General features: G+C 57.7%; 55 protein-coding genes and 1 tRNA gene (2 of these 56 cut by a window edge). 29 read left to right on the top strand and 27 right to left on the bottom strand.

Annotated elements, in window-relative coordinates; all coding sequences use genetic code 11:
- Positions 1-1,366, top strand: the 3' portion of a protein-coding gene (gene ushA, locus DBR02_RS16065; RefSeq protein ID WP_107534824.1) for a bifunctional UDP-sugar hydrolase/5'-nucleotidase UshA. Its footprint begins 287 nt before the window's first position; only the last 1,366 of its 1,653 coding nucleotides appear in the window; its start codon lies beyond the left edge, outside the window; its stop codon occupies positions 1,364-1,366.
- Between the two features lie 88 nt (positions 1,367-1,454).
- Here ushA and ybaK read toward each other — a convergent pair whose 3' ends face one another.
- The 3 genes from ybaK to copA form a co-directional block, all read right to left on the bottom strand.
- Positions 1,455-1,934 (bottom strand): Cys-tRNA(Pro)/Cys-tRNA(Cys) deacylase YbaK, encoded by a 480-nt coding sequence (gene ybaK / locus DBR02_RS16070; protein ID WP_107534825.1) that lies wholly within the window; start codon positions 1,932-1,934, stop codon positions 1,455-1,457.
- Between the two features lie 198 nt (positions 1,935-2,132).
- Entirely contained in the window at positions 2,133-2,927 is a 795-nt protein-coding gene (locus tag DBR02_RS16075; protein ID WP_102749828.1) for a TraB/GumN family protein, read from the bottom strand.
- Between the two features lie 50 nt (positions 2,928-2,977).
- Positions 2,978-5,476 (bottom strand): copper-exporting P-type ATPase CopA, encoded by a 2,499-nt coding sequence (gene copA / locus DBR02_RS16080; RefSeq protein WP_107534826.1) that lies wholly within the window; start codon positions 5,474-5,476, stop codon positions 2,978-2,980.
- A gap of 108 nt (positions 5,477-5,584) precedes the next feature.
- On the opposite strand from copA, the gene cueR reads away from it, so the two are divergent.
- Positions 5,585-5,995, top strand: a complete 411-nt coding sequence (cueR, locus tag DBR02_RS16085; RefSeq protein WP_063869000.1) for a Cu(I)-responsive transcriptional regulator — start codon at positions 5,585-5,587, stop codon at positions 5,993-5,995.
- Here cueR and DBR02_RS16090 read toward each other — a convergent pair.
- The 3 genes from DBR02_RS16090 to DBR02_RS16100 form a co-directional block, all read right to left on the bottom strand.
- Positions 5,992-6,444 (bottom strand): NfeD family protein, encoded by a 453-nt coding sequence (locus tag DBR02_RS16090; protein WP_063868998.1) that lies wholly within the window; start codon positions 6,442-6,444, stop codon positions 5,992-5,994. The two genes, cueR and DBR02_RS16090, sit on opposite strands and share 4 nt — an antisense overlap.
- Positions 6,441-7,355 (bottom strand): SPFH domain-containing protein, encoded by a 915-nt coding sequence (locus DBR02_RS16095; protein ID WP_063451647.1) that lies wholly within the window; start codon positions 7,353-7,355, stop codon positions 6,441-6,443. The genes DBR02_RS16090 and DBR02_RS16095 overlap by 4 nt, the downstream gene beginning before the upstream one ends.
- Positions 7,356-7,509: 154 nt before the next feature.
- Positions 7,510-8,364, bottom strand: a complete 855-nt coding sequence (locus DBR02_RS16100) for a hypothetical protein (RefSeq protein WP_063451646.1) — start codon at positions 8,362-8,364, stop codon at positions 7,510-7,512.
- Between the two features lie 142 nt (positions 8,365-8,506).
- On the opposite strand from DBR02_RS16100, the gene fetA reads away from it, so the two are divergent.
- Positions 8,507-9,178 (top strand): iron efflux ABC transporter ATP-binding subunit FetA, encoded by a 672-nt coding sequence (gene fetA, locus DBR02_RS16105; protein ID WP_107534827.1) that lies wholly within the window; start codon positions 8,507-8,509, stop codon positions 9,176-9,178.
- Complete coding sequence (gene fetB / locus DBR02_RS16110; RefSeq protein WP_107534828.1) at positions 9,171-9,953, top strand: iron efflux ABC transporter permease subunit FetB; 783 nt, start codon at positions 9,171-9,173, stop codon at positions 9,951-9,953. The genes fetA and fetB overlap by 8 nt, the downstream gene beginning before the upstream one ends.
- 87 nt (positions 9,954-10,040) lie before the next feature.
- Here the strand turns inward: fetB and DBR02_RS16115 are convergent, their stop codons facing one another.
- The 3 genes from DBR02_RS16115 to tesA are packed head-to-tail and all read right to left on the bottom strand — an operon-like array spanning position 10,041 to position 12,376.
- Positions 10,041-10,895, bottom strand: a complete 855-nt coding sequence (locus DBR02_RS16115) for a co-chaperone YbbN (RefSeq protein ID WP_063451644.1) — start codon at positions 10,893-10,895, stop codon at positions 10,041-10,043.
- 58 nt (positions 10,896-10,953) lie between these two features.
- Complete coding sequence (locus tag DBR02_RS16120; protein WP_107534829.1) at positions 10,954-11,763, bottom strand: SDR family oxidoreductase; 810 nt, start codon at positions 11,761-11,763, stop codon at positions 10,954-10,956.
- A complete protein-coding gene (gene tesA, locus DBR02_RS16125; RefSeq protein WP_063451796.1) occupies positions 11,744-12,376 on the bottom strand; it encodes a multifunctional acyl-CoA thioesterase I/protease I/lysophospholipase L1 in 633 nt (210 codons plus the stop codon). The genes DBR02_RS16120 and tesA overlap by 20 nt, the downstream gene beginning before the upstream one ends.
- On the opposite strand from tesA, the gene ybbA reads away from it, so the two are divergent.
- The 3 genes from ybbA to DBR02_RS16140 all read left to right on the top strand — a co-directional run bounded on the left by ybbA (position 12,347) and on the right by DBR02_RS16140 (position 16,772).
- Entirely contained in the window at positions 12,347-13,033 is a 687-nt protein-coding gene (gene ybbA / locus DBR02_RS16130; protein ID WP_063451642.1) for a putative ABC transporter ATP-binding protein YbbA, read from the top strand. The genes tesA and ybbA overlap by 30 nt on opposite strands.
- Positions 13,030-15,444 (top strand): putative ABC transporter permease subunit YbbP, encoded by a 2,415-nt coding sequence (gene ybbP / locus DBR02_RS16135; protein WP_107534830.1) that lies wholly within the window; start codon positions 13,030-13,032, stop codon positions 15,442-15,444. The genes ybbA and ybbP overlap by 4 nt, the downstream gene beginning before the upstream one ends.
- A 182-nt stretch (positions 15,445-15,626) precedes the next feature.
- The gene (locus DBR02_RS16140) at positions 15,627-16,772 is read left to right on the top strand and encodes a porin (protein ID WP_063451640.1); all 1,146 of its coding nucleotides are present in this window, start codon (positions 15,627-15,629) and stop codon (positions 16,770-16,772) included.
- A gap of 90 nt (positions 16,773-16,862) precedes the next feature.
- Here the strand turns inward: DBR02_RS16140 and mnmH are convergent, their stop codons facing one another.
- The 5 genes from mnmH to ppiB form a co-directional block, all read right to left on the bottom strand.
- Positions 16,863-17,933 carry a tRNA 2-selenouridine(34) synthase MnmH gene (gene mnmH, locus DBR02_RS16145; RefSeq protein ID WP_107534831.1) on the bottom strand — a complete coding sequence of 357 codons (1,071 nt, stop codon included), beginning with the start codon at positions 17,931-17,933 and terminating at the stop codon, positions 16,863-16,865.
- Between the two features lie 84 nt (positions 17,934-18,017).
- A complete protein-coding gene (gene purK / locus DBR02_RS16150) occupies positions 18,018-19,085 on the bottom strand; it encodes a 5-(carboxyamino)imidazole ribonucleotide synthase (protein ID WP_107534832.1) in 1,068 nt (355 codons plus the stop codon).
- Positions 19,082-19,591, bottom strand: a complete 510-nt coding sequence (gene purE / locus DBR02_RS16155) for a 5-(carboxyamino)imidazole ribonucleotide mutase (RefSeq protein WP_063868980.1) — start codon at positions 19,589-19,591, stop codon at positions 19,082-19,084. Before purE ends, purK begins: the two co-directional genes overlap by 4 nt.
- Positions 19,592-19,710: 119 nt before the next feature.
- A complete protein-coding gene (gene lpxH / locus DBR02_RS16160; RefSeq protein ID WP_107534833.1) occupies positions 19,711-20,433 on the bottom strand; it encodes a UDP-2,3-diacylglucosamine diphosphatase in 723 nt (240 codons plus the stop codon).
- Between the two features lie 3 nt (positions 20,434-20,436).
- Positions 20,437-20,931 (bottom strand): peptidylprolyl isomerase B, encoded by a 495-nt coding sequence (ppiB, locus tag DBR02_RS16165; RefSeq protein WP_000256009.1) that lies wholly within the window; start codon positions 20,929-20,931, stop codon positions 20,437-20,439.
- Positions 20,932-21,106: 175 nt separating this feature from the next.
- On the opposite strand from ppiB, the gene cysS reads away from it, so the two are divergent.
- Positions 21,107-22,492, top strand: a complete 1,386-nt coding sequence (gene cysS, locus DBR02_RS16170) for a cysteine--tRNA ligase (protein ID WP_107534834.1) — start codon at positions 21,107-21,109, stop codon at positions 22,490-22,492.
- 85 nt (positions 22,493-22,577) lie between these two features.
- On the opposite strand, the gene DBR02_RS16175 is transcribed toward cysS, so the two are convergent.
- The 5 genes from DBR02_RS16175 to folD form a co-directional block, all read right to left on the bottom strand.
- Positions 22,578-23,099, bottom strand: a complete 522-nt coding sequence (locus DBR02_RS16175; protein WP_107534835.1) for a metal-dependent hydrolase — start codon at positions 23,097-23,099, stop codon at positions 22,578-22,580.
- A 73-nt stretch (positions 23,100-23,172) separates the two neighbouring features.
- Positions 23,173-24,189: a Mal regulon transcriptional regulator MalI gene (gene malI / locus DBR02_RS16180; protein WP_107534836.1), complete on the bottom strand. Its 1,017-nt coding sequence runs from the start codon at positions 24,187-24,189 to the stop codon at positions 23,173-23,175.
- Between the two features lie 83 nt (positions 24,190-24,272).
- Positions 24,273-25,772 carry a PTS transporter subunit EIIC gene (locus DBR02_RS16185; protein WP_107534837.1) on the bottom strand — a complete coding sequence of 500 codons (1,500 nt, stop codon included), beginning with the start codon at positions 25,770-25,772 and terminating at the stop codon, positions 24,273-24,275.
- 282 nt (positions 25,773-26,054) lie between these two features.
- Entirely contained in the window at positions 26,055-26,267 is a 213-nt protein-coding gene (ybcJ, locus tag DBR02_RS16190) for a ribosome-associated protein YbcJ (RefSeq protein ID WP_063451631.1), read from the bottom strand.
- Between the two features lie 2 nt (positions 26,268-26,269).
- Positions 26,270-27,136, bottom strand: a complete 867-nt coding sequence (gene folD / locus DBR02_RS16195; protein ID WP_063451630.1) for a bifunctional methylenetetrahydrofolate dehydrogenase/methenyltetrahydrofolate cyclohydrolase FolD — start codon at positions 27,134-27,136, stop codon at positions 26,270-26,272.
- A gap of 309 nt (positions 27,137-27,445) precedes the next feature.
- Here folD and fimA point away from each other — a divergent pair, with 309 nt between their 5' ends.
- From fimA to sfmF, 6 genes are all read left to right on the top strand, one after another.
- Positions 27,446-28,009, top strand: coding sequence for a type 1 fimbrial major subunit FimA (gene fimA, locus DBR02_RS16200; protein ID WP_074161078.1), 564 nt, complete (start codon positions 27,446-27,448; stop codon positions 28,007-28,009).
- A gap of 69 nt (positions 28,010-28,078) precedes the next feature.
- Positions 28,079-28,621, top strand: coding sequence for a type 1 fimbrial protein subunit FimI (fimI, locus tag DBR02_RS16205; protein ID WP_063451628.1), 543 nt, complete (start codon positions 28,079-28,081; stop codon positions 28,619-28,621).
- A gap of 34 nt (positions 28,622-28,655) precedes the next feature.
- A complete protein-coding gene (fimC, locus tag DBR02_RS16210; protein WP_102749839.1) occupies positions 28,656-29,348 on the top strand; it encodes a type 1 fimbria chaperone FimC in 693 nt (230 codons plus the stop codon).
- A gap of 14 nt (positions 29,349-29,362) precedes the next feature.
- Positions 29,363-31,921, top strand: a complete 2,559-nt coding sequence (locus DBR02_RS16215) for a fimbrial biogenesis usher protein (RefSeq protein ID WP_107534838.1) — start codon at positions 29,363-29,365, stop codon at positions 31,919-31,921.
- A complete protein-coding gene (fimH, locus tag DBR02_RS16220; RefSeq protein ID WP_107534839.1) occupies positions 31,914-32,921 on the top strand; it encodes a type 1 fimbria D-mannose specific adhesin FimH in 1,008 nt (335 codons plus the stop codon). Before DBR02_RS16215 ends, fimH begins: the two co-directional genes overlap by 8 nt.
- Before the next feature lie 9 nt (positions 32,922-32,930).
- The gene (gene sfmF / locus DBR02_RS16225; RefSeq protein ID WP_063868955.1) at positions 32,931-33,452 is read left to right on the top strand and encodes a fimbria assembly protein; all 522 of its coding nucleotides are present in this window, start codon (positions 32,931-32,933) and stop codon (positions 33,450-33,452) included.
- 50 nt (positions 33,453-33,502) lie between these two features.
- Here the strand turns inward: sfmF and fimZ are convergent, their stop codons facing one another.
- The 3 genes from fimZ to DBR02_RS16240 form a co-directional block, all read right to left on the bottom strand.
- On the bottom strand, positions 33,503-34,135 hold the full coding sequence (gene fimZ, locus DBR02_RS16230) for a fimbria biosynthesis transcriptional regulator FimZ (protein WP_063451623.1): 633 nt from the start codon (positions 34,133-34,135) through the stop codon (positions 33,503-33,505).
- A gap of 808 nt (positions 34,136-34,943) precedes the next feature.
- Positions 34,944-35,660 (bottom strand): helix-turn-helix transcriptional regulator, encoded by a 717-nt coding sequence (locus tag DBR02_RS16235; protein ID WP_107534840.1) that lies wholly within the window; start codon positions 35,658-35,660, stop codon positions 34,944-34,946.
- 24 nt (positions 35,661-35,684) lie between these two features.
- Positions 35,685-36,347 carry an EAL domain-containing protein gene (locus tag DBR02_RS16240; RefSeq protein ID WP_107534841.1) on the bottom strand — a complete coding sequence of 221 codons (663 nt, stop codon included), beginning with the start codon at positions 36,345-36,347 and terminating at the stop codon, positions 35,685-35,687.
- 303 nt (positions 36,348-36,650) lie between these two features.
- On the opposite strand from DBR02_RS16240, the gene DBR02_RS16245 reads away from it, so the two are divergent.
- The 9 genes from DBR02_RS16245 to DBR02_RS16285 all read left to right on the top strand — a co-directional run bounded on the left by DBR02_RS16245 (position 36,651) and on the right by DBR02_RS16285 (position 47,971).
- Positions 36,651-36,727, top strand: a tRNA-Arg gene (locus DBR02_RS16245).
- Positions 36,728-36,965: 238 nt separating this feature from the next.
- Positions 36,966-37,241: a DUF1471 family periplasmic protein YahO gene (gene yahO, locus DBR02_RS16250; protein ID WP_022647318.1), complete on the top strand. Its 276-nt coding sequence runs from the start codon at positions 36,966-36,968 to the stop codon at positions 37,239-37,241.
- 218 nt (positions 37,242-37,459) lie between these two features.
- Positions 37,460-39,643, top strand: a complete 2,184-nt coding sequence (locus tag DBR02_RS16255) for a TonB-dependent receptor (RefSeq protein ID WP_107534842.1) — start codon at positions 37,460-37,462, stop codon at positions 39,641-39,643.
- Between the two features lie 128 nt (positions 39,644-39,771).
- Entirely contained in the window at positions 39,772-41,745 is a 1,974-nt protein-coding gene (locus DBR02_RS16260) for a PhoX family protein (protein ID WP_107534843.1), read from the top strand.
- A 102-nt stretch (positions 41,746-41,847) separates the two neighbouring features.
- Positions 41,848-43,236, top strand: coding sequence for a phenylalanine transporter (gene pheP, locus DBR02_RS16265; protein WP_107534844.1), 1,389 nt, complete (start codon positions 41,848-41,850; stop codon positions 43,234-43,236).
- A gap of 276 nt (positions 43,237-43,512) precedes the next feature.
- Entirely contained in the window at positions 43,513-44,748 is a 1,236-nt protein-coding gene (locus DBR02_RS16270) for an MFS transporter (protein WP_107535655.1), read from the top strand.
- Between the two features lie 15 nt (positions 44,749-44,763).
- Positions 44,764-45,789: a sugar phosphate isomerase/epimerase family protein gene (locus DBR02_RS16275; protein ID WP_107534845.1), complete on the top strand. Its 1,026-nt coding sequence runs from the start codon at positions 44,764-44,766 to the stop codon at positions 45,787-45,789.
- On the top strand, positions 45,782-46,924 hold the full coding sequence (locus DBR02_RS16280) for a Gfo/Idh/MocA family protein (protein WP_107534846.1): 1,143 nt from the start codon (positions 45,782-45,784) through the stop codon (positions 46,922-46,924). The genes DBR02_RS16275 and DBR02_RS16280 overlap by 8 nt, the downstream gene beginning before the upstream one ends.
- A gap of 75 nt (positions 46,925-46,999) precedes the next feature.
- Positions 47,000-47,971: a LacI family DNA-binding transcriptional regulator gene (locus DBR02_RS16285; RefSeq protein ID WP_107534847.1), complete on the top strand. Its 972-nt coding sequence runs from the start codon at positions 47,000-47,002 to the stop codon at positions 47,969-47,971.
- On the opposite strand, the gene DBR02_RS16290 is transcribed toward DBR02_RS16285, so the two are convergent.
- Together DBR02_RS16290 and DBR02_RS16295 are read right to left on the bottom strand one after the other, a co-directional pair.
- A complete protein-coding gene (locus DBR02_RS16290) occupies positions 47,972-49,216 on the bottom strand; it encodes a mechanosensitive ion channel family protein (RefSeq protein WP_107534848.1) in 1,245 nt (414 codons plus the stop codon).
- A 67-nt stretch (positions 49,217-49,283) separates the two neighbouring features.
- On the bottom strand, positions 49,284-50,720 hold the full coding sequence (locus DBR02_RS16295; RefSeq protein ID WP_107534849.1) for an MFS transporter: 1,437 nt from the start codon (positions 50,718-50,720) through the stop codon (positions 49,284-49,286).
- Between the two features lie 107 nt (positions 50,721-50,827).
- On the opposite strand from DBR02_RS16295, the gene DBR02_RS16300 reads away from it, so the two are divergent.
- The 3 genes from DBR02_RS16300 to DBR02_RS16310 all read left to right on the top strand — a co-directional run bounded on the left by DBR02_RS16300 (position 50,828) and on the right by DBR02_RS16310 (position 52,221).
- Positions 50,828-51,697, top strand: a complete 870-nt coding sequence (locus DBR02_RS16300) for a helix-turn-helix transcriptional regulator (protein ID WP_107534850.1) — start codon at positions 50,828-50,830, stop codon at positions 51,695-51,697.
- A gap of 64 nt (positions 51,698-51,761) precedes the next feature.
- Complete coding sequence (locus DBR02_RS16305) at positions 51,762-51,953, top strand: hypothetical protein (RefSeq protein ID WP_107534851.1); 192 nt, start codon at positions 51,762-51,764, stop codon at positions 51,951-51,953.
- Positions 51,934-52,221 (top strand): helix-turn-helix domain-containing protein, encoded by a 288-nt coding sequence (locus DBR02_RS16310; RefSeq protein ID WP_107534852.1) that lies wholly within the window; start codon positions 51,934-51,936, stop codon positions 52,219-52,221. The genes DBR02_RS16305 and DBR02_RS16310 overlap by 20 nt, the downstream gene beginning before the upstream one ends.
- Before the next feature lie 36 nt (positions 52,222-52,257).
- On the opposite strand, the gene nfsB is transcribed toward DBR02_RS16310, so the two are convergent.
- The 3 genes from nfsB to DBR02_RS16325 all read right to left on the bottom strand — a co-directional run bounded on the left by nfsB (position 52,258) and on the right by DBR02_RS16325 (position 53,980).
- Positions 52,258-52,911: an oxygen-insensitive NAD(P)H nitroreductase gene (gene nfsB / locus DBR02_RS16315; RefSeq protein ID WP_023324270.1), complete on the bottom strand. Its 654-nt coding sequence runs from the start codon at positions 52,909-52,911 to the stop codon at positions 52,258-52,260.
- Between the two features lie 120 nt (positions 52,912-53,031).
- Positions 53,032-53,400, bottom strand: coding sequence for an MmcQ/YjbR family DNA-binding protein (locus DBR02_RS16320; protein ID WP_107534853.1), 369 nt, complete (start codon positions 53,398-53,400; stop codon positions 53,032-53,034).
- Entirely contained in the window at positions 53,390-53,980 is a 591-nt protein-coding gene (locus DBR02_RS16325) for a TetR/AcrR family transcriptional regulator (RefSeq protein WP_063451553.1), read from the bottom strand. Before DBR02_RS16325 ends, DBR02_RS16320 begins: the two co-directional genes overlap by 11 nt.
- Positions 53,981-54,171: 191 nt before the next feature.
- Between DBR02_RS16325 and DBR02_RS16330 the strand changes: the two genes are divergently transcribed.
- The 3 genes from DBR02_RS16330 to DBR02_RS16340 form a co-directional block, all read left to right on the top strand.
- On the top strand, positions 54,172-55,275 hold the full coding sequence (locus DBR02_RS16330; RefSeq protein WP_107534854.1) for a RomA family MBL fold metallo-hydrolase: 1,104 nt from the start codon (positions 54,172-54,174) through the stop codon (positions 55,273-55,275).
- Positions 55,276-55,307: 32 nt separating this feature from the next.
- Positions 55,308-55,649, top strand: coding sequence for a RamA family antibiotic efflux transcriptional regulator (locus tag DBR02_RS16335; RefSeq protein WP_063451551.1), 342 nt, complete (start codon positions 55,308-55,310; stop codon positions 55,647-55,649).
- 188 nt (positions 55,650-55,837) lie between these two features.
- Positions 55,838-56,810, top strand: partial view of an alpha/beta hydrolase-fold protein gene (locus tag DBR02_RS16340; protein WP_107534855.1) — the 5' portion only. 596 nt of this gene lie beyond the right edge of the window; only the first 973 of its 1,569 coding nucleotides appear in the window; its start codon is at positions 55,838-55,840; its stop codon lies off the right edge, out of view.

Below are 56,810 nucleotides of genomic sequence, written 5' to 3' on the forward strand. Positions count from 1 at the left end.
TGCCGAGCCTGATTTTCGCGGCATGAATCTAATCGGCTACGACGCGATGGCGGTCGGAAACCACGAGTTTGATAATCCGCTGAGCGTGCTGCGCCAGCAGGAGAAGTGGTCCAAATTCCCGTTCCTTTCCGCCAATATTTATCAGAAAAGCACCGGCGAGCGCCTGTTTAAACCGTGGGCGCTGTTTAAGCGTCAGGATCTGAAGATTGCGGTCATTGGCTTAACCACTGACGATACGGCCAAAATTGGCAACCCTGAATATTTTACCGACATTGAATTCCGTAAACCGGCGGACGAAGCGAAGCTGGTGATCCAGGAGTTGCAGCAGAATGAAAAGCCGGATGTGATTATCGCGACCACCCACATGGGGCATTACGATAACGGCGAGCACGGCTCCAACGCGCCGGGCGACGTAGAGATGGCGCGCAGCCTGCCAGCGGGCTCGCTGGCGATGATTGTGGGCGGCCATTCGCAGGATCCGGTCTGCATGGCTTCCGAGAATAAAAAACAGGTGGACTACGTGCCGGGCACGCCGTGCGCGCCGGACCGTCAAAACGGGATCTGGATCGTGCAGGCCCACGAGTGGGGGAAATACGTTGGCCGCGCGGATTTTGAATTCCGTAACGGCGAGATGAAGCTGGTGCACTATCAGCTCATCCCGGTGAACCTGAAGAAGAAAGTCACCTACCCGGACGGCAAAAGTGAGCGCGTACTCTACACGCCAGAGATCGCTGAAAACCAGCAGATGCTCTCCCTGCTGACGCCGTTCCAGAGCAAAGGGAAAGCGCAGCTGGACGTGAAAATTGGCACGCTTAACGGTCGTCTGGAAGGGGACCGCAGCAAAGTCCGCTTCGTGCAGACCAACATGGGGCGTCTGGTGCTGGCCGCACAGATGGCGCGCACGAATGCGGATTTTGGCGTGATGAGCGGCGGCGGTATTCGTGATTCCATCGAAGGCGGAAATATCACCTATAAAGACGTGCTGAAGGTACAGCCGTTTGGCAATGTGGTGGTGTATGCGGACATGAGCGGGAAAGAGGTGATTGACTACCTGACGGCCGTGGCGCAGATGAAGCCGGACTCGGGGGCGTATCCGCAGTTTGCTAACGTCAGCTTCGTGGCGAAGGACGGCAAGCTCAACGATCTCAAGATCAAGGGCGAGCCTGTTGATCCGGCGAAAACCTACCGCCTGGCAACGTTAAGCTTCAATGCCACCGGCGGCGACGGCTATCCGCACATTGATAACAAACCGGGCTATGTGAATACCGGCTTTATTGATGCGGAGGTGCTGAAGCAGTTTATCCAGCAGAATTCACCGATTGACGTGAACGCGTATGAGCCGAAGGGCGAGGTGAGCTGGCAGTAGTGGTTTTGTTGCCGGGTGGCGGCTACGCCTTACCCGGCCTACGATTCGAATGTAGGCCCGGTAAGCGCAGCGCCACCGGGCTTTTTATTCAATCCCGGCGCGCAATATCCGCAAACGTCGCGTCCAGTATTTTCGCCAGATCGCCCGCGGCCAGTTCGATATCCAGCCCGCGCTTGCCGCCAGAAATGTAGATCGTCTCAAATTCCTGCGAAGGCGCATCGATCAGCGTCGGCAGACGCTTTTTCTGGCCGAGCGGGCTGATCCCGCCGACAAGATATCCGGTCGTGCGTTGCGCAACCATCGGGTCGGCCATATCGACCTTTTTCGCCCCCAGCGCTTTGGCCACTTTTTTCAAATCAAGCTGACCGGCGACGGGCGTCACCGCCACGGCGAGGTGCTTCATATCGCCATTCACCGCGACCAGCAGCGTTTTGTAGACCTGGTCCGCGTTCAGCCCCAGCTTGCGCACCACTTCATCACCAAAGTTGGTTTCGTTCGGATCGTGATCGTAGGTGTGGATCCGGAAAGAAATTTTGTTTTTTTCGAGTAATTTAACGGCGGGAGTCATGGCTATCCTTCTTACGACAGACGATTCATACCAGCAGCATACGCCTGACGTTTGTCTAAAAAATAGCACCATCTTGCGCAATAGTATTGGCAGTGATGGTCACTTTGAGCGACAATCGGCTCAACCGAAGGTCACTTCGGTATAATAAAAACGATGAAATTCCTCTTTGACGGGCCAATAGCGATATTGGCCATTTTTTTACTTCAGCAGCGACGGCAAATTCCCTTCGCCGTACAAATGCAACGCGCCAACCGCGACGACATAACGACCAGCAGGCAGGGCATACAGCGTCTCCCGCCACGCCTGGTTACGCGCGTTCATCAGCACATCATACAACGATTCACTGAACGTCGACGGTAACGCCAGCTTGCCGTCTGCCGGCGGCGCGTCCAGCCACCAGCCAATCATGGTTTGCAGAAGCCGCGCATTGGTGTGCCAGTGGGTCAGGGTATCTTCCAGCAGCATACGTCCGTCGTCCGGAAGCTGACGCAGGAGCGCTATCTGGCTGTCCGTCCCTTCCAGTTCGATGACGGGCATAGTGCGCGCCCGTGCCATATTCAGCAGCTGATAATCAATGCCGTAATCGCCGCGCAGGCCCAGGCGCTGCGCCTGCGTGGCCTGTAACACCATCGCGATTTGCCACAGCGGCAGGGTATCAATCATGGATAGCGATACGCCCGTCTCGTTGGCAATGCGCGTCAGTTCCGCGAGCTGGGCATCGTCCAGCCGTTCCGCCAGCGGGAGGTCGCTTTCCAGCCCGGCAAACGGCGACTCGTGGCCGGAGATGTCGGCCTCGACGATCAGCGCGTCGGCGCGCTTCAGCAGTTTAATCAGGCCGGCGGGCAGGGGTGACATATCCTGTGTGCCCATATGGATGCTTCCCACCAGGTGCAGATGCCGTCCGCCCGGAAGCGAAATATCCATGCCGGGCCAGGCATAACGGCGGGGAAAGAGGGCGCGAAACGATGCTTTTATACGGCTAAACAGACTCATACGCGCTCCATGATCGGAAAGGGTCATGCTAGCGCGTACGAGAACAAGGTTCAATCCTTCGGTTTAAACCGCAGCAGGCGGTTGGCGTTGCTCACCACGGTAATGGACGAGAGCGCCATCGCCGCACCCGCGACCACCGGGTTCAGCAGGGTGCCGGTCAGCGGCCACAAAATCCCGGCGGCAACCGGAATGCCGAGTGAGTTGTAGATGAATGCCCCCAGCAGGTTCTGCTTCATGTTGCGCAACGTGGCTTTCGAAATCGCCAGCGCGTCCGCCACGCCCATCAGGCTGTGCCGCATCAGGGTGATCGCCGCAGTCTCAATGGCAACATCGCTCCCGCCGCCCATCGCAATGCCTACGTCAGCCTGCGCCAGCGCCGGGGCGTCGTTGATACCGTCGCCCACCATCGCCACCTGGCGACCCTGACTTTGCAGGTTCTTGATGGCGTCCGCTTTGCCGTCCGGCAGCACGCCGGCAATCACCTCATCAATCCCGGCTTCTCTGGCGATGGCGTTAGCGGTCGTCGGATTATCACCGGTTAACATCACCAGGCGGTAGCCCGCGCGGTGCAGGCGCTGTAGGGCATCCACGCTGTCCTGGCGTAACGGATCGCGCACGGCCAGCAGCGCCGCCGCCTGTCCATCCATCGCCAGCAGAACTGGTGTCGCCCCCTGAGAAGCCTGCGCGTTAAGCTCAGCTTCCAGCGCGGACGTATCAACGCCGTTTTCATTCAGCAGTGCCTGGTTACCCAGCAGCAGCGTATGCCCTTCGGCTTCCCCGCTGACCCCTAAACCGCGCAGGGTACGGAAGTTGCTTACCTGCGGCAGGCGGGCATCGCCGGCTTTCTCAAGGATGGCGCGCGCCAGCGGGTGGCTGGAACCTTGTTCCAGCGCCGCGGCAAGGCGCACGGCATCCGCTTCCGTACAGCCCGCGGTTTTGACGGCCACCACCTGGGGTTTGCCCTCGGTGAGCGTACCGGTTTTATCAAAGACAAGGGTGTCCAGCGTGCTTGCCCGCTGTAGCGCGTCGGCGTCACGGACCAGCACGCCAAACTCGGCGGCGCGACCGACGCCGGAGATAATCGACATCGGCGTGGCCAGGCCAAGCGCACAAGGGCAGGCGATGATCAGCACCGTGGTGGCAATCACCAGGGTATAGATAATCTGCGGTGCCGGGCCGAAGAAATACCAGATCGCCGCGCTGAACAGGGCAATGCCGACCACCACGGGGACAAAAATAGCGGAAATTTTATCGGCAAGCTGGCCGATTTCCGGCTTGCTGCTCTGGGCCTGGCGGACCATGCGGATGATGCGCGACAGGGTGGTATGGCTGCCAACGGCGCTGGCGCGGAACAGCACGCTTCCGTCCTGCACCACCGTACCCGCATGCACCGCATCGCCCTGGGATTTCTGCTGGGGGATCGGCTCACCGGTCAGCATGGCTTCATCAAGCCAGGCGTCGCCCTGGGTAATTTCACCGTCGACGGGCACGCGGTCACCAGTAGTCAGGCGCAGCGTCATACCCGGCTGCACCTCCGAAAGCGGAACGCTTTTCTCCCCGTCGTCCGTCACCACGCGGGCCGTCGGCGGGGTTAAATCGAGTAATCTTTCCAGCGCTTTCGACGAGCGCTGGCGAGCGCGGGCTTCGAGCATGTGGCCTAAGTTAATCAGACCAATAATCATCGCGCTCGCTTCATAGTAGAGGTGGCGAGCTTCCATCGGGAACCACTGCGGCCAGACGTTAACGCTCATTGAATAGAGCCACGCGGCCCCCGTCCCGAGCGCGACCAGCGTGTCCATCGTCGCCGTGCGGTTTTTCAGGCTCTTCCAGGCGCTGGTGTAGAAATGCCCGCCTGCAAACACCATGACCGCAAGGGTAATGACACCAATCACCAGCCACAGGGTGCGGTTATCGGCGGTGACCATCATATTGTCACCCATCATGCCCCACACCATCACCGGAATACCAACCAGCAGGGCGACGATCGCCTGCCAGCGGAAGCGCTTCATGGTGGCGATAGCCGTTTCCTGCTGGCGCTCGCGGCGCTCGGCATCATCTTCGATGGCCTCCGCCCCGTAGCCCGCTTTCTCAACGGCCTGTACTAAATCTGCGGCGGAGGCGCTGCCCATCACCAGCGCAGTACGCTCCGCCAGGTTTACCCGTGCCTGCGCTACGCCCGGGACCGCCTGCAAGGCATTCTGTACCCGTGAAACGCAGCTGGCGCAGCTCATGCCGTTGATCAGCAGCTGTTGGCTGTCATCAATGTCATCCGCTACCGGAAGCTCAGGAGTGGCCGCTGTCAGTGCTTCCGACGGGGATGATGACTCTGCCAGCGGTTTAGCCTTTGGGTGGCTTAACTCCGCCCCGTAACCGGCCTGTTTGATAGTATCAATCAGCGCGTCGGCGCTGGCGCTGCCGGTCACGGCGGCATGATCGATAGTCACCTCAGCGCTTTCCACGTCAGGGCGCTGCTCCAGACTTTCTTTAACGCGTTTGACGCAGTGGCCGCAGGAGAGGCCGTCAAGCGTCAGGTCAATAGTGTGAGACATAACAAAACTCCCGTATAATGTTCTGGTCAATTGTTGACCTTCACTTTGCTTTTCGCTAACTGTTATGAAGGTTAAACCTTCCATCAAGGGGAAGGTCAAGGGGGAAATGTGAATATCAGCGATGTTGCGAAAAAAACCGGCTTAACCAGCAAAGCGATTCGCTTTTATGAAGAGAAAGGGCTGGTGACGCCACCGTTGCGCAGTGAGAACGGCTACCGCAGCTATACGCAACTGCATCTTGATGAACTGACGTTACTGCGCCAGGCCAGACAGGTTGGATTCAACCTGGAAGAGTGCGGGGAGCTGGTAAACCTGTTTAACGATCCGAAGCGCCACAGTGCCGACGTGAAAAAACGTACGCTGGAAAAAGTGGCGGAGATCGAACGCCATATTATCGAATTACAGGCAATGCGTGAGCAGCTGTTACAGCTGGCGGAATCCTGCCCGGGAGATGACAGCGCCGACTGCCCGATTATCGACAATCTTTCCGGCTGCTGCCACCGCAAAACCCACGCCTAACAGGCTTTAACCCGCAGGGTAATACCTTCCACCGCAATGACCTCAACCCGCGTTCCGGCGCTGAGGTCATCATCGGCCACGACCGGCCACGAACTGTCCCCCACGCGCATATGGCCGCGTCCGTTGATCAGCGCGTTATCAAGCGTGAAACGTTTACCCACGATCTGCTGCCCACGCTGGTTGAGATGCGCGTCGACTGGCTTCTGCTCCTGAACGCGTTTGTTCAGCCAGCGCCACCACAGCCAGGCGGCCACCAGCGTCAGTACGGCAAACAGCGCGCCCTGCCACTCCCAGCCGACAGGCAGCAGCCAGACGACCAGCCCGGTAATCACCGCGGCAATGCCGCTCCACAGCAGATAACCGTTGCCGCCCAGCATCTCGGCGGCCAGCAGCAGGCCGCCGAGGCTTAGCCAGAACGCATGTGGATGTGCAACGATGAGTTCAATCATTTTTTACGCTCGTTTCCGCCGTCTTTGATCAGTTCGGCAATCCCGGCGATAGATCCCATCAGGCTGCTGGCATCCAGCGGCATCATCACCACTTTGCTGTTGTTCGCAGAGCCGATCTCCTTCAGTGCATCGGTATATTTTTGCGCGACGAAGTAGTTCACGGCCTGGATATCCCCGGCGGCAATCGCCTCGGATACCATTTGCGTCGCGCGGGCTTCCGCCTCTGCCGAACGTTCACGCGCTTCCGCCTGGAGGAAGGCAGACTGACGGTCGCCCTCGGCTTTCAGGATCTGCGACTGTTTTTCCCCTTCCGCTTTCAGGATCTCGGCCTGGCGCACCCCTTCGGCTTCAAGGATATAGGCACGCTTGGTACGCTCGGCCTTCATCTGCGCGTTCATGGAAGCGATTAGCTCTGCCGGTGGGCGCACGTCGCGGATCTCAATGCGGGTCACCTTGATCCCCCACGGATTGGTAGCTTCATCCACAATATGCAGCAGGCGGGTATTGATGCTGTCACGCTGGGAGAGCATTTCGTCCAGCTCCATCGAGCCCAGCACGGTACGGATGTTGGTCATCGTCAGGTTGACGATCGCCAGCTCCAGGTTGCTCACCTCATAGGCCGCTTTCGGCGCGTCTATCACCTGAATAAAGCACACCGCATCAATGGTAACGTTGGCGTTATCCTTCGAGATGACTTCCTGGGAAGGGATATCCAGGACCTGCTCCATCATGTTGATCTTGCGCCCAATTCTGTCCATGAAGGGGACGATCAGGCTTAAACCAGGTTGAAGGGTATTGGTATAGCGACCGAAGCGTTCGACGGTCCACTGGTAACCCTGCGGGACAATTTTGATGCCTGCGCCCACAATAACCAGCGCAACGAAAATAAGGACAGGGACAACGATGAGCATAAAAACCTCCTGTTTTGCATGCCGTAGCGGGAAAAATTGCGTAATTGTTGAACGTTAGTATATCGGTTAACGGGCGGGATTTCGCCCCTGTAAAGAGGTGGGAACCGGACTGGTAAAATTAAAATGCCCCGCCAGGAGAGCAGGGCGCAGACGCTTAGTCTTCTGACCAGGTGTAGCTGAAGTCGGTGATAAACCCATCCCCGGCGTCAGCGATGGCTTTCGATAAGCCCTGATAGTATTTTTCCAGGCCAATAGCCTCTATCTGCTGGATCTGTTCGCGGATCGGGGCGCAGAACAGCACTGCATTGCCCGCTCCGACACGTTTGTTGTTCGGCGGCAGATCGCCAGTGATCGCTTTAAACCAGGTTCTGATCCCTTGCTTTAGGCTGTGCGGCGCTTTGGCAAGATTCTCCTGACCGGTCAGCACCTGTAGCGTTGGGAATGCATTAGCGTTGACGGCGGTTTTCATGCGCGCAAAGAAGGCGGTAAAAAGCTCAAAAGAGCCGAGATCCGTGACGCGAGGCTTGGTGGTTTTTCCGTTCTTATTGCCCATTTTTCCCACAGGCGCGGCGGGCGCCGGAACCACATTGACCTTATGCAGATCCAGACCAAACAGCAGATTGCAGTGCGCCCGGCGTTCTTTTAGCGGGTAGGACATCAGCACGTCAATAAACGCCGTCGCCTTCACATCGGCCAGGTCATGGTTGATCAGCCATTGCGAGCGGGCAAATTCAGCAGGCGAAACGAACCAGTCCGGCACCTCGGTAAAGCGTCTGGATTTACCCTTGCTGTCAAATTCGAGAAAGTAAGCCCCGTCATCGAAAGCAAAATAGCAGTTCTTAAAGCTGCCAATCGTGGTGTTAACGATGAGTGCCTTCTTAACAAAATCGACAACCTCTGCACCCATAACAAAACGCGTGAGTTCCGACGAATTGATGACTTCCATTAATGTTTCGACATCAGGCACGCCTGGCTTCAGGGAGGAAAACTCATAAAAAATATGTGTCATGCGGCTTACTACCTGTAGTGATAGAGGTGACAATGAGCAAACAAAAAGTTTAACACTAGCCATAGCTTAAGGCTATTCGCACTGTGAACCTGAAAGGATTATGCTACAGGCTGTTCTCTTAAAAGCGTTAAATGGAATCGGAATGAATAATAAAAAAAATCTTCTGGATATCAGGGATGTTGGCTTTCGCGTGAGTGACAACACGATCCTTCAGCACGTCAATTTTTGCCTTTCACCGGGCGAATTTAAGCTCATAACCGGCCCCTCCGGCTGCGGCAAAAGCACGCTTCTGAAAATCGTGGCCTCGTTACTGAGCCCAACGGAGGGAACGATCCTGTTTGAAGGGAAGGATATCGCCACGCTTACACCGGAACGCTACCGCCAGCAGGTGTCCTACTGCGTGCAGACGCCGTCCCTGTTTGGCGATACGGTGTACGACAATCTGGTGTTCCCCTGGCAAATCCGCAACCAAACGCCTGAACCTGAAACGTTTGCCGACGATTTGGCCCGGTTTGGGCTTTCGCCGGAGACGCTGACCAAATCGATCTCTGACCTGTCAGGCGGGGAAAAGCAGCGCGTATCGCTGATCCGTAACCTGCAATTCCTGCCGAAGGTGCTGCTGCTGGACGAGATCACCAGCGCACTGGATGACGCCAACAAGCGCAACGTGAATGAGATTATTCTTCGCTACGCCCGTGAACAGGATATTGCCGTGCTGTGGGTGACGCACGATTCAAACGAAATTAGCCATGCGGATGATGTCATCACGCTCAGGCCGCAGGGCGGGAAAATGCAGGAGGCTAACCGTGGGTGAACATAATATAACGAACGAATCGCTGGCGCTGTCGATGGTACTGGTGCTGGTGGCGATTGTGGTCAGCTACCGGGAAAAGCTGGGGCTGGAGAAAGATATTCTGTGGAGTATCGCCCGCGCGGTCATCCAGCTCATCATCGTCGGCTACGTGCTGAAATACATCTTCAACGTCAACCATGCGGTACTGACGTTGCTGATGGTGCTGTTTATCTGCTTCAACGCGGCGTGGAATGCGCAAAAGCGCAGTAAATACATCGATAAAGCGTTCATCTCGTCGTTTATCGCGATTACCACCGGGACCGCGTTAACGCTGGCGGTGCTGGTGCTCTCCGGCTCGATAGAATTTACGCCGATGCAGGTGATCCCCATTTCCGGGATGATTGCGGGTAACGCGATGGTGGCGGTAGGGTTGTGCTACAACAATCTGGGGCAATGCTTCAGCAGCGAGCAGCAGCAGCTTCAGGAAAAGCTAAGCCTGGGGGCAACGCCGAAGGTGGCCTCGGCGCGGTTGATTCGCGACAGCATTCGTTCTTCGCTGATCCCCACGGTGGATTCAGCAAAAACCGTGGGGCTGGTCAGTCTGCCGGGCATGATGTCGGGGCTGATTTTTGCCGGTATCGATCCGGTTAAAGCGATTAAGTATCAGATAATGGTGACGTTTATGCTGCTCTCCACCGCGAGCCTGTCGACGATTATTGCCTGCTATCTGACCTATCGGAAGTTCTACAACGCACGCCACCAGCTGGTGGTGACGCCGTTGAAAAACGTGCGCTGATTGTGCCGGGCGGCACTGCGTTTGCCCGGCCTACGATTCGTGCTTTTGTAGGCCCGGTAAGGCGAAGCCGCCACCGGGCAAAGTGCATCAATATAACAACGCGTACAGCTGACGACGATATTTTGACGCCAGGGCGTCACCGGTACCGAGCGCGGCCAGGATCTCCTGGAACATCTTCCGCGCCTGACCGTCTGCGGCGCCCAGGTCTTTCTGAAGATGGCTAAACAGCAGTTCCAGCGCCTCTTCGTTACGCCCCACCTGATGCAGCTGGAGCGCGAGCTGGCTTGCCAGCGCCGCATCCGCCGGGTTGTCCGCAACCTGCTGCTGAAGCTGCTGAATTTCAGGGGTATCCGCCGCCTGTTTCAGCAGATCAATCTGCGCCACCAGGCCCTGATAACGGGTGTCCTGATCCTGCATCGGAACGGTTTTCAGAACGGCTTCCGCGTCTTCGGGGCGGTGCAGCGCAATCTGGGTCTCTGCCAGCAGCAGACCAATCTGGCTGTTTTGATTCGACAGCTGCCACGCGTCTTTTAACAGCGGCAGCGCCTCGTCGTATTTGCCTTCCTGCATCAGCGCCATCGCTTCCTGCGCCTTCAGCTCTTCTTCACGCGGCAGGACTTTATCCAGCAGGGCGCGGATCGCCTCTTCCGGCTGCGGTCCCTGGAAGCCATCGACGGGCTGACCGTTCTGGAACAGGTAGACGGTCGGGATCGCACGCAGGCCAAACTGGGATGCCACCATCGGTTCGGCGTCACAATCCAGTTTCGCCAGAATGAACTGGCCGTTGTATTGCGCAGCAAGGCTTTCCAGGACCGGCGTCAGTTGCAGACAGTGTTGGCTGCGTTCAGACCAGAAGTAGAACAGCACCGGTTTAGCCATTGACTGTTCGAGCGTCTGTTGCAGGTTAGCTTCAGTTATGTTGACGATATTCTGTACGGACATGCGGCATTCTCTTTTGTCGGTTTACTCTTTACATGGGGGTAAGCGTCATCGCTTCAACTCAACCCTGCAAAATTTTGTCCATCATCCGTCCCGGCAGCAGGCGTTTTAACCAGCCGACGGCATGGGTCACCAGCGTGACCGGATAGCGCGTTTTGGGGTTGTCGCTCTCAAAGGCGTGACGCACTTTGGCGACCACCGCCTCCGGCCCCAGCGTGAAGCGTGCGGCAATACCGGGGTTTTCGACCGGCTTGTCTGCCTGCGTCTGGTTAACGTTTTCCGTGAACCGGGTACGGATAGGGCCGGGCTCAATCAGGCTGACCTTAATGCCGCTGTGGCGCAGTTCCATGCGTAGCGCATCGGACCACGCCTCCAGCGCGTATTTGCTGGCGGCATAAGCTCCACGGCCCGGCGTGGAGATCAGGCCCATCACCGAGGAGGTCATGACAATCCGCCCTTCGCCGTGCGGCAGCATGGCGGGAAGCAGGCGCATGGTGAGCTGATGCGCGCCGAAAACGTTAGCGGAGAACTGCTGTTCCAGCTGTTCCCGCGAGATGGTCTGTAACGGGCCGTAGACGCCATAGCCCGCATTGTTGAACAGGCCGTAAAGCCGGTTATTGGTCAGGGCGATAACCTCATCGGCGGCCTGCTCCACGCTCTCCGGCGAATCCAGATCCAGCAGGATGCCGGTAAAACCGAGCCCTCTCATGCGTTCGACATCTTCGGGTTTACGGCAGGCTGCCAGTACCCAAAACCCCTGGCGCTTCAGCTCAAGGGCGCTTTCAAGGCCAATTCCGCTGGAACATCCTGTTATTAAGACCGATTTTTGCATAACTTTACCTGTCAGGTTCTCAGCTGTTTGACGAGTCATGTTTTACTAAAGGTGCCAGCCGGGTTGCCATCCAGTCGGCAATAAACGGCTGGGCATCGCGATTGGGGTGAATGCCGTCGTCCTGCATCCACTGGGGCTTGAGATAGACCTCTTCCATGAAAAATGGCAGCAGCGGAATATCAAACTCTTTGGCAAGCTTAGGATAGATCGCGCTAAACGCCTCATTATACCGACGACCGTAGTTAGCGGGCAGGCGAATTTGCATCAGCAGCGGCTGGGCGTTAGCGGCCTTAATGGTTTGCAAAATGGTCCGCAGCGTTTGCTCGGTTTGCTGCGGCGGGAAGCCTCGCAGGCCATCGTTGCCGCCCAGTTCAACCAGCACCCAGCGCGGCTGATGCTGTTTGAGCAGGGCAGGCAGGCGCGACAGGCCCTGCTGCGACGTATCACCGCTGATGCTGCCGTTAACGACAGACGTCCCGGACTGCCATTTATCATTGAGCAGCGCGGGCCAGGCCGCGCTGGCGGCCATACGATAGCCCGCGCTCAGGCTGTCGCCCAGCACCAGTAACGTGTCCGCAGCCGCCGCGCGGAAGGTCATCAGCATCAAAAACAGGAAGGGCAAATGCCAGCGGAAAACATTGTTGAAGTTCATCGTCTTAAGAAGTCCGTCGGTCAGGGAGAACACGAGCTTTCCATCCTTACCGGAGTTGAACTCGTTGTCAAACGCGCCGAAAGCATCGCGCTGATTGGCGAATCCGGTTCCGGTAAGTCCACGCTGCTGGCGATCCTGGCCGGCCTGGACGATGGTAGCAGCGGCGAGGTGAACCTGGTCGGCCAGCCCCTTCACGCGCTTGATGAAGAGGCGCGCGCCGCGCTGCGCGCCCGGCATATCGGGTTTGTCTTTCAGTCCTTCATGCTGATCCCAACCCTCAACGCGCTGGAAAACGTCGAGCTGCCGGGCCTGCTGCGCGGCGAAAATACCCGCGAAAGCCGCGATCACGCCAAAGCGTTGCTGGAACAGCTTGGGCTGGGGAAGCGGCTTGACCACCTTCCGGCGCAGCTGTCCGGCGGTGAGCAGCAGCGCGTGGCGCTGGCGCGGGCGTTTAACGGACGCCCGGAAGTGCTGTTTGCCGATGAGCCAACGGGCAACCTCGACCGTAAAACCGGGGATAAAATTGCCGATCTGCTGTTTTCGCTCAACCGCGAGCACGGCACCACGCTGATTCTGGTTACCCACGATCCGCAGCTGGCCGCCCGCTGCGACCGCCGCCTGCGGCTGGTGAACGGTATTCTTCAGGAGGAAGCATGATTGCCCGCTGGTTCTGGCGCGAATGGCGCTCGCCCTCGCTGCTGATTGTCTGGCTGGCGTTGAGCCTGGCGGTGGCCTGCGTGCTGGCGCTCGGCAGCGTCAGCGATCGCATGGAAAAAGGGCTTAGCCAGCAGAGCCGCGAATTTATGGCGGGGGACCGGGCGCTGCAAAGTTCCCGACCCGTCCCGCCGGGCTGGATCGAAGAAGCGCGCAAGGAAGGGCTGAAGGTCGGGGAGCAAATCACCTTCCAGACCATGACCTTTGCGGGCGACACGCCGCAGCTTGCCAGCGTGAAGGCCGTGGATGACATCTACCCGATGTACGGCGAGCTACAAACCAGCCCGCCGGGGCTAAAACCGGCCTCCGGTACGGTATTGCTGGCTTCGCGTCTGATGGCGCTTCTTAACCTGAAGCCCGGCGACAGTATTGACGTTGGCGATGCCACCCTGAAAATTGCCGGGGAAGTGGTGCAGGAGCCCGATTCCGGCTTTAACCCGTTTCAGCTCGCGCCGCGCCTGCTGATGAACACCGCCGATGTCGCGAAAACCAACGCCGTCCAGCCGGGAAGCCGCGTCACCTGGCGCTATAAGTTTGGCGGTACGCCCGCACAGCTGGAGGCGTATGAAAAATGGCTTCTGCCGCAGCTCAAGCCGGAACATCGCTGGTACGGGCTGGAGCAGGATGAAGGGGCGCTAGGCAAATCTCTTGAACGTTCCCAGCAGTTCCTGCTGCTGTCGGCGCTGTTAACCCTGCTGCTGGCCGTTGCGGCCGTCGCCGTGGCGATGGGGCACTACTGCCGCAGCCGTTACGATCTGGTGGCGATCCTCAAAACCCTCGGCGCGGGGCGGGCGCAGCTGCGCAAGCTGATTGTCGGCCAGTGGCTGATGGTGCTGGCGCTGTCGGCCATTACCGGCGGAGCGATCGGGCTGCTGTTTGAAAAACTGCTGATGGTGCTGCTCAAACCGGTACTGCCCGCCGCGCTGCCGCCTGCCAGCCTCTGGCCGTGGCTGTGGGCCATTGGCGCGATGACGGTGATCTCCCTGCTGGTGGGGCTGCGCCCGTACTGGCTGCTGCTCGCCACCCAGCCGCTGCGCGTGCTGCGCCGCGACGTGGTGGCCAACGTCTGGCCAATGAAGTTCTACCTGCCGGTGATTATTGCGGTGGCGGTCGGGCTGCTGGCCTGGCTGATGGGCGGCAGTACACTGCTGTGGGCGGTGCTGGCGGGTGCGGTCGTGCTGGCGCTGCTGTGCGGCGCGCTGGGCTGGGTGCTGCTCAGCCTGCTAAAAAAGCTGACGGTGAAATCGCTGCCGGTGCGTCTGGCGATTAATCGTCTGCTGCATCAGCCGTGGTCCACACTCAGCCAGCTTTCGGCGTTCTCGCTGTCGTTTATGCTGCTGGCGCTCCTGCTGGTGCTGCGCGGGGATCTGCTGGATCGCTGGCAGCAGCAGCTTCCGCCGGAAAGCCCGAACTATTTTCTGATCAACATCGCGCCCGAGCAGGTGACGCCGCTGAAGGGCTTCCTGTCCGAGCATCACATTATTCCCGAGTCGTTCTATCCGATCGTGCGCGCCCGCCTGACGCAGATCAACGGCCAGTCGACGGAAGGAAACAAAGACGAATCGCTCAACCGAGAGCTGAACCTGACCTGGCAGGAGAAGCGTCCGGACCATAACCCGATCGTCGCCGGCACCTGGCCGCCAAAGGCGGGGGAAGTGTCGATGGAGGAGGGGCTGGCGAAGCGTCTGAACGTGGGGCTGGGCGACAGCGTGACCTTTACCGGCGACACGCAGGATTTCAGCGCCAAAGTGACCAGCCTGCGCAAGGTGGACTGGGAAAGCCTGCGGCCAAACTTCTTCTTCATCTTCCCGCCGGGCGCGCTGGACGGACAGCCCCAGAGCTGGCTGACCAGCTTCCGCTGGGAAAACGGCAACGGCATGCTGACGCAGCTTAACCGGGAGTTTCCGACGGTGAGCCTGCTGGATATCGGCGCGATCCTTAAACAGGTCGGGCAGGTGCTGGAGCAGGTAAGCCGCGCGCTGGAGGTGATGGTGGTGCTGGTGACGATCTGCGGCATATTGCTGCTGCTGGCGCAGGTGCAGGTCGGCATGCGCCAGCGACATCAGGAGCTGGTGGTCTACCGCACGCTGGGCGCCGGTAAGCGACTGCTGCGCGCCACGCTGTGGAGCGAGTTTGCGCTGCTTGGGCTGGTGGCGGGGCTGGTGGCGGCCATCGGTGCGGAAACCGCGCTGGCGGTGCTCCAGACGAAAGTCTTCGACTTCCCGTGGGAGCCTGACTGGCGGCTGTGGGTAACGCTGCCCGTCTGCGGCGCCGTGCTGCTGTCCCTGTGCGGCGGCTGGCTCGGCACCCGGCTGTTGAAAGGTAAAGCGCTGTTCCGCCAGTTTGTCAGCTAGTTTACTGACGTGATGATGACGCACCGGCATATCTGCTGGTGCGTCACCGCTTAACGGCACAAATCGTTAATGACCCTGCATTTAGTAGCACAAAACATTAAAAACCCGCCCACACAGCCCGAATATTTCCGGTTAATATTCACCAGCTAAATATTTAGCAGCGTGTCTATCAAGGAAAAAGAATGACTATAAGAAAAACAGCGCTGGCGACAACGATCGGCGCAGCAGTGGCATTGGCTTCTTTCGCATCCCAGGCGGAAATCACTCTTCTGAAACAGGATCCGCAGGCGGGTAACCCGCTGAGCCGCCTGAACTTCACCGTTGGCGGCAGTATTCGTCCTCAGTTCCAGAACATGACCGGCGATGACGGCAAAAACGGCTACAAGCGTAACGGCTTTGACGGCGGTACCCGCTTCCGTTTCGCGGCAGACTACTACCTGTTCGATGACATCAGCTGGATCACCTACTACGAGCTGGGTGTGAACATTCCGGCGCAGTTTAACTGGGATAACCACTACGCCGACGGCGCGCACGACACCTCACGTCGTATGCTGTACACCGGCCTGAAGAGCGACACCTGGGGCACGCTGACCTTCGGCCAGCAGAACAGCGTGTACTATGATGTGGTGGGCGCGAAAACCGATATCTGGGACTACGACATGATCGGCCAGGCGCCGGGTAACGGGATCAACGGCGACTACGACGGCTCTTACCGTTCACGCCAGATGCTGAAGTACAAGAAAACCGTGGGCGATGCGGATATCTATGCATCTTACCTGTTTGAGGACAGTGAATACCTGCCGGGCAACGGCCTGCGCTACAAGCGTAAAGGCGGCGGCTCGCTGGGTATCGATTACCACCTGACTACCGATCTGACCTGGGGCGCAGCGTGGAACTACACCCGCGCGGACATGCGTAACCCGGACAACGGCGACAGCAAATCCTACGACCAGAACATTGTCGGTACTGCGCTGAGCTGGACCCCGGATAACTGGACCTTCTCCGCGGGCGGCGGCTGGTATCAGAACTTCATGACCACCAAAAAAGTGTCCGTTAACGACTACTTCGCCGGTGACGCATGGGGTATTGAATACTTCGCAGGGTACAAATTCCCGGTCGGCCAGTATGCGGTGAAATCCATCCAGCCTTATTTCATGGGTGACCGCATTGAGTACGTGAACGGCCGTAACTACCAGCGCATCGACAACGGCGTGGGTATCAGCTTCCAGCTGGACTACGGTTTCCGCGTGGATTACGAACACGTGTTCACCTCCAGCACCGACAACCTGGGCGACATGAACCTGGTGCGTCTGCGTTACGACTTCTAAGTTGTTTGTTCCCCGGTGGCGCTGCGCTTACCGGGGCTACAAATGCACGCGTAGGCCGGGTAAGGCGTAGCCGCCACCCGGCTTTATTTTTCAGCGATTAAGCCATTCGGCAATGTCTTCGAACGTCCCGCGATATACAATTTTCTCTACCTTTTTCTCCAGCTGATAGCCGTACATCGGGTCGTAATAGTCGTTCAGCAGCGGCACAAGCCAGCTGAAGTGTGCGTCAGTGCTGCCAGTTCGCTGTTGCTCGACGAGCGCGGCGTCCAGCAGGGCGGTAAACTCCGCGAAGCGTTGCAGCCCCAGACGGCGACGAATGGCAAAAAGTCCGTGATGCAGGTATTCGCTGTACGCTTTCCAGCCCGCGTCTTCACCGTAGGCGGCAGAAAAGTCCGCCCACATATGGTCGAAGTACTCTTCACGCAGGCGCTCAAGACGAACGTCAAACGGATCCTCGACCACCACGATAGGCGCTTCAGCCATGCGGTCGCGCAGGCACTCCGGCAGATGGTTGGAGCCAATCATCCGGCCCTCATCTTCCAGCACCCAGCGCGCCGCGTCTTTTTTCAGCAGCTCAACGGCGAGGTGATTTTCAAAGCTCGCCTGGGAAAGCTGCGGCGTGAGCGTGCGGCCAAACGACGAGCCGCGATGGTGCGCCAGCCCTTCCAGATCGATGCCCTGCGCGTGCTGCTTCACCAGCAGCGTTTTACCGTTGCCGGTACAGCCGCCGATAAGCACCATCGGCTTTTGCGACTGCTCGACCGTGATCTGAATGGCCGTCTGACGCAGAGCCTTATAGCCGCCGCGGATCAGCGGGTAATCGACACCCACTTCCTTAAGCCAGGCCTGGGAGATATGCGAGCGCTGCCCGCCGCGGGCGCAGCAAAGATAGCCCTCGGGGTGCGCAAGGCTGGCTTCGCGCCAGGCGTTAATGCGCGCCTCCCGCGTCTCGCCGCTCACCAGGCTATGGCCGAGCGCCAGCGCGGCGTCGGGTCCTTGGCGCTTATAGCAGGTACCGACGGCGGCACGCTCGTCGTCGTTCATTAAGGGCAGGTTGAGTGCGGCGGGCATCGCACCCTGGGCAAATTCGATCGGCGCGCGAACGTCGATTAAAGGGGTATCGGACGCGAGGATCGCGCGATAGTCCGTTCCATCGTTCATGGTGATTCCAGAAGAAAACTGAGCAGCAATGGGCGGGAATTGTACGCCGGGGAAGGGGAAGGTCAACTCCCCGGCGCAGATGTCTTAGTTGAGCTTTGACTGTGCCCAGACAATACCGCTTGCGTATTCCGGCGGCAGGAGAGGGACGATCGCTTCCAGCGTAGCGCTCAGGCGATCCGTGTCGGTATCGTTCAGGTTCAGGTGACCGACCTTACGACCCGGGCGCACCTCTTTGTCATACCAGTGCAGGTGCACCAGCGGCAGCTTCAGCCAGTCGTAGTTCAGATCGGTGCCGATCAAGTTGATCATCACCGACGGGCTGGTCACCACCGGCTGCGGCAGAGGCAGGTCAGTGATAGCGCGCAGGTGCAGCTCGAACTGGCTGATGGAGGCGCCGTTTTGCGTCCAGTGGCCGCTGTTGTGCACGCGCGGCGCCAGCTCGTTGATCAGCAGGCCCGACGGCGTGACGAAGCACTCCATCGCCATCACGCCCACGTAGCCCAGCTCGTGCATGATGGCGGAGAGCATCTCTTCCGCCTGCGCCTGCTGGCCAGCGTTTGCCTGCGGGAAGGCAACGCTGGTACGCAGAATGCCGTCCTGATGCAGGTTATGCGTCAGCGGGTAAAACACCGTGCGGCCATCATGCGCGCGCGCGCCAACCAGCGACACTTCGCCGCTGAAGTTGATGCCCTGCTCAACGATGCATTCGCCGTAGCAGTCGTCCGGCAGCTCGGCGGTGTCGTTCGCCCGCAGACGCCACTGCCCGCGACCGTCATAGCCGCCGACGCGGCGCTTCACGATCGCCAGTTCGCCCAGCATCGCAAACACGTCATCCCACTCGCTTTTATCAGAGAGCAATTGCCACGGCGCGGTCGCAAGGCCGAGCTTGTCGAACAGCTGCTTTTGCGTGAGACGGTCGGCGATGATCGGGAATACGTCGCGGTTCACAAAGGCGTTATGGCGCGCCAGCTCGCGGGTCAGGGCGGTTTCCGGCCAGCGTTCAATTTCGGCGGTGATCACGCTCTGATGGAACGGCACGGCTTCCGGCTCGGCGTCCAGCCCGACGGGCCAGACGGTAATCCCCAACGGTTCGCCGGCCTGACGCAGCATGCGGCCAAGCTGACCATTACCCAGAACGCAAACCTGCTTCATGCTGCACCCCGCGGATCCGGGTTATCCAGCACCTCGTCGGTCTGGGCTTTACGCCACTCCGTCAGGCGTTGATGTAACGCTGTATCGTGCGTCGCCAGGATCTGCGCGGCGAGCAGCGCGGCGTTGGCGGCGCCCGCTTTGCCAATCGCCAGCGTACCGACGGGAATACCGCGCGGCATCTGCACAATAGAGTAAAGGCTATCGACACCGCTTAACGCAGCGCTCTGCACCGGCACGCCCAGCACCGGCACCAGGGTTTTGGCGGCAATCATGCCCGGCAGATGTGCTGCGCCGCCCGCACCGGCAATAATCACCTCATACCCGTTTTCTTCGGCGCTTTCGGCGAAGCTGAACAGTTTGTCCGGCGTGCGGTGTGCGGAAACCACTTCAACGTGGTGCGGAACATTCAGGATTTCAAAGATTTCGGCGGCGAACTGCATGGTAGCCCAGTCGCTTTTGGACCCCATCACGATGGCGACACGCGCCGGATTATTGCGGGAAGACATGCGTCTTAAAACTCCTGTGGTGCGGAACACACTGCTTTCGAGGGCACAGAGAATAGCATGTAATACCGGCAAGGAAAACGGTTGCGTGGTCGAGAAATGGGCGAAAAGACGGGAAGACGTTAAAACGGGAAGGCGATCAGTTCCACCCCTTCCGGCGTGACTTTTACCATCGAACCTTCGCTGTGCCAGGCCCCTAAAACCACGCGGTGAGCGGGCTCGCCGTTGGCGATAAGAGAGTGCACGTCCGGGCGATGGGTATGGCCGTGGATCAGCCACTGAACGCGATGCTTTTCCATCACGTTAACCACTGCCTGCGGGTTGACGTCCATAATGGTCAGCGATTTACTGCTGTTGGCGGCTTTACTGCCCGCGCGCATTCTGGCGGCAATGCGGTTGCGGATAAACAGCGGCAGGGCGAGGAATACTTTCTGGATCCACGGGGTATGGACTTTGGCGCGAAACGCCTGGTAGCCGGTATCGTCGGTGCAGAGCGTGTCGCCGTGCATGATCAGCACCTTGCGACCGTAGAGATCGAGCACCTGCTCTTCCGGCAGCAGCGTCATGCCGCTCTCGCGGGCGTAGCGCTGGCCTATCAGGAAATCACGGTTGCCGTGAATGAAATAGCAGGGCACGCCGGAATCCACCAGCGCGTGAATGGCGGCTGCCATTTCACGGTGCAGCGGGTTCGGGTCGTCGTCGCCGATCCAGGCCTCAAACAGGTCGCCCAGAATGTACAGCGCGTCGGCGCCTTTCGCTTCGCCGCGTAAAAAACGCAGAAAACCGGCGGTGATCGCCGGTTCTTCTGTTTGCAGATGCAGGTCTGCAATAAAGAGTGTCGCCACGAATTACTCGCTGACGGTCACGCTTGTAATCACAACGTCTTCTTTAGGAACGTCCTGGTGCATACCGCTGCGGCCAGTAGAAACGGCTTTGATCTTGTCGACCACGTCCATCCCTTCAACCACTTCTGCGAATACGCAGTAGCCCCAGCCTTGCAGGCTTTCGCCAGAGAAGTTCAGGAAGTCGTTGTCCGCTACGTTGATGAAGAACTGTGCGGTTGCAGAGTGTGGCGCCTGAGTACGGGCCATTGCCAGCGTACCACGGGTGTTTTTCAGGCCGTTGTTCGCTTCGTTTTTGATCGCTTCTTTGGTCTCTTTCTGGCGCATGCCAGGCTCGAAACCGCCGCCCTGGATCATAAAGCCGTTGATCACACGGTGGAAAATAGTGTTGTTGTAGAAACCTTCGCGGCAGTAGTCCAGGAAGTTTTTAACTGTTTCAGGCGCTTTATCATCAAAGGTTTTGATTACGATATCGCCATGATTAGTGTGGAAAGTAACCATTTTTGCATCCTGTTCCGTTATTGTGGTGCGTCGACCCGTGCTCGGGTCACATATAGGGGCTTGTTATAGCATAACCACAGGACACGATCACCTTGCATTGTGTGCTGACCGTGCTCCCAATTATGGGTATTATAAGGAACAAACAATCCACACACGTGTTTACATGGAATCTTCGATGTTAAAAATCTTTAATACAATGACGCGCCAGAAAGAGGAATTTAAACCTATCCATGCCGGGGAAGTCGGCATGTACGTGTGTGGTATTACGGTTTACGATCTCTGTCATATCGGCCATGGCCGTACCTTTGTCGCGTTCGACGTGGTGTCACGCTACCTGCGCTTCCTGGGCTATAACCTGAAGTACGTGCGCAACATCACCGACATCGACGATAAAATCATCAAGCGCGCTAATGAAAACGGCGAAAGCTTCGTCGCGCTGGTGGATCGCATGATCGCCGAAATGCACAAGGATTTTGATGCCTTAAATATTCTGCGCCCGGACAGCGAGCCGCGCGCGACCCACCACATTCATGAAATCATCGAGCTCACTGAAAAGCTGCTCGAACGCGGCCACGCCTATGTGGCGGACAACGGTGACGTGATGTTCTCGGTGCCGACGGACCCAAACTACGGTGCGCTTTCCCGCCAGGATCTGGACCAGCTTCAGGCCGGCGCGCGCGTGGACGTGGTTGACGTGAAGCGTAACCCGATGGACTTCGTGCTGTGGAAGATGTCCAAAGAGGGCGAGCCGAGCTGGCCATCCCCGTGGGGCGAAGGGCGTCCGGGCTGGCACATTGAATGTTCAGCGATGAACTGCAAGCAGCTGGGCAACCATTTCGACATTCACGGCGGCGGTTCGGATCTGATGTTCCCGCACCACGAAAACGAAATCGCGCAGTCCACCTGCGCCCACGGCGGCGAATACGTGAACTACTGGATGCACTCCGGGATGGTGATGGTTGACCGCGAGAAGATGTCTAAATCGCTGGGCAACTTCTTTACCGTGCGCGACGTGCTGAAGTATTACGACGCGGAAACCGTGCGCTACTTCCTGATGTCTGGTCACTATCGCAGCCAGCTGAACTACAGCGAAGAGAACCTGAAGCAGGCGCGCGCTGCGCTGGAGCGTCTGTACACCGCGCTGCGCGGCACCGACAAATCTGTGCCTGCGGCGGGCGGCGAAGCATTTGAAGCGCGCTTTGTTGAGGTGATGAACGACGACTTCAACACGCCGGAAGCCTACTCCGTGCTGTTCGACATGGCGCGTGAGGTCAACCGCCTGAAGTCAGAAGATATGGCGGCGGCGAATGCGCTGGCGTCTCATCTGCGTAAGCTCTCTTCCGTACTCGGCCTGCTGGAGCAGGAGCCGGACGCGTTCCTGCAAAGCGGCGCGCAGGCAGACGACGGCGAAGTGGCAGAAATTGAAGCGCTGATTAAAGCGCGTCTGGAAGCGCGTCAGGCGAAAGACTGGGCGGCGGCGGATGCGGCGCGTAACCGTCTGACCGAGATGGGCATCATTCTGGAAGACGGCCCGCAGGGGACGACCTGGCGTCGTAAGTAAGTCTTTAACGCCCGGTGGCGCTTCGCTTACCGGGCCTACGGGTAAAAAGTAGGCCGGGTAAGGCGCAGCCGCCACCCGGCTTTTTTTACCTTCGTTTCCACCACAACATCCCCATCAACACCACCCCCGGCAGCCACACCCACAGCAGTTCCGAGATAATGACCTCATGCCCGTACGGCGTGGTATAGCGCGACAGCGCAAACGGCGCGACCTTGATCACCTGCCACGGCGCAAAGAAGCGCTCGTCTGACCACGGCCACAGCCAGCCGACGCCTTTCCCGCCGGTGGTAACGGAGTCCAGCAGGCTGTGCGACAGCAACGACACGGTTAAAAACAGCCAACAGCGCGTCAGGCTGGCCCTGAGCCATCGTCGTCCGGCCAGCACGCAGAGTATCGGCACCACAAAGGCAAACAGCAGCGAATGAGTGAAACCGCGGTGGCCAAAAATATTCCCGTAGGCGACGCCGAATTTAAACGCCAGTACGTCGGCGTCGGGCAGCATGGCGAGGACGATCCCGGCAAAAAGCAGGCGGGGTGGGATGACGCGGGTTCCGAGCCCTAAGCCGAGACACAGAGGAACGGCAGCGTGGGTGATAACGGTAGGCATTGCATGTATCCATGGCAAATCATGGGAATATAACAGTGGAACCGCCGCAATAAACCCGTGTCAAATTCTGATTTTACGCCGATTCCCGCGCGATAAGCTGCCCGGAGAGGGTGATGCGCTGGGTTTGCAGATCCGACTCTTTCAGCCTGCGGATCATCAGCCCCGCCGCCTGGCGGCCTGTCTCTTCGCTGGCAGACGAAACGTAAGTCAGTGACGGCGACGTGAGGTTTACGTGAAGCATATCTTCAAAGCCGATCAGCGCCACCTGCTGAGTCAGGAAAACATCTTTACCCACCGTGCGCCCCACCTGGTGAATGCCGGAGATTGAACCGAGCATCGCATCCGGCGAGTGGCAGAGCAGGGCGGTAATCGTATTGTTCTTCTCCAGCAGCTGGCGGGTCGCCATGGCCGCCGCCTGCGTATCATCGGTGCAGGCGGGAGAATATTCCTCACGCCAGACCAGCCCGTTCTGCGTCATCGCGCTGCGAAAACCGAGCAGGCGCTGCTCGCGGATACGACATCCGTCGCGCCCGCCGATGTAGGCGATGTTGCGGTGCCCGCGCTCAATAAGATACCGCGCGGCCAGGTTCGCCGCCTGACGGTTATCGCGCATCACCAGGTTGCATTTCTCTTCCAGCAACGACTGCGAAACCGCGACAAGCGGCAGCGGGCAGTGGCGAATGTGTTCCGGGAGAGCGGCGGCGCGGGTATCCGACGCCAGGTAGATGACGCCCGCGACGCCCTGCTGCTTAAACGACAGCAGGGTGCGTTCCAGATGTTCGCCGTCGTTCAGCGGCTGACCGAGAAAAACCATATAACCCTGTTTCTCCAGCTCCTGAACGATGCTCGCCATCACTTTGATGGAAAAGCTGTCGCTGAAGTCGCGCAGGATCAGGCCGATTAAGTTGGAGGTGTTGGCGCGAAGGTTGGCAGCGGCGACGTTATGAACATAGCCCAGCGTTGTGATGGCGGCATTGACCTTCCCGATCGTCGCCTCTGAGATCTTCCCTTTCTGGCGCAGCACCAGCGAAACGGTAGAAACCGACACGCCCGCATGCTTTGCAACATCAATAATGCTGACTTTCTTCAAAACCGCTCCCTGAAATTTACCGATTATCAGCCAGATAAGAGGCGCCCCCCAGCGTACAGGAGACGCCTTCTTCAGGCATCTTATTATTTGCCAATCATGGTGGACATGGTCTGGGCGATAAACTGTGCTCTGGCCCCGAAAATCACCTGTATACCGTTGTCGCCCACGAACACCACGCCGCGCGCGCCAAGCCCGTTCAGGCCCTCTCTGTCCACCGCATCGCTCTTCGCCACTTCCAGACGCAGACGCGTTATGCAGGAGCCGACGGAATCAATGTTCTGCGCGCCGCCCAGCAGGCCGATGATTTCGGTGGCAAGTTCGGAATCGGACTTGTCATTCGCACTGGCGGTCACCTCCGTACGGCCCGGCGTTTTCACGTCGAAGCGACGGATCACGAAGCGGAAGGTGAAGTAGTAAACCAGCGCCATCGGTATGCCGATGATAATGGCGCTCAGGAAGTTGGTCTGATAGCCGTTAAACGACGGCAGGATCCCGAACGACAGGTAGTCGATAAAGCCTGCGGAGAACGATTTGGCAATATGCGCATGCATCAGGTACATGGCCATATACGCCAGCCCCGCCATGATGGCGTTGAAGACGTAAAGGATGGGGGCCACGAAGATAAAGGTGAATTCCACCGGCTCGGTGATCCCCGTCAGGAAACAGGTCAGCGCCGCAGAGAACAGAATACCGGCCGCGATTTTCTTATTCTTCGTGTGCGCTTCGTGGTACATCGCCAGACACGCGGCAGGCAGCGCGAACAGCATCAGCGGGAACTCGCCCTGCATGAATTTCCCGGCGTTCTGGTAGGTGTCGCTGCTGAAGGATTTTACCCCCTCTTCGAGCATCTTGAACCAGATGGTCTGGTCACCGTGGATCACCTGACCCGCCTGAGTGGTGTAATCCCCAAACGAATACCAGAAGGAGGGATACCAGATATGGTGCAGGCCGAGCGGGATCAGCGCGCGCTCCACCAGCCCGAAAATAAAGGTCGAGGCCGCCTGGTTATCGCCGTTCACCACCACGGACAGGGCGTCTATCCCGGACTGAATATGCTGCCAGACGTACGGCAGCAGTAGGCCGAGCAGGAACGACAGAAACGCCGTCGCGATCGCCACAAAGCGCTTCCCGGAGAAGAAGCCAAGGAACTCCGGCAGTTGCATGGTGTGGAAGCGGTTATAGCACCAGGCCGCGAGAATGCCGCAGATAAGGCCGCCGAAGACGCCCATCTGCAACGTCGGGATGCCGACCACCATGGCGTATTTCCCGCCCTGAGAGGCCATTTCCGGCGTAATGCTCAGCACCGTGCTGATGGTGATATTGGTGACAAACACCGAGACCGCCGCAGAGAGTGCGGCAATACCGGATTCCGAGGCCAGACCGACAGCAGAGCCGATGGCGAACAGCATCGGCAGATTATCAAAGATAACCCCGCCGGCGTTCATCATCAGCGGCAGGTGGAACTTATCGCCGAAGGCCAGCAGCAGGCCCGCAGCGGGAAGCAGTGAAATTGGCAGCATTAAGGCGCGGCCAATCATCGACAGCTTAGACAACGATTTAACAAACCCTGATATCAGACTCATGCTGATTTCCCCCGAATAGTGCTTTTTTCGCGCTGTTATTGTTAGTAGAACGTTTTAGTAGAACGTTCTACTCATCGTGGGGAAAGTCTGAAAATCGCGCAACTTAATTTTCACGTTTCGCCAGAGGGAATCGTGATTATTTGAAGTTGATCGATAAATAACCGCGATGGATGTGAGGAGATAGAGACAGAAATTGCCGGGTGGCGGCTTCGCCTTACCCGGCCTACAACCGGAGACAGTACGTAGGCCCGGTAAGCGCAGCGCCACCGGGCATCAAACGGCTTACGCCGTCACGGTCACGCTTTGTCCTGCAAAACTCACGGTCTGACCCGCGACAATTTTGCAGCGCTTGCGGGTTTCCACCACGCCGTCCACTTTCACCTGCCCGTCGGCGATAACGATTTTCGCCTGCGCGCCGCTTTCGCTCCAGCCTTCCAGCTTCAGCAGATCGCACAGCTCAACGTGCGGGTGTTTACCTAAAGAAAAAGTTGCCATGATTACGCGTCCTCTACGTCGTGATACTCCTCGCACGCCTGCAAGGTATTCTGAATCAGTGTTGCTACCGTCATCGGGCCTACGCCGCCCGGGACCGGGGTAATGTAAGACGCGCGCGCCGCGGCATCTTCATACACCACGTCGCCGACCACTTTGCCGTTTTCCAGACGGTTAATACCCACGTCCACGACGATGGCGCCCTCTTTAATCCACTCGCCCGGAATAAAGCCCGGCTTGCCGACCGCGACGATCAGCAAATCGGCGTTTTCAACGTGGTGACGCAGGTTTTTGGTGAAGCGGTGGGTCACGGTGGTGGTGCAGCCCGCCAGCAACAGCTCCATGCTCATCGGGCGGCCCACGATGTTGGAGGCGCCAATCACCACGGCATTCAGGCCGTAGGTGTCGATGTTATAACGCTCCAGCAGCGTCACGATGCCGCGCGGAGTGCACGGACGCAGGCGCGGCGCGCGCTGGCACAGGCGGCCCACGTTATACGGGTGGAAACCGTCAACGTCTTTGTCCGGTGCGATGCGCTCCAGCACCTTTACGTTATCAATGCCCGCAGGCAGCGGCAGCTGAACCAGGATGCCGTCGATTGCTTTATCGGCATTCAGGGTGTCAATCAGTTCCAGCAGCTCCGCTTCGCTGGTGGTTTCCGGCAGATCGTAGGAGCGGGAGACGAAGCCTACCTCTTCACACGCTTTGCGCTTGCTGCCGACATAAATTTGCGAAGCCGGGTTGCTGCCAACCAGCACAACGGCCAGCCCTGGCGCGCGAAATCCAGCGGCTGTACGCGCCTTCACTTTTTCCGCAACCTCAGAGCGCACCTGCTGCGCAATCGTTTTACCGTCAATAATCTTTGCTGCCATCAGAGAGAAGATTCCGTCTGTAACGTTAGAAGGGGGGATTGCCTGTATTTTGTCAGAAGCGAGCGCCGCTGTCAGTCACCCTTTACGAGATTTCACCGATAGCCTGCAAAACCCCTTCTCAGGGCATGGCCAATTTCTTAGGGGGGATTAGGATGTGACCTGGCAAAATGGCAGCGTTTTGACATATTACAAAATAGATTACTGAGCTACTTTGTCTTCTCCGAAATAAGCCTTCAATTTTTTAATTGAACGTATTTCTTATTCCCGAATATGTGCGGGAAGGGTTATTTACATTTTAAAGGAATAGACATGAAACTCAGCAACATTGCTTCTACTGTTATTGCAACTCTGGCCCTGGTCGCGGGTGCCGCTCACGCAGAAGATCCTGTAACGCCTGTATCTGTTAACGGTGGTACGGTGCATTTTAAAGGTGAATTAGTCAATGCCGCGTGTTCAGTAAATACTGACTCTTCTGAGCAGACCGTTAATCTCGGCCAGTACCGTACTGCGAAATTCACTAAAGTGGGTGACACCACCTCCAATATTCCGTTCACCATCGAACTGAACGACTGCGATCCTGCGGTAGCGAAAACCGCTGCTGTTGCGTTCACCGGCCAGATCGACGCCACCGACAAAACCCTGCTGGCGGTAACCTCCGGTAATAACGACAACTCCGCGAAGGGCGTAGGCATTGAGATCCTCGACAGCAAATCCACCACGCTGACCCCGGACGGTGCCACCTTCTCTGCGGCACAGAGCCTGATTGAAGGGACTAACACCCTGAACTTCACCGCGCGCTATAAAGCTACGGCTGCGACCACCCAGCCAGGCCAGGCAAACGCGGACGCAACATTCGTAATGAAATACGAGTAATGCCTTTGTACAGGGATGTGGTTGGCCTCAGGGAAGAGGTCTTTTAATCGCTTATACCGGGAGCGAAGGATGACAAGGACTGGGATATTGCTGTGCGCCCTTGCCGTTGCCTCAGCGGTAAACGCACATACCGTGGTGATCGACGGCGGCAAAGTTCACCTCAGAGGAGAGCTGGTCAACGGCGGCTGCGCGGTGGCCCCGGACAGCCAGAATATGCGCGTGGATATGGGGCAATACCGCACAAACGCCTTTTCCGGCGTCGGCAGCTTTTCCACGGTTAACGTGCCTTTCACCGTACGTCTGCTGGATTGTAGCGTGGACGTCTCCCGCACCGTCGGGATCCAGTTCCAGGGCGTCACACCGGCAGAAGATCCGCAGGTTTTCCTGGCGACATCGCGGCCAGGGGAAAACGCGGTCAGCAGCGGTGTCGGGCTGGCGCTTTTTGACGAACAGCAACGGCAAATCATCCCGAACGCGACGGCGGTGAGCTGGTTACCCATTGATACCCGCGAACTGGCATTTCATTTTAGCGCCCGCTATCGGGCTATTTCCGAACACCTGGTACCAGGCACTATTCAGTCGAATGTCTGGTTTACGTTGATTTATCCCTGACGCCTGCGAACTAATTATTAAAGGTACGGTTGTGATGAACACCCTGATTAAACCTGGACTGTTTTTAACTTTTATTTTGATGATGATGTCTGCCTGCGCAAATGCGTCCGGCGGAATTGCGCTGGGCGCGACGCGCGTTATTTATCCGGCCGATGCAAAACAAACGTCGCTGGCGATCACCAACAGCAATAAACAAGAGCGCTATTTAATTAACGCGTGGATAGAAAACGCCAGCGGGCAAAAGGAAAAATCCTTTGTCGTCACGCCGCCGCTGTTTGTCAGCGAGCCGGCCAGCGAAAACACCCTGCGCATTATTTACGCAGGCCCGGCGCTGCCCGCCGATCGCGAATCCCTCTTTTACATGAACGTCAAAGCGATTCCATCGGTCAGCAAAACGCACCAGGACGGCAACAACGTCCTGCAACTGGCCATTTTGTCACGCATCAAACTGTTTGTACGCCCGGCTAACCTGGCGATGCCGCCGGAAGAGGCGCTTTCGCAGTTGCGCTTTGAGCGCGTCGGCAACCACCTTAAGGTGAGCAATGCCTCGCCGTATTACGTAACGCTGGTTAACCTGAAGCTCGGCGGCCAGACGCTCGATAACCTAATGGTTGCGCCTAAAAGCTCGGCACAGCAGGTACTGCCCGCCGCCGCGAGCGGCACGCTCTCCTGGCAGAGCGTGAACGACTACGGTGCCATTACGCCGGCGCGTAGCGTCAGCCTGTGAGCAGAGACAGGGCGATGAACACTCAATGGCGTTACTGCCCGGTTGCGCTGGCGCTGATGGCAACGCTCTGGCCACACGCTGGCTGGGGCGACAGCTATTTTAACCCGGCGTTTCTCTCCGATGACGCGGCGAACGTGGCGGATTTGTCGCGTTTTGAAAAGGGCCACCAGCAGGCACCGGGCGTCTATCGCGTCGATATCTGGCGTAACGATGAATTTATCGGCACCCAGGACGTGCGGTTTGAGCAAGCCGACAACACGCCGCCGGTCGCGGGCGGGTTGTCGCCGTGTATTACGCGCGCGATGCTCGATCGCTTTGGCGTGAATATCGCCGCCTTCCCGGAGCTCAGCAACGTGCAGGGCGACACCTGCGTTCCGCTTACCACGGCTATTCCCGGCAGCGAAACGGCGTTCAACTTCGCCTCGTTGCGCCTTAACGTCAGCCTGCCTCAGGTGGCGATGCAAAACAGCGCCCGGGGGTATATTCCGCCTGAACAGTGGGATGAGGGCATCCCCGCCGCGCTGGTGAACTACAGCTTTACCGGCAACCGGGGCAGCGAAGACGACAGCTATTATCTGAACCTGCAAAGTGGGCTGAACTATGGCGCGTGGCGATTACGCAATAACGGCGCGTGGCGCTATACCGAAAGCAACGGCCAGCGGCACAGCAGCTGGCAAAATATCGGCACCTGGGCGCAGCGTACGGTCATTCCGCTGAAAAGCGAGCTGGTGCTCGGCGACAGCAATACCGGCAACGATGTCTTCGACAGCGTCGGTTTTCGCGGCGGTCGGCTCTATTCTTCCGACAGCATGTACCCGGACAGCCTGCAAGGCTACGCGCCTACCGTGCGCGGAATCGCCCGCACCCCTGCCAAAGTGGTGATCCGCCAGAACGGCTACGTGATTTACCAGAGCTATGTTCAGCCGGGTGCTTTCGCCATTACCGACCTTAACCCAACCTCCTCCAGCGGTGACCTTGAGGTGACGGTGGAAGAGAAGGACGGCAGCCAGCAGCGCTACACCGTACCGTATTCCACCGTACCGCTGCTCCAGCGTGAAGGACGCTGGAAATACGATCTGGTGGCGGGGGATTATCGCAGCGGCAACAGCGAGCAGGACACGCCGTTCTTTACGCAGGGAACGATGATTGCCGGCCTTGCCGACGGCTACACGCTGTACGGCGGTACGCAGCTGGCCTCGCGGTATACCGCAATCGCCATTGGCGCGGGGAAAAACCTCGGTGACTGGGGCGCGGTCTCACTTGACCTCACGCACGCCCGCAGCCAGCTGGCGGATGACAGCCGCCATGAAGGCCAGTCCCTGCGTTTCCTGTACGCCAAATCCCTTAACGGATTCGGCACCAACTTCCAGCTGCTGGGCTATCGCTACTCGACCAAAGGCTTCTACACCCTCGACGATGTGGCCTGGCGCACAATGGAAGGCTATCAGTATGGCGACGATAAGGATGATGACGGCGTGCCGGACGTGCAGAGCTATCACAACCTGACGCTGAATAAAAAAGGGCGTTTCCAGCTCAATATCTCCCAGTCTCTCGGCGATTACGGCTCGGTGTACGTTTCAGGCAGCCAGCAGAGTTACTGGGGCACCAGCGAGTCCAACGTCTGGTACCAGCTCGGCTATGCGGGCGGGGTGAAAGGGGTCAGCTATGCCTTATCCTGGTCGTGGAACAAGGCCGTCGGCATTGACGGAACCGACCGTATCGCCTCGTTCAACGTCTCCGTACCGTTCAGCCTGTTCACCCGTCACGGCTTCCGTCGCGATAGCGCGATCGACAGAGCCTATGCCACGGCCTCTTCCAGCCGAAACAGCAACGGTGATACCAGCTGGCAGACCGGCATAAGCGGAACACTGCTGAAAGATCGCAACCTGAACTATAGCGTCACCCAGGGCCACGCCAGCAATAACGGCGCAAGCGGCAGCGCCAGCGCCAACTGGCAGGCCACCTACGGCACGCTGGGCGTGGGCTACAACTACACCCGGGATCAGCACGATCTCAACTGGCAGCTTTCCGGTGGCGTGGTAGGGCATTCCGACGGCGTAACGTTCAGCCAGCCGCTGGGCGATACCAACGTGCTGATCAAAGCGCCGGGCGCGTCGGGCGTGAGCGTCGAAAACCAGACCGGGGTGAAAACCGACTGGCGTGGCTATGCGGTGATGCCGTACGCCACGGTGTACCGTTACAACCGCGTGGCGCTTGATACCAACACCATGAGTAACAACACCGACATTGAAAATAACGTGTCCAGCGTCGTGCCGACGAACGGTGCGCTGGTGCGCGCCAGCTTCGATACCCGCATCGGCGTGCGCGCGCTGCTCACCGTGAAGCGCGATAACCAGCCCGTACCGTTTGGTGCGGTGGTGCGTGAGACGCAGAGCGGCGTAACCAGCATGGTGGGCGATGACGGGCAGATTTACCTGAGCGGGCTGCCGCTGGAAGGGGAGCTGCTGATTCAGTGGGGAGACGGAAAGCAGTCCCAGTGTCGTGCGCCCTACAGCTTGCCAGAACAGAGCCTGCAACAGGCGATCACACTTAAGGGGATCCGCTGTGAATAAAATCCATTATCTGGGGTTATCCCTTCTGGCGTTATTGCCGGTAACTGACGCGCTCGCCACCGTCTGTGTCAATGAAAAAGGCGTGCCGACGGAGGTCTATTACGACCTGACGGATAAATTCAACAGCGCCAATAACCAGGTGGGGCAGGTGGTTACGCTCAGCGAGAAATCCCAGTGGGTGGGCGTAAACGCCGTCTGCCCTAAGGGAACGTCCGGGAACACCACCAAGCGCAGCTATGTGACCGATTTCCCGGTCACGGGCACCAGCGATGGCTACCAGTATCTGAAGCTTAACGACTATCTGGACGGGGCGATGAAAATCACCGACAGCTACGCGGGCACGTTTTATCCCCCCAAAACCTACATCCAGATGGGGAGCCACCCGAACGTGTCTAAAAACAAACCGTTTGGCGTTCAGGATTCCAGCCTCGTCTTTCGGCTTAAGGTGACCCGGCGCTTTATCAATATGGTGGTGATCCCGCGGGCGACCATGTTCCGGGTTTACGTTACCACCACCTCCTCGGATCCGCTCACCACGCCGGTCTATACCATCAGCTACAGCGGGACCATTCAGGTGCCCCAGAGCTGTGAAATTAATGCCGGGAATGTGGTGGAGTTCGATTTCGGGGACATCGGCGCCTCCTTGTTCAGTAAAGCGGGCATCGGGAATAAGCCGGAGGGGGTCTCAGCGCAAAGCAAAACCATCGGCATAAAATGCACCAACGTGGAGGCGAACGCCATGCTCACGATGCGCGTCGAAGCGGAGAAGGTTTCAGGCAGCACGCTGGTCTCCGATAACGCGGATGTGGGCTTTGTGATTGCCAACAGCAATGGCGTGCCGCTGACGCCGAACAACCTGACCAGCAAAATTCCGTTCCGCCTGGACGACAGCGCGCAGGCGCAGGTTGGGATCCGTGCATGGCCCGTCAGCGTGACCGGTAAAAAACCTGCCGAGGGGCGTTTTACCTCTCGCGGCTATCTACGCGTCGACTACGACTAAGGAGCGGGAATGCGAAACGGGATGCGGTATCTCTCTCTGGCGCTCCTGACGCTTTGCGCACATGCGCATGCAGAGACGGCGCTTGGGGAAATTAACATTCAGCTTTACGGCAATATTGTGGACTTTACCTGCGTGGCGGAGGGGGACGACAGCAATAAGACCGTCACGCTCGGCACCTGGCCAACGAAACAGCTTCGCACTACGGGAAGCCGGACGCAGCCCGTGCCGTTCACCCTCAAGCTGACCGGATGCCCTCCCGGGGCGGCTTCGGTCACGTTTACGGGGAAGGTTGACGGGCATGATAACAGCCTGCTGGCGCTGAATGATGCCAGCGCGGCCAGCAACGTGGCCGTGGAGATCCTCGACCGGGATAAAACGCGCCTCGCCTTGCAGCAGGCCAGCAAGACGGTATCGGTGGATGCGCAGGGAAATGCAGAGCTGTCGTTTTATGCCAATTATATCGCCACGGCGGATAATCCGCAGCCGGGCCGGGCTGACGCCGATGCAACGTTCATGATTAATTATAATTAATTATATCCACTCTCCCTGTAACGGTTATCCGTTGCAGGGAGAGTGTCAGGTTACAATAATTCGTGCGCTTTCGCGTAATCAATTAATTCAACGATACTCTGCACGCCCAGCTTCGAAAAGATATTAGACTTATGGGCGCTAATTGTTTTGTTGCTAAGTAATAATTGATCGGCAATCTCCTTATTAGATAATCCGTTCGCCAGATACCGCAAAACCGTCACCTCACGATTCGATAAAGGCATATCCACAGCGGCGCCTGTCCGGGAGCCCAGATGATTTATAAAACTCAACGTTTCTGACGGGAAAAAAGAATAGCCCATCAGTATCATTTCCACTGCGTTATAAATTTCTCCCAAATCTTTTCGCTTGCTGACAAAACCATTGGCCCCGGCGCGAATGGCGCGACCGGCATAGAAGGCTTCTGATTTTGAAGAGAGGAAAAGCACCTTAATGTCTTTGTTTAAGTTCCTGATTCTTTTCAATAATACGAACCCATCCGTGCCCGTCATTTCAATATCCAGAATGACCAGGTCGATAGGGTGGTTGCGTATACAGTCAAGCACTTCGTGGCTGTCGCCTGACTTCAGTTTTACCTGGATGTTTTTATTTTTCTGTAGCAGGACTTCTATCGACATTCTGACGATAGGGTGTTCGTCCATAATGATAACGGATGCCGGTTTCATTTTTTATGCCTCAGATTGTTAAAAGCGTTATGCTGAGTTTTGTAAAAACTCTCGAAAAGCCGGAAGGATAATTGCGCAGATCCTTCTACGGTAAATGTCCCGGGGAAGAGCGAAAGCATCCTTGTTTACGTAGTGTGATATCGATGCCTCAGCGCAGTTATCTCATAAGGCTGGTTATGGCAAAATGATTTTTCTTATTAGTGTGTCAAACACGTCTTATTATACCGTTTAAGTAATGTCCGAAAAGCCTGTAAATTAATATCCATATATTGCTGATTATTATCTTCTGGATCTGAATCGCTACCTTTTTAAATTTAGCAAAAATGTCCTGATATTGCATTTACCACACACTTTCATCTTTATGTAATAACAAAAAATAAACGATATTACTGTATGTTGCTAAAATGTTAACAATACGCAGTCTGTGACGGAGGTCATCCTGCCCGCTCGCCACCCCTGATATCCGCGCTTTCGCACGTCATCACCCCTTTATAAACGCCTCAGGCCAGGCTTAAGATCCCGGCGTAAGAACAGCACTATCTGCTGTTTTCTTCACCTCTCATCGCGTTTATTTACACGTAAATCGCTTGTTTTTACACCATTATCACTCTGTTAACGAAAACGTCAGGTCCTTAACCCCTGGATAAAAGTACTCTGATTGAGCATATAAACAGCATTTCGCGCGGTTGAGGGCGAAGAATTAGGAATAGTTATAAAATCGAAAGTTTTGTTAAAAAACACAAAAATTTAACATATATCCTAAGTATTTTCCTAAAGGTCTTTAGGAATTAAGGGGTTATTGAATACGTTAATACGTGAAATCTGAGAGGTTGTTGAGAAGATGTAGCAACTCGTGACGATGGTTCAGCCCAAGTTTCGCCAGGATGCAGCTGAGACGGTAAATAATGCGGCTATAGGGACGGTTCTGTATCTGCGCGATCTGACGCAGGGAGCGACCCTGCGACAGCGCCTGTAAGATTGGCCATTCTTCCCTGGAAAACCACTCTTTCCGGTGGCCGACGGGAGACGGCGGCTCCAGCAACGTTTGTTGCATAGCCAGCGCCGAAAGCTGCCGTTCAAGCACGTGAAAAGGGCCAGCCGCTTTGCAAAACAGGCGTGTATCGTAATCATCGGCGCGGATGAGCAGGTAGGGGGTGAGGAAGGGAGGGTACAGGCTGTGGCGTCGTAATCGGTCCAGCAGGTCAATCAGCGGCGAGGCGCGGCTCTCTACGTCTACCACCAGACGTGATGAAGGCCATTGATTCAAATCGCTGAGGGCTGCTTCCAGCGTGGAGTAGTCGCAGCAATTGCTCAGGGGCGAATGCCCGCTCAGAAAACCGGAACGGAAAAAGTTATCCTGTGTGACCAGAACGATAAAGGGAGCATCGGTTTTGCGGGTCTGGTTGATTGACTGGCTCAAATATTCGAGACGATCAAAAAATGGGAGAGCAAAAGGCGAGTGCGTAGAACCCAGTGAATCACTTCCTGTCCGACGACGCCGGTAACGGCGTACTGTCATTCGCATAGCTTCCCTCTTGGCGATGACCGTTCAGTCCTCCTGCCATCTCCAGGATGGCCAATAATATCCCTGACCGAAGCGCGCGCCAGCCTGAAGCGCACACTCACGATCCTTTTCTGTTTCAATGCCTTCTATAAGCACATTGGCAGCAATTTTTGAACAAAGCGCGACCAGCTGCGTCAGCGCTGGCGTTGCACGTAGTCGCCAGAAAGCCATCTTATCGATTTTGATTCCGCTTAACGGCAGACGGCAGGATAAAAATGCGCGCCCTGACGCTTCATCAATATCATCCAGCCAGATCCGATGCCCCTGCGCCGTCAACTGCTGAAGCGCACAACTTACCCTCAGACGTGTCGGGTCTGAGAGGGAAAAGAACGAGGCAGGCTCCACGAGTTCAATGTTCAGCGGCGGGCTGTTAAGTTGCAGTAAACGCTGGAACATATCCGGGATGGTCAGAACGGTTATCGGCACATTTATGAAAAGGTTGTCACAGGGAGAGGGTTTTTTTAACGCAGCGATCTGGGCTTCCAGCAGCATAAGCGCCCGGGCGGCGGACCAGTCGCGGAAAAAGTCTTCGCTTTGCTGATGCGGTGACAGCACGCTGAGCACTTCGGCCCCAATTGTGCGGGAAGAGGAGAGGGCGACAATGGGTTCAAGCTTGATGCCTGTAATGTCGCGTGAGATGTGCTGCATGCACGAGGGGAAACCTGTCTGGTCTGGCGCTGTCACTCCGTCGTCCTGTTCACTTCCAGCCTCCAGGTGGCCGGGATACCGCAGGACAGTGTGACGGCGAAGTAAACAGGAAAACAGCAGGCGTTACTTAAAAGCGGCTAAGCCTTTTCGCAGCCCGTAAAAGGAGCATAAATGTTGAAAAAACAGCCGTATTTACAATCAGCTAGTCATTATCGGCAGAGAAGGCGGAAAAGGCATTGACTCACTACGCATTGACCGTATAATTCCAGGCGTTTCACCACCGCGAAGTATACTCTTCTCCGTGCGCCCTTAGCTCAGTTGGATAGAGCAACGGCCTTCTAAGCCGTAGGTCGTAGGTTCGAATCCTACAGGGCGTGCCATTAAATATCATACACTTAAGCCTCCTTCACATTCTCCTGATTTCCGCTGTTGGACATATTTGGGACAACAACGCTAAAAAAAAGCGTTAATTCACATTTTTGACAGCATAATTGGCTGTTATAACAGTATTTTTCTTACGCTATGGCATTTTTGCCGTTCCTCTACCATGCTCATTACACCTCACCGTTTCGCGTGGGGCCTTTTCGTAGTTGCTCATTAATCTCAAGGAAAAAGGTTATGAAAAAAACGACTGCTATTTTGTTGGGCACCGCGTTTCTGTTTACCACCAACGCCTTTGCGGCTGAAATGATGACAAAAAACGAATTCGAAAAAGTTGAATCGCAGTACGAAAAAATCGGTACCGTGAGCACCGCTAACGAAGTCTCTGTCGATGATGCGAAAAAAGAGCTGGTCGAGAAAGCCGATAAAGAAGGCGCTGATGTGCTGGTGCTGACCTCCGGTAACACCAACAACAAAATTCACGGCACCGCCGATATCTACAAGAAAAAATAATGCCTGATCAGCCACCCCCGTACGCGGGGTGGCTGTGCGTCACGCTTTCTCCCGCCTGCATACCCTCCCGTCTTACTTTCACCGTTTACACAGAAAGAAACGCGCGTTTACGCTTGATAACGCATGGATAATACGTATAGTTCTCATTTGCATTTCTCTTAATAAATTCTAAGGCCCGACAACGGGTCATTTTTGCGCGCACGTTAAACGAGTTAACTATGAACAACACCACAATGCACAAAACGCTGCTGGCGATTGCCATTGGCGCGGTTACCCACTCCGCCTTTGCGGCGGATGAAAAAAAAGAAGACACCATCGTTGTCCAGTCCACCGCGGGGAGTGATTTTAAACCCGGCGGTGACCAGCTGGTGCCCGCCTTCCTTGACGGGCAGGTGGCCAACGGTGGACGTATGGGGATGCTCGGTCAGCAGAACGCCATGGACGTGCCGTTCAACATCATCAGCTACACCTCGAAGCTGGTGGAAGATCAGCAGGCAAAAACCATTGCTGACGTAGTCGCGAACGACGCGGGCGTGCAGTTTGTGCAGGGTTACGGCAACAGCGCGGAAACCTTCCGTATTCGCGGCCTGAAGTTTGACGGCGACGACATGACCTTCGGTGGCCTCTCCGGTGTGCTGCCGCGTCAGGTGGTGGATGCCCAGATGGTCGACCGCATTGAGATCTTCAAAGGGGCAAACGCCCTGATGAACGGCGCGGCAAGCTCGGGCGTGGGCGGGATGATTAACCTTGAGCCAAAGCATGCCGGGGAAACACCGCAGGCGAAAGTGGGCGTGGACTACACCTCGGATTCCCAGATTGGCACCACGCTGGATGCGGGGCGTCGCTTTGGTGATAGCGACCAGTTCGGCGCGCGCGTGAACCTCGTGCATCGTGAAGGCGAAACCGGCGTTCCGAACGACCGCCGCCGCACCACGCTGCTCTCCACCGGCCTGGACTACAAAGGCGACCGCTTCCGCACCTCGCTGGATCTCGGCTATCAGAAGAAAACCTTCCACGGCAGCCCGACCAGCGTCAACATCTCGGCGGTGGATTTCGTGCCTGAACCGCCGAAAAACGATCGCAACTTCTCGCAGAAGTGGGCCTACAGCGATATCGAAAACGAGTACGGGATGTGGCGCAGCGAGTATGACATCACCGACAGCTGGACGGCCTATACCGGCCTCGGCGCGCAGCACGCGCACGAAGAAGGGATCTACAGCGCGCCGAAGCTGGTGGACAAGAGCGGTAACGCAACGGTCAGCCGTCTCGACACCAACCGCATCAGCGATTCCGTCAGCGGGATGGCGGGCATTCGCGGTAACTTCACTACCGGCTTCGTATCGCACAAGGTCAACGTCGGCTATTCCGCGATGACCAAAAACGAAAAGATTGCGTGGAAGATGTCGGCGACGAAGGATAACCCGACCACCAACATCTACCACAACACCGGCGTGGCTATGCCGGACAGCACCAACTTCAGCGGCTCAGGCGGCAAATACAGCGATCCGCTGACCAGCGGGCGCACCCGTACCCAGGGCTGGCTGCTGAGCGACACCCTGGGCGTGCTGGACGATAAATTGCTGTTCACCGCCGGCGCGCGCCATCAGAAGGTGGTTATTCGCGGGTACAACAAAATCACCGGCGCGGAAAACGACGCGGACGGTTTCGACGGCAGCCGCTGGATGCCAACCTACGGCGTGGTTTACAAACCGTGGGAGGAAATCTCCCTTTACGCTAACCATACCGAAGCGTTACAGCCCGGTGAAACCGCACCTAACACCGCCACCAATTACGGCCAGAGCACCGGTATCGTTCACTCTAAGCAAAATGAAGTGGGCGTGAAGGCAGACTTTGGCCGCGTGGGCGGCTCCCTGGCGCTGTTTGAAATCAAAATGCCGTCTGCTATCCTCGACGACAGCGGACACTTTGGCCTGGACGCTGAACAGCGCAACCGTGGCGTGGAGCTGAACGTCTTCGGCGAGCCCATGCTGGGGATGCGTCTGAATGCCAGCGCCACCTGGCTTCAGGCCGAGCTGACCAAAACCAAAAATGGCGTGAATCAGGGGAACGATGCGATCGGTATTCCGAACTTCTACGCCGTGCTGGGCGCGGAGTACGATATCAGGCCGATTGAGGGGCTGACGGCCACCGCGCGCGTTAACCACTCCGGCACGCAGTATGCCGATCTCGCGAACAGCAAAAAGCTGGACAGCTACACCACGCTGGATCTGGGCATGCGCTATCGCTTCGCGGTAAACCACAATGAAAACCAGATGACGGTGCGCGCAGGCATCGACAACGTGACCAACGAAAACTACTGGTCAAGCGTGGACGATTCCGGTACCTACATCACTCAGGGCGAGCCGCGAACCTTTAAGGTCTCGGTGGGCTACGAGTTCTAAGCGTTCCACCTCGTTATCCGGGGCAGGGACGCCCCAATCCCTTCGTCATCGTGTTATAAAATTGTAACAAAAGCTTCTTACACTGGTCGCCAACTCTTTTACCTCTTGGCCAATGACAGGAAGCCGCTATGGGCAGACCCCTCAAATCTGTTTTCAAAAAAGAACATCAAGACGATATCAGTAACCGCAGCGCTAACCCGGTATTTTCCGAGGTTGCGGAGATGTTCCTCTCCCGCCGCCGTTTTCTCCAGATGGGGGCCGTTGCGGGGGCCGCCGTATCATTCCCGTTTCTGATCAAACCTGAGAACGCCATTGCCGCGGTCTCAAAACCGTCCGCGCTGGCAAAAGCGGTGTCGCTTGGGTTTACCAGCATCTCTGTTTCCACCGAAGATACGGTCAGGGTGCCGGAAGGCTATATTGCCCGCCCGTTCTATCGCTGGGGCGATCCGACGGGTCTCAAAGACAACATGCCGGCCTTTAAGCCGGACGCCAGCAACACCACGGACGAACAGGCCGCGCAGGCGGGCATGCATCACGACGGCATGGCGTGGTTTAGCCTGCCGCAGGGGGGGCAAAGCCCGGAGCATGGCCTGCTGGCGATGAACCATGAATATATCGACAACGGGATGCTGTTTACCGACGGTACGGCGAACTGGAGCCTCGACAAAGCCCGCAAGGGGCAGAACGCGATGGGCGTGTCGGTGGTGGAAGTGAAAAAAGCGGGCAGCGGCTGGGAGGTGGTTCGTCCGTCTTCGTTCGCGCGCCGTATTACCGTCAATACGCCGATGCAGCTTACCGGTCCGGCGCGGCATCAGGACTTAATGAAAACCGCCGCCGACCCGCAGGGGGAGCGCGTGCTGGGCACCATGCAAAACTGCGCTAACGGCCATACACCGTGGGGCACCTACCTCACCTGCGAGGAGAACTGGTCGGATATTTTTGTGAAAAAAGCCGATCTCAATCCGCTGGAAAAACGCTACGGCATCAGCGACAGCGATGAATCCTACCGCTGGAACGAAGTGGATGAGCGGTTCAGCGTCGATAAAACGCCTAACGAACCTAACCGTTTCGGCTGGGTCGTGGAGATCGATCCTTACGACCCATCCTCCACGCCACGCAAGCACACCGCGCTCGGACGCTTCAAGCATGAGGGGGCAGCCGTCACGCTCGCCGCCGATAATCGCGTAGTGGTCTATATGGGTGACGATCAGAAGTTCGAGTACATCTATAAGTTTGTCTCGGACAAAAAATACGATCCGGCGAACCGGGAAGCCAGTATGCAGCTGCTGACCTCCGGCACGCTGTACGTCGCCAGGTTCAACGAGGACGGCAGCGGCGACTGGCTGCCGCTGATCTTCGGGCAAAATGGCCTGGATAAGCGCAACGGGTTTGAAAGCCAGGGCGATCTGCTGATTAAAACCCGCCTGGCGGCCGACGCGGTGGGCGCGACGAAGATGGATCGCCCCGAGTGGATCGCCGTCGATCCGCACGCCAGCGGCAGCGTCTACTGTACGCTCACCAACAACAGCGATCGCGGGAAAGAGGGGAAAGCGCCGGTGGATGCCGCCAACCCGCGCGCCAACAACGTGTTTGGGCATATTATGCACTGGCATGAAGACGGGGCCGATCCTGCTGCCGCACGCTTTAAGTGGGATATTCTGGTTATGGCCGGGCGTACCGACGGCGACGATCCGAAGGCCAAAGGCTCCATGCAGGGCGCGGAATTCGGCAGCCCCGACGGCCTGTCGTTCGATCACCAGGGCGTGCTGTGGATCCAGACCGATGTCTCCTCCAGCACCATTAATAAGAAAGCCTACGAGGGGATGGGCAATAACCAGATGGTGGCGACCATTCCGGGCACCAACGAGTATCGCCGTTTCCTGACCGGGCCGCGCGGGTGTGAGATCACCGGCATTGCGTTTACGCCGGACAACCGCACGCTGTTTATCAACATTCAGCATCCGGGGGAGGGCGGGGATGATATTACCGACCCGGCCAATCCTCGCGCTGTCTCAAACTGGCCGGACGCCAGCCCGAACGGACGCCCGCGATCGTCCACGGTGGTGATCGTGAAAGCGGACGGCGGGATCATCGGCTCGTGACGTTTACGCGCCGGGCGCATGCGCTGGCCCGGCGTTAAGCTTGCTACCACCAGCATGAAGTGTTAAAACGTGCCCCTTCTAAAAAAGAGACAGGGGTAGGGCGTGAAAGACGCGTCATCCGCTTCAGGCCATGGTAGCGCTGAAGCTTCGTCGGATCAGAATCCGACGCTGCAACGTGGTTTGCAAAATCGACATATTCAGTTAATTGCCCTCGGCGGCGCAATCGGTACCGGGCTGTTTCTCGGCATCGGCCCCGCCATTCAGATGGCCGGTCCCGCGGTTCTGCTGGGTTACGGCATCGCCGGGATCATCGCCTTCCTGATCATGCGCCAGCTCGGCGAGATGGTCGTTGAAGAGCCGGTGTCCGGCTCCTTCGCGCACTTTGCCTATAAATACTGGGGCCCGTTCGCAGGCTTCCTCTCCGGCTGGAACTACTGGGTGATGTTCGTGCTGGTGGGCATGGCGGAGCTGACCGCCGCCGGCATCTACATGCAGTACTGGCTACCGGACGTGCCCACGTGGATCTGGGCGGCGGCTTTCTTCATCATTATTAACGCCGTTAACCTTGTGAACGTGCGCCTGTATGGTGAGACCGAGTTCTGGTTTGCGCTGATTAAGGTGCTGGCAATTATCGGCATGATCGGCTTTGGCCTGTGGCTGCTGTTCTCCGGCCACGGCGGCGAGCGAGCCACTATCGACAACCTGTGGCAGCACGGCGGCTTCCTGGCGACCGGCTGGAAAGGGCTTATCCTCTCGCTGGCGGTCATTATGTTCTCCTTCGGGGGTCTGGAGCTGATTGGCATTACCGCGGCTGAAGCGCGCGACCCGCACAAAAGCATTCCGAAAGCAGTCAACCAGGTGGTGTACCGTATTCTGCTGTTCTACATCGGCTCGCTGGTGGTGCTGCTGGCGCTCTACCCGTGGGTGGAAGTGAAGTCCGACAGCAGCCCGTTTGTGATGATTTTCCATGACCTGAACAGCAACGTGGTGGCTTCGGCGCTGAACTTCGTCATTCTGGTGGCCTCTTTGTCGGTGTACAACAGCGGGGTCTACTCCAACAGCCGTATGCTGTTTGGCCTCTCCGTACAGGGCAACGCACCGAAATTCCTTACCCGCGTCAGCCGTCGCGGCGTACCGGTCAATTCGCTGTTTCTTTCTGGCGCTATCACCTCGCTGGTGGTGCTGATCAACTACCTGCTGCCGAAAGAGGCCTTCGGCCTGCTGATGGCGCTGGTTGTGGCGACGCTGCTGCTGAACTGGATCATGATCTGCCTCGCGCACCTACGTTTCCGCGCGGCGATGCGCCGTAAGGGACGCGAGACGCAGTTCAAAGCGCTGCTCTACCCGGCGGGGAACTATATCTGTATTGCGTTCCTGGGGCTGATTCTGGTGCTGATGTGCACCATGAATGAGATGCGACTTTCAGCAATGCTGCTGCCGGTATGGGTGGTGTTCCTGTTTGTTGCCTTTAAGCTTTCACGCAAAAAGTAGCGCGGTTTTCTCCCTCTCCCTGTGGGAGAGGGCCGGGGTGAGGGCACCTGACCGCACCCGCCTTCACGCCCGGTGGCGCTTCGCTTACCGGGCCTACATGTCCGGGGACGTTATTTTTAGGCCGGGTAAGGCGCAGCCGTCACCCGGCAACCCCTTCACCTTTATCGTGACCCCCCTCCCAATTCTGTTTCGATCCGCAGGATCTTTAAATTGTAATCGATTACTTTTTATATGAACCGTTTTGTAATCGATTACTTTACCCGGGCGAGGCTTATCATGGTGTCAACTGACGGTAGTGAAAAGGCGATAACACAGCACCGGCTGCTGGTGCCGCGGCTGTCGCTGATGATGTTTCTGCAATTTTTTATCTGGGGTAGCTGGTCGGTCACGCTCGGCCTGGTGATGACCCAGTACAACATGTCTCTGCTGATTGGCGATGCGTTCTCCGCCGGGCCCATCGCCTCCATTCTCTCGCCGTTCGTGCTCGGCATGCTGGTGGACCGCTTCTTCGCCTCGCAGAAGGTGATGGCGGTGATGCACCTCGCGGGCGCGGCGATCCTTTTGTTCGTGCCGGGAGCGCTAATTGCCGGGAACGGCGCGCTGCTGATTGGCCTGCTGTTTGGCTACACCCTCTGCTACATGCCGACGCTGGCGCTGACTAACAACATCGCGTTTCACAGCCTGGCCAACGTGGATAAAACCTTCCCGGTGGTGCGCGTGTTCGGCACCATCGGCTGGATCGTGGCGGGCATTTTCATCGGCGTCACCGGCGTGGCGTCCAGCGTCACCATCTTTCAGGTGGCGGCGGCCAGCTCCGTGCTGCTGGCGCTTTACAGCCTGACGCTGCCGCACACGCCTGCGCCGGCGAAAGGCCTGCCGGTGAAGGTGCGGGATCTCTTCTGCGCGGATGCGTTCGCGCTGCTCAAAACCCGCCACTTTTTCGTCTTCTCCGTCTGCGCGATGCTGATCTCCGTTCCGCTCGGCACCTATTACGCCTACACCGCCTCGTATCTGGCGGATGCGGGAATTGCCGACGTCAGCACCGCCATGTCCTTCGGGCAGATGTCCGAGATCGTCTTCATGCTGGTCATTCCGCTGCTGTTCCGCCGCCTGGGGGTGAAGGTCATGCTGCTGATCGGCATGCTGGCGTGGTTCGTGCGCTACGCCATGTTCGCGCTGGGCGTCAGCGAGGAAGGACGCATTCTCCTGTATCTCGGCATTCTGCTGCACGGCGTCTGCTACGATTTCTTCTTTGTCGTCGGCTTTATCTACACCGACCGGGTGGCGGGCGAAAAGGTGAAAGGCCAGGCCCAGAGCATGATCGTGATGTTCACTTACGGCATCGGCATGCTGCTCGGCTCGCAGATTTCCGGCGCGCTCTATAACCGCCTGGTGGCAGGGCAGACCGTGCCGCAGGCGTGGGTAACATTCTGGTGGATCCCGGCGGTGGCGGCCGCGGCGATCGCGCTGATTTTCCTTCTCACGTTTAAGTATGACGATGATAAGGCGTAACGTTCAGGAGGTGGTATGAGGACGATGAAAGGACCCGGCATTTTTCTGTCGCAGTTTATTAGCGAGAAGGCGCCGTTCAACACCCTTGACGGGCTGGCCGGATGGGCGGCTGCGAAGGGCTACAAAGCAGTGCAGATCCCCTGCAACCATCCGCACATCTTTGACGTGGAGAAAGCCGCAGAGAGCCAGGCCTACTGCGACGACATCGCCGCTAAGCTGGCCGCGCACGGGCTGGCGATCAGCGAACTGTCTACCCATCTGGAAGGGCAGCTCGTGGCGGTGAACCCCGCCTACAGCGACGCGTTTGACCACTTCGCGCCCGCGTCCGTGCGCGGTAACGATGCTGCGCGTCGGGCGTGGGCCACGGAGAAGCTGAAGCAGGCGGCGGTCGCCTCGGCAAGATTAGGGCTGAAGGCGCACGCGACCTTCTCCGGCTCGCTGGCGTGGCCGTTTTTCTATCCGTGGCCGCCGCACAACGAGCAGCGTTTTCAGGAGGCGTTCCAGGCGCTGGCGGATCGCTGGCGACCAATTCTGGATGCCTTCGACGAACAGGGCGTGGACGTCTGTTTTGAGCTGCATCCGGGGGAAGATCTGCACGACGGCGTCACCTTCGAGCGTTTTCTGGCGCTGGTGGACAACCATCCGCGCTGCAACATTCTCTACGATCCAAGCCATATGCTGCTCCAGCAGATGGACTATCTGGCCTTTATCGACATCTTCCATGCGCGTATTAAAGCGTTCCACGTGAAGGATGCCGAGTTTCGTCCCAGCGGGCGCAGCGGCATGTACGGCGGCTACCAGCCGTGGATCAACCGCGCCGGACGCTTCCGCTCGCCCGGCGACGGGCAGATCGACTTCAAAGGCATTTTCAGCAAGCTGACCCAGTACGACTATGACGGCTGGGCGGTGCTGGAGTGGGAGTGCTGCATGAAGGATGGCGATACCGGGGCGAGTGAAGGCAGCGAATTTATCCGCCGCCACATCATTCCCGTTTCCGGACGGGCGTTTGACGATTTCGCCGCAGGGGGCAGCCATGATTAATGTCGGGATCGTCGGCAGCGGGTTTATTGGCCCGGCACATATCGAGGCGCTCAGGCGCCTCGGGTTTGTTCAGGTGGTCGCGCTGTGCGACGGCTCGCTCGTTAAGGCACAGGAAAAGGCGCGCCTGCTAAACGTACCGCACGCGTACGGCAGCGTTGAGGCGCTGCTCGCGCACCCTGATTTGCACGTGGTGCACAACTGCACGCCGAACCACCTGCACGCACAGATTAACCGCCAGATCCTGCGAGCGGGCAAGCACGTGTTTTCCGAAAAGCCACTGTGCATGACGCCTGAGGAGGCGCGCGAGCTGGTGGCGCTGGCGGAGCGGGCGGGCGTGGTGCACGGCGTGAGCTTCGTCTATCGCCAGTTTGCGATGGTGCGTCAGGCGGCGAGCATGATGCGCGCGGGCAGCCTCGGGCGGATTTTTGCCTCACACGGCAGCTACCTCCAGGACTGGATGCTGCTGGAAACCGACTACAACTGGCGGGTGGATGCCGCGCTCGGCGGCGCATCGCGGGCGGTGGCGGATATCGGCTCCCACTGGTGCGATACGGTGCAGTATGTGACCGGCAGGCGCATTACCGAGGTGATGGCTGATTTATCCATCGTCTGGCCGACGCGCAAGGCCAGCGCGGGCGGTCATCAGACCTTCTCCCATGACGAGCAGGCGGAGTATGAAGACAAACCGGTCACGACCGAAGACTTCGGCTCGGTGCTGTTCCGCTTTGACGATGGCAGCAAAGGCAGCTTTAGCGTCTCGCAGGTGAGCGCCGGGCGAAAAAACCGTCTGACCTTTGAAATTAACGGCAGCGAGCGGTCGGTGGCATGGGATCAGGAGATCCCGCAGCAGCTGTGGATCGGCCATCGCGACCGGGCCAACCAGACGCTCACCGACGATCCAGGCCTGATGAACCGTGACGTGGCCGACAGCGCCCACTTCCCCGGTGGGCACATTGAAGGCTGGCCGGATGCTTTTAAGAATATGATGGCGCAGTTTTACCGTGCCGTGCAGGCCGGTGTAATGCCTGAGGCGGCGCAGTTTGCCACCTTCCACGATGGCGCAAACGTGATGTATATCATTGATGCTATTGTGAAAAGTCATCAGCAGCAGCGCTGGGTGCGCGTGGAACGCTGACGCATTGCCCGGTTCGCCGGGCAACGAATTTATGATAGCCTGCACAAAACGCTAACCGCAGGATGTATCGTCGCTATGTCAATTCAGAAAATCGCTCAGCTGGCCGGGGTTTCCGTGGCAACGGTCTCCCGCGTGCTGAACAACAGCGATACCGTGAAGGCGAAAAACCGCGAGCGCGTTTTGCAGGCGATCCAGGAGAGTAACTATCAGCCCAATCTGCTGGCGCGTCAGCTGCGCACCGCCCGCAGCTATATGATCCTGGTGATGGTCTCGAACATCGCCAACCCGTTCTGCGCCGAAGTGGTGAAGGGCATCGAAGCCGAGGCGGAAAAGAACGGCTATCGCATTTTGCTGTGCAACTCCGGCTCGGACATTGAGCGCTCCCGCTCGGGCTTAAGCCTGCTGTCGGGCAAAATCGTCGACGGCATCATTACCATGGATGCATTTTCAAAACTGCCGGAACTGGCGGCGCTGATTGGTTCTGCGCCGTGGGTGCAGTGCGCCGAATACGCGGATGCGGGGGCGGTTTCCTGCGTGGGGATAAACGATGTTGATGCCTCCCAGCACGTTGTCAGCCAGCTGGCCGACGGAGGACGCAAACGCATCGCGCTGATCAACCACGACCTCAGCTACAAATATGCCCGTCTGCGCGAGCGCGGCTATAAGAGCGTGATCCACCTGCGGGGTCTGGACTATCAGGCGGTGGAGTACGCCAGTGAGCTCAGCTCCAGAGCGGGCATGGCGGCGATGCAAAACCTGTTAAAAGATAATCCGCCGGACGCGGTATTTGCCGTTTCCGATACGCTGGCGGCGGGCGCGTTGCGCGCCATTCAGCAGGCAGGTCTGCGGGTGCCGGAGGATATTGCCGTGGTCGGCTTTGACGGTACGGAGCTGGCGGACATGATTTCACTTACCACCATCGAACAGCCGTCGCGGGATATCGGGCGCAAGGCGGTCGATCTGCTCTTAAATAAGATCGACAACCCGGATGCGCCCACGGAAAGGGTGATGATGGGCTGGCGCTTTATTTCCCGCGCCAGCGCCTGATTATCTGGCAATAACCCCTGCCAGCGAGCGAATATCGTTTCCGGTCGGTGACTGATGAATACGCAGGCCAAACTCATCCACTACCGCGAAAATATGGTCGAAGATATCGGCCTGAATATCTTCGTATTCCGTCCAGATGACCGTATTGGTAAAGGCATATATTTCAATCGGCAGCCCGTTGGCATCCGGCGCCAGCTGGCGCACCATCAGCGTCATATCTTTACGAATACGCGGATGGTTACGCAGATATTCATTCAGGTAGGCGCGGAAGGTGCCGATATTGGTCATCTTGCGCAGGTTTAATACCGATTCTCCTTCCCCGTTTTGCTGATTCCACAGGTTAATTTCCTCATGGCGCGCGGCCAGATAGGGCTTCAGCAGTTTCGCCTGAATCAGCTTCTGCTGCTCCTGCTCGTCGAGAAAATGAATGCTGGTGGTGTCGATATTCAGGCTGCGCTTAATGCGGCGGCCGCCGGAGGCGGACATACCGCTCCAGTTGATGAACGCGTCGGAGACCAGCGCCCAGGTCGGGATGGTGGTAATGGTGTTGTCGAAGTTGCGCACCTTAACGGTGGTCAGGCCGATATCCGTCACCGTGCCGTTGGCGCCGTATTTCGGCATTTCCAGCCAGTCACCGAGCTTGAGCATGTCGTTGGCGGAGAGCTGAATGCCGGCCACTAAGCCCAGGATCGGATCTTTGAATACCAACATCAGAACGGCAGCCATCGCACCCAGGCCGCTTATCAGAATGGCGGGAGACTGGCCGATCAGCAGGGAGATAATTAAGATCCCCACCAGAATGGCGCTCACCAGCTTGATGCCCTGGAATATGCCCTTCAGCGGCAGCTGCGACGCGGTGGCCATTTTCTGCGACAGATTGAATATGACGTCCAGCAGCGAGAAGAAAGAGAGCAGGGCATATACCATCACCCACAGCTTTGCGCAGGTGGTGAGCATTTCCGCTGCTTCGCTGCCTTTTTGCAGCCACAGTACCGCCTGAACGTTGACGATTATCCCCTGAAGGGTAAACGCCAGACGGTGAAATAACTTGTTCTGAGTGATGATCTGCAACCATAAATGGCTGCTGGCCTGCGCGCGTTTCTCGAAGGCGCGCAGCACCACTTTGTGCAGAATAAAATGAACAATGATGGCGGTAAGAAAAATAATACCAAAAATAATCACTAAAGAGGTGGTGTGATTAATTTCAATCCCTAACTCTTCAACCTGAGCAATTAATTCCTGCATAACGTCTCCTGTATTGATGCAGCCCCATAATGGCGGCTGCGGATCTATTATGCAAATTCAGGCTGTTTTATTTTGTCGTCGGGCAGGCCTTGACGACCGGTAAACTCAGGCGATGGCGCATGCGCAGCGTGGCCAGCGCCAGCACCACCATCATGGCCGTTTCCACCATCAGAAAGACGTTGACCGCCTGGGTGTAATCGCCGTGATGAGTGTGCAGCCCGTGCAGCAAAATTGCGCCAAAAATGGCCGGGCCAAGCCCCAGCGCAGCTTGTTGCAGGGTGCTTAAAATCGCACTCGCGGCCCCTGCGTCGTCAGGCTGGATATCGCGCATCCCGATGCGGTAGAAGCTGTTCACAATCAGCGCCTGCCCGTAACCCACCAGCCCGGTAGCCGGGGCCAGCGTCAGCGCGGTATTGTGCATTCCCCAGTGGCGGAACGTGGCGATCAGCGCCACCAGGCCGACAAGCTGAATCGCAAGCCCGGTCAGCAGGATGGCGCTGGTGCTGTAGCGGGCAATCAGGCGTGGGGCGAACCAGGCAGAGATAAAATAGGTCACGCCGAGCGCGATAAAGCTGTTTCCGGACTGCCACGGCGCCATCCCCAGACCGCTTTGCATGGTCAGCGCCATGCAGAACATAAACCCGGACCAGACGCTGAAAAAGAGCATCCCAATCAGCACGCCAAAGCGAATGCTGCGCAGCTGCAACAGGCGCGGCGCAATCAGCGGGTGGGCATCCTCACGCTCTTTTTTGTGCGCGTTCAGCACCATTAACCCGGCCAGCGGCACAATCGCCATCAGCGCGGCCTTCAGCGGCCAGGACCAGTGCCACTGCGGGCCGAGCGCCATCGGGAACAGCAGACAGCACAGTATCGCCGTCAGCAGGACGGTTCCGGTCCAGTCAATGCGCGACGGCGTATCGCGGCGGGTTTCCGGCACGTAGCGACGGCTTAACGCCAGCACCACCAGACAAATCGGCACGTTGATAAAGAAGGCGTTGCGCCAGCCCAGCCCGGCGATGTCCGCCGACACCAGCCAGCCGCCACCCATCTGGCCGACGATAAACGCAATCCCGCCGATCCCCCCGAACAGGCTGATCGCTTTGGCGTGTGCCGTCCCCTTTAACGTGACATGCAGCGTCGCAAGAATTTGCGGCATGATAAGCGCGGCGCCCGCACCCTGAATAATGCGCGCGGCAAGCAGCTGTTCAATATTGCCCGCCATGCCGCACAGCAGCGAGGCCAGGCCAAAACTCGCCACGCCCCACATAAACAGACGACGGCGGCCAAGGTTATCGCCCAGCTTGCTGCCGGGGGCCAGACAGACGGCGAAGGCCACGCCGTAGAGGGCGACAATCAGCTCCAGTTCGGTAGCAGTGGCGTGTAACGACTGGGTGATGGAATCCAGCGCCACGTTGGTGATTGAGGTATCAATCAGCGGCAGCATCTGGCCGGTTAACAGCAGTATCAGGCCCGCACGACCCGGTGAAACAACTGACGTATTCATGGTGACTCCATTGCGTCAAACAGCGTAGAGTCGTAGCATCAACCATCTGATAAACGGGTACCAGTTCTTGCTTATACTGGTACTGGCACTACCATGCAGGAGATTTTATGGCGCTGATGTCTGAACCTGTCACCTCTCTCCAGGATGACACCCGCAAGCAGCTGGGCGCCTTTTTACGTGCCCGGCGTGAAAGCCTTGACCCGCAGCGCCTCGGCTTACCGCGCAGCGGCCGCCGCCGCACGCCGGGCCTGCGCCGCGAGGAGGTGGCGATGCTCGCGGACGTCGGCGTCACCTGGTACACCTGGCTGGAACAGGGCAGGGACGTCAACCCGTCCAGCGCGGTGATGGCCGCCATCGCAAAAGCGCTGCAATGCACCCCGACCGAAGCCCGACATCTTTTTGTGCTCGCCGGTTTGCCGCCGGGTGAAGCCCCGCAGGCGGTCTGCTGCGAGGGGATCAGCGAAGGCACGCGTCGCCTGCTGGATACGCTGATGCCAAAACCCGCCAGCATTCAGAAACCGAATTTCGATATCGTGGCCTGGAACGACAGCTTCGGGCATCTGATGGGCGTCGATTTCAACGCCATACCGCCGGAAGATCGCAACTGTATTTATCTCTTCCTCACCCATCCAGCGTGGCGCGCGCGGCTCGGCAAACGTGACGACGTGCTGCCGATTTTCGTCTCCTATTTCCGCGCGGCAATGGCCGAACACCGGGGCGACCCGCTCTGGGAAGCGAAGCTGGCGCGTTTTTTTGCGGTTTCCGAGGAGTTCAAAACCCTGTGGCACCAGCGCAACGACGTGCGCGGCGTGGAGAATCAGCTCAAGCTATTTACCCATCCTGAACTGGGGGATTTCCATCTCCAGCAGATGTACTGGTACTCCGCGCCGCGAAACGGATCGCGGCTGCTGGTGTATCTCCCGGTAGACGAGGCGGGAGAGCGGGCGATGGCGTGGCTTGCCGGGCAGGGGAAATAAGTTTTTTGCGAGGCGCTTTCAGGGAATCAATGCGTGACTTAGCCTTTAATGCAAATTGCCTTATATGCTAATATCAGGGGCCCTCTTTCTGCCTTCGGGAGTACAGGCGAAGCTGATCCGCCAGCTTGATAAATTACTCGCTAACCCGACGGCGATGGGGATATTTATCAAGAAGACGCAAAAAACGCTCTCTGCTGAACTTCGTCTGGCACTGAAGCGACAACAGGAGATGTTGAATGAGCAAGAAGATTATTGACTGGGATGAACTCAGGGCTGAACTGTTAAGCGATTCAGAGGTTCAGGCTTCCTTTGATGCAGAAGAGCGCAAGGAGCGTTTGCAGGAGATGCTGGCGCAATGGCGCAGTCATGCTGGCCTGACGCGCGCCCAGGTGGCGGAGCGGATGGGCGTCAGCGCACCAACGGTATCAAGAATGGAAGCGAATATTACCCGGGCGAGTCTCGATACATTAACGCGTTATGCGATGGTGTGTGGGGTGAAGCATCCGCAGATTACGCTCTATTAATAACTTGCACGCCGGAATCCGGCGTGCAAGAAGCGATCAGCACTCGGTCACAATCGTGCTCAGCGGCAGACGAGACTTCGGCAGCGTGGCGTTGAAATCTTCCACGCTGTGATGCCCGACCGGGACCACCACCAGGCTGGTGAAGCCTTTCTCTTTCAGGCCAAACTCTTCATCAAGAATAGCCGCGTCAAAGCCTTCAATCGGCACCGCGTCCAGGCCCATTGCGGCCACGCCCAGCAGGAAGTTACCGACGTTCAGGTAAACCTGCTTCGCCATCCACTGGTCGTCATCTTTCAGATCCACGCGGTGCATGTCGGCAAAGTAGCAGCGGCCCTTGTGGTTCGCGGCTTTGGCTTCCGGCGTGTTGAAACGGCCATCGGCTTCTTCCTGATCGACAACGCGCTCAAGCCAGGCATCGTCCATCGCGGTTTTCGCGCAGAACACCACTACGTGAGAGGCATCCAGCATTTTGCGTTCGTTGAACACGTAAGTGCCCGCCGCGGATTTTGCCACGCGCGCTTTACCCTCTTCAGTGCTGGCAACAATAAAGTGCCACGGCTGGGAGTTGGTGCTGGACGGGCTGTATTGCAGCAGCGTTTTGATTTTTTCCGCTTCTTCTGCGGTCAGTTTTTTAGCGGGGTCGAACGCCTTGGTTGAGTGGCGTTTCAGGGCGACAGAAATAATATCCATAACAACTCCTGGTGATGAAATTCGCCCGTAGGCGGGCGTGGAAGGAAAGCAGATTACCGCGCGAAGCGGGAAAAGATAAGTGCGATTCGAGCGCTTATACTGTTCGCCTCAGGCGAACAATCAGGTCGGGCGTATCCGCTTCTGGTCTTTATTCGGCAGTTTGTCGACGACCAGGTTCCACGAGTCCGTAATCAGGTCGGTGACCAGCTCAGGCGTAACGTCGTCGGTGCCGTACACGGAAATCCAGTGCTTCTTGTTGAGATGGTAGCCGGGCTCCACGCCACGGTAGATCTGCTGATTGAGCAGCGATGTTTCCGGATCGGACTTCAGGCTGACGTGGAGCCGACCGCGTACGGTCGCCATCAGCATGAAAATTTTCCCGCCCACCTTAAACACGTCATACTCCGGCCCAAACGGCCAGCAATGTTCGGTGAAGGGCATCTCCAGTGCGACGCGTTTTGCGTGCGCCTGCAACGTTTTACCGTCCATCGTTATCCTCCTCAGCAAGCCCGCGCCACATGGCCTCAAAGCCCAGCGCTTTAAAATCGACGGCACGGGACGGATCGCGGGTAGCAAACTCCATGGTGGTTTCCGCCAGCGATAAGAACATGGCATCACCGAAGGTCTTAAACTCGTCGGACATAAATACCTGGCGAATCGAACGGCGGCACAGCTCATGCAGCTCAGGGAACATGTCTTTCACCGCCTGCTCCGTTTCCGCGTTCAGCTTTTCACTGACGCCGATCTGGCGGATAGCCGCATGCGCCACGGGGTTACGAATGCCCCAGTCCACATAGCTGTTCCAGATATTGCGGGTGTGCTCTTTCGGCAGGGTGATGGTGCGATCGAGGTTCGCCAGCATGGTCTGGCAAAGATCCTGCTTCAGATGCAGGTAGAGGGCATTCAGCAGATCGTCTTTGGTAGCAAAGTAGCGAAACAGCGTCCCTTCAGCGACGCCCGCATTACGGGCAATTAACGCCGTTGAGGCGGCAATACCTGACTGCGCAAATGCAGCGGTTGCTGCTTCCAGTAAGGCCTGTTTTTTATCTTCACTCTTCGGACGTGCCACTAAATTTTTCCTCCCGTCAATTGTAAAAGCCCTGATTGAAACACGTGCTTTGTTACGCTGCAACGCGGAATGTCAAAGATCGAAAACCTTCTTGACGGCGTAAGCATCCTATCTATAATGAGTGCTTACTCACTCATAATCAAGTGTCACCCGCGCAAACCATCGGAAGGGGCGCGTTGGCGGGTCAGGAAATGAAAAAGCCTCTATTCATCTGCGTGGTGTTAGTCATGATTATTGCTTCAGCGGCGAGTTTACCGTTTGTACTGAATGCCGGATTTGGTCAGCCACCGCAGGGTGCGCAGCTCTCTGAAGTGGAAGCTTCCCCGCACTATCGCGACGGGCAATTCCACAACACGCTCCCTACGCCGGGCTTTACCGGGCAACAAAATATGCTGGTGGCGTGGTGGCAGTTTCTTACCCGTAAAACCGAAAATGCTCGTCCTGCTCAGCCGCTGCCGCTGGTGAAAACTGAACTGGCCAGCCTGTCGCCTGAACAGGACACGCTGGTGTGGCTCGGCCACTCCTCCTGGTATATGCAGCTTGCGGGAAAACGCATCCTGATCGATCCGGTTCTGGGGAATTACGCCGCGCCGTTCTCCTTCCTCAATAAAGCGTTTACGGGGGAGTACCCGTGGAACGCACAGAGCATGCCGGAGATCGACCTGCTGATTATCTCTCACGATCACTATGACCATCTGGATTACGCCACCATCAGGGCGCTGCTGCCGAAGGTGAAGCGCGTGGTCACGCCGCTCGGCGTGGGCTCACACCTGCGCTACTGGGGCATGAACCCGGACATTATTGACGAGCGGGACTGGAATCAGTCTGTGCACATCAGCGATGCGCTGACGGTTCACGTCCTGCCCGCACGCCACTTTTCCGGGCGCGGCATTAAGCGTAACCAGACCCTGTGGGGCAGCTTTATGTTTGTCACCCCGGAGCGGAAGGTTTACTACAGCGGAGACTCCGGTTACGGCCCGCACTTCAAAGCGATTGGCGAGCAGTTTGGCGGCGTTGACTTAGCCATCATGGAAAACGGCCAGTACGACCAGGACTGGAAGTACATCCATATGCATCCGGCAGAAACGGCGCAGGCCTCGGCAGATCTCAATGCTAAAGCGATCGTACCGGGCCATAACGGGCGTTTTGTGCTGGCGAAACATACCTGGAACGATCCGCTGATCCAGCTGGCGAAAGCCAGTAAGGATAAAAACTACCGGCTGCTGACGCCGGAGCTGGGCGAGCCTGTCCGGGTGAGTGATTCCACGCAAAAATTTCGCGAGTGGTGGGAATAATGTTTAAGCGAGAATCAGAGGGGGAGAGCAGTATGACGATTTCCGCTCAGGTCATTGATACGATTGTCGAATGGATCGATGACAACCTGCACCAGCCGTTACGTATTGAAGAGATTGCCCGCCACGCGGGCTACTCAAAGTGGCATTTACAGCGGCTGTTTATGCAATACAAAGGCGAAAGTCTGGGGCGCTATATCCGTGAACGCAAGCTGCTGATGGCGGCGCGCGATTTGCGTGAATCAAACGAACGCGTGTACGACATCTGCCTGCGCTACGGCTTTGACTCGCAGCAGACGTTTACGCGCATCTTCACCCGCACCTTCAACCAGCCGCCCGGCGCGTACCGCAAAGAAAATCACAGCCAGACACATTAAATTTGACGGCATGTAGGCCGGGTAAGGCGTAGCCGCCACCCGGCTTTTTTATTGCCTCGCTGCCGTTGTAGCCCATACCGACACCTGCGATCGTCCTGACATCACCGGTAAAACGCTGTAGGTGATATTGCAAATTATTACCATTTGCATTAGCGTTAATGCCAAATTTCGTTGGGAAACAAGCGGTAATGAAGAGCGTATGGAGTGGGTTGCTGGTGGGGATCGGCGCGCTGCCCGCGGTGGCGGCAACGTGCGAGGAGTCTTCCCTGCTGGGGGATGTTCAGGGAAAGTTTGATGCCAGCGGCGAAGTCTGCTTTTTGCTGCCCGAACTGGGTGAAAATTACGTTTCCGCCACGCTGAACGGCGTGACGGATGCGCGCCTGCTGGACGGACAAAACCGCCGCATTCGCACGCTGGTCGAAGGCGGGCCTGCCGACGGCGAACACACGCTGCTGTTTGCCCTGCCGGTGAAACAGCGCACCTCGCTGGTGCTGCACGGCGAAGCGGGAAAGCCGTGGCGTTTTCAGTGGCGGATGAAAGAGACTTCCGCCTTGCCGCGCGTACAGAGGCTGGCGCCTGAAAGCCCGACGCTGAAGGCGCTGGCAAACGCTATTTCTGCCGGTGGCAGTACCGAGGCGTTCTGGCAGGCGCAGCGTCGGCAGGGCACGCCGATGGTGGAGCCGGTTGACGCGAGCCATAAGCGCGTGACCTTTCTGTGGCGCGGCGCGCGCGATAACGTGTTCATTCTCGGCTCTCCGGCGGGGGATCACGATCCGCTGTTCCGCCTGGGCAACAGCGACGTCTGGTTTCGCAGCTACGTGGTGCCCGCTGACACGGTGATGCAGTACAAGCTCGCCCCCGATGTACCGATCGTGGAAGGTTCTGCCCTCGACAGGCGCCGCGCGATCCTGGTGAGCGCGCAGGCCGATCCGCTTAACCCGAACACCTTTGGTGAACAGAAGGCGGATCGCTGGAATCGCTTTTCCCTGCTCGATCTCAGCCCGGCGCGCTATTGCTCCGTTCAGGCTACGGCACAGCCGCTGGTGCACGGAACGTTGAGCCGCCAGATGCTGAACAGCACTATCCTCGGCAATTCCCGTGAAGTGATGATCTACAAACCGCGCGGCGCGCAGCCCGCGCGCTGGACGCTCATCCTCTTCG

Source organism: Enterobacter cloacae complex sp. (assembly GCF_900322725.1).
GTDB classification, from domain to species: Bacteria; Pseudomonadota; Gammaproteobacteria; order Enterobacterales; family Enterobacteriaceae; genus Enterobacter; species Enterobacter quasihormaechei.

Coding starts and splice junctions, on each gene's coding strand:
- DBR02_RS16330 (WP_107534854.1), top strand. CDS start 54,172: ATGAAAAAGCCTCTATTCATCTGCGTGGTGTTAGTCATGATTATTGCT.
- DBR02_RS16260 (WP_107534843.1), top strand. CDS start 39,772: ATGGGCAGACCCCTCAAATCTGTTTTCAAAAAAGAACATCAAGACGAT.
- DBR02_RS16235 (WP_107534840.1), bottom strand. CDS start 35,660: ATGCGAATGACAGTACGCCGTTACCGGCGTCGTCGGACAGGAAGTGAT.
- copA (WP_107534826.1), bottom strand. CDS start 5,476: ATGTCTCACACTATTGACCTGACGCTTGACGGCCTCTCCTGCGGCCAC.
- ppiB (WP_000256009.1), bottom strand. CDS start 20,931: ATGGTTACTTTCCACACTAATCATGGCGATATCGTAATCAAAACCTTT.
- DBR02_RS16175 (WP_107534835.1), bottom strand. CDS start 23,099: ATGCCTACCGTTATCACCCACGCTGCCGTTCCTCTGTGTCTCGGCTTA.
- fimC (WP_102749839.1), top strand. CDS start 28,656: ATGAACACCCTGATTAAACCTGGACTGTTTTTAACTTTTATTTTGATG.
- ybcJ (WP_063451631.1), bottom strand. CDS start 26,267: ATGGCAACTTTTTCTTTAGGTAAACACCCGCACGTTGAGCTGTGCGAT.
- DBR02_RS16335 (WP_063451551.1), top strand. CDS start 55,308: ATGACGATTTCCGCTCAGGTCATTGATACGATTGTCGAATGGATCGAT.
- ybaK (WP_107534825.1), bottom strand. CDS start 1,934: ATGACTCCCGCCGTTAAATTACTCGAAAAAAACAAAATTTCTTTCCGG.
- purK (WP_107534832.1), bottom strand. CDS start 19,085: ATGAAGCAGGTTTGCGTTCTGGGTAATGGTCAGCTTGGCCGCATGCTG.
- DBR02_RS16075 (WP_102749828.1), bottom strand. CDS start 2,927: ATGAGTCTGTTTAGCCGTATAAAAGCATCGTTTCGCGCCCTCTTTCCC.
- folD (WP_063451630.1), bottom strand. CDS start 27,136: ATGGCAGCAAAGATTATTGACGGTAAAACGATTGCGCAGCAGGTGCGC.
- DBR02_RS16275 (WP_107534845.1), top strand. CDS start 44,764: ATGAGGACGATGAAAGGACCCGGCATTTTTCTGTCGCAGTTTATTAGC.
- tesA (WP_063451796.1), bottom strand. CDS start 12,376: ATGAACTTCAACAATGTTTTCCGCTGGCATTTGCCCTTCCTGTTTTTG.
- DBR02_RS16310 (WP_107534852.1), top strand. CDS start 51,934: ATGAGCAAGAAGATTATTGACTGGGATGAACTCAGGGCTGAACTGTTA.
- ybbA (WP_063451642.1), top strand. CDS start 12,347: ATGCCAGCGGAAAACATTGTTGAAGTTCATCGTCTTAAGAAGTCCGTC.
- DBR02_RS16100 (WP_063451646.1), bottom strand. CDS start 8,364: ATGACACATATTTTTTATGAGTTTTCCTCCCTGAAGCCAGGCGTGCCT.
- DBR02_RS16115 (WP_063451644.1), bottom strand. CDS start 10,895: ATGTCCGTACAGAATATCGTCAACATAACTGAAGCTAACCTGCAACAG.
- DBR02_RS16120 (WP_107534829.1), bottom strand. CDS start 11,763: ATGACTCGTCAAACAGCTGAGAACCTGACAGGTAAAGTTATGCAAAAA.
- mnmH (WP_107534831.1), bottom strand. CDS start 17,933: ATGAACGATGGAACGGACTATCGCGCGATCCTCGCGTCCGATACCCCT.
- DBR02_RS16285 (WP_107534847.1), top strand. CDS start 47,000: ATGTCAATTCAGAAAATCGCTCAGCTGGCCGGGGTTTCCGTGGCAACG.
- DBR02_RS16215 (WP_107534838.1), top strand. CDS start 29,363: ATGAACACTCAATGGCGTTACTGCCCGGTTGCGCTGGCGCTGATGGCA.
- purE (WP_063868980.1), bottom strand. CDS start 19,591: ATGTCTTCCCGCAATAATCCGGCGCGTGTCGCCATCGTGATGGGGTCC.
- DBR02_RS16090 (WP_063868998.1), bottom strand. CDS start 6,444: ATGATTGAACTCATCGTTGCACATCCACATGCGTTCTGGCTAAGCCTC.
- fimI (WP_063451628.1), top strand. CDS start 28,079: ATGACAAGGACTGGGATATTGCTGTGCGCCCTTGCCGTTGCCTCAGCG.
- DBR02_RS16255 (WP_107534842.1), top strand. CDS start 37,460: ATGAACAACACCACAATGCACAAAACGCTGCTGGCGATTGCCATTGGC.
- DBR02_RS16140 (WP_063451640.1), top strand. CDS start 15,627: ATGACTATAAGAAAAACAGCGCTGGCGACAACGATCGGCGCAGCAGTG.
- fimZ (WP_063451623.1), bottom strand. CDS start 34,135: ATGAAACCGGCATCCGTTATCATTATGGACGAACACCCTATCGTCAGA.
- DBR02_RS16270 (WP_107535655.1), top strand. CDS start 43,513: ATGGTGTCAACTGACGGTAGTGAAAAGGCGATAACACAGCACCGGCTG.
- cysS (WP_107534834.1), top strand. CDS start 21,107: ATGTTAAAAATCTTTAATACAATGACGCGCCAGAAAGAGGAATTTAAA.
- DBR02_RS16305 (WP_107534851.1), top strand. CDS start 51,762: ATGCTAATATCAGGGGCCCTCTTTCTGCCTTCGGGAGTACAGGCGAAG.
- nfsB (WP_023324270.1), bottom strand. CDS start 52,911: ATGGATATTATTTCTGTCGCCCTGAAACGCCACTCAACCAAGGCGTTC.
- sfmF (WP_063868955.1), top strand. CDS start 32,931: ATGCGAAACGGGATGCGGTATCTCTCTCTGGCGCTCCTGACGCTTTGC.
- DBR02_RS16295 (WP_107534849.1), bottom strand. CDS start 50,720: ATGAATACGTCAGTTGTTTCACCGGGTCGTGCGGGCCTGATACTGCTG.
- DBR02_RS16095 (WP_063451647.1), bottom strand. CDS start 7,355: ATGCTCATCGTTGTCCCTGTCCTTATTTTCGTTGCGCTGGTTATTGTG.
- DBR02_RS16240 (WP_107534841.1), bottom strand. CDS start 36,347: ATGCAGCACATCTCACGCGACATTACAGGCATCAAGCTTGAACCCATT.
- fimA (WP_074161078.1), top strand. CDS start 27,446: ATGAAACTCAGCAACATTGCTTCTACTGTTATTGCAACTCTGGCCCTG.
- DBR02_RS16290 (WP_107534848.1), bottom strand. CDS start 49,216: ATGCAGGAATTAATTGCTCAGGTTGAAGAGTTAGGGATTGAAATTAAT.
- fetA (WP_107534827.1), top strand. CDS start 8,507: ATGAATAATAAAAAAAATCTTCTGGATATCAGGGATGTTGGCTTTCGC.
- DBR02_RS16185 (WP_107534837.1), bottom strand. CDS start 25,772: ATGAGTCTGATATCAGGGTTTGTTAAATCGTTGTCTAAGCTGTCGATG.
- DBR02_RS16300 (WP_107534850.1), top strand. CDS start 50,828: ATGGCGCTGATGTCTGAACCTGTCACCTCTCTCCAGGATGACACCCGC.
- DBR02_RS16320 (WP_107534853.1), bottom strand. CDS start 53,400: ATGGACGGTAAAACGTTGCAGGCGCACGCAAAACGCGTCGCACTGGAG.
- yahO (WP_022647318.1), top strand. CDS start 36,966: ATGAAAAAAACGACTGCTATTTTGTTGGGCACCGCGTTTCTGTTTACC.
- DBR02_RS16280 (WP_107534846.1), top strand. CDS start 45,782: ATGATTAATGTCGGGATCGTCGGCAGCGGGTTTATTGGCCCGGCACAT.
- ybbP (WP_107534830.1), top strand. CDS start 13,030: ATGATTGCCCGCTGGTTCTGGCGCGAATGGCGCTCGCCCTCGCTGCTG.